Source organism: Streptomyces sp. NPDC047880 (genome assembly GCF_040706515.1).
GTDB lineage: Bacteria > Actinomycetota > Actinomycetes > Streptomycetales > Streptomycetaceae > Streptomyces.
Map to the genome: position 1 here is coordinate 57,103 of NZ_JBEZOK010000004.1, position 53,690 is coordinate 110,792.

Consider the following 53,690-nt stretch of genomic DNA (forward strand, 5'->3'; position numbering starts at 1 on the left):
TCAGCCGGGCTGTGCGGTGCTGGTGCTTCCATAGCCCTTCACGGTAGCCCCTGCGGGCACGGCACCCGTGCGGGTGAGCAGGTCGGCGAGGCGGTCGGTGACCACTTCCGGGTGTTCCAGCATCACCAGGTGCCCCGCGTCCGGCACCAGCACCAGCTCGGCGTCCGGCAGCAGATCGGCGATGGCCTCGCTGTGCTCACTCGGCGTGACCAGGTCCTGCACCCCGGCCAGCACGAGCACCGGCAGGTCCGCCAGATGGGCGAGCGCCTCGGTCTTGTCGTGGTCGTTGAACGCCGGGTAGTACTCGGCGACCACGTCGATCGGGGTGCTCTCGATCATCCGCTCGGCGAACCGGGCGACGGCCGGGTCGACGTCCCGGGAGGCGAAGGAGTACCGCTTGATGACCCCGGCGAACAGGTCCGCGGTCGCCCGGCGGCCCTTCTCCACCAGCTCGGCCCGCTGTCCCAGCACCTTCAGCACCCCGGGCAGCACCCGCCGCACCGCGTTGACCCCGGCGACGGGCAGGCCGTAGTTGACCTCGCCGAGCCGCCCGGACGACGTCCCCACGAAGGCGACCCCGACGACCCGCTCGCGGATCAGCTCCGGGTACTGGTCGGCCAGCGCCATCACCGTCATGCCGCCCATGGAGTGCCCCACGAGCACCAGCGGCCCCTCGGGCGCCGCCGCGTCGATGACGGCCTTCAGGTCCCGGCCCAGCTGCTCGATCGTGATCGGCTCGTCGTCCCGCGTCTGGGCCACGCCCCGCCCGGAGCGGCCGTGGCTGCGCTGGTCCCAGTGCACGGTCCGTACGACGCCCCGCAGGGCCGCCCGCTGGAAGTGCCAGGAGTCCTGGCTGAGGCAGTAGCCGTGGCTGAAGACGACGGTGACGGGAGCGGGTGACTTGCGGCCGAACAGCCGTCGGCGGCGCGGGCCGATGGCGGCGGGGGCGGCCTCCGCGTCGAGGTCGTCGACCTCGTAGTAGAGCTCCGTGCCGTCGTCGGCGAACGCCTTGCCGGGCATGCCCCGCAGCGAGCCGTAGGGTCCCGCCGAGTCCAGGGCGAGCCGGGCTTTCTGCCGCATGCCGCGGCCGACCGTCATCCGCTCCAGGGCGACACCGGCGGCCGCGCCCGCGGCCACCACGCCTATCGCCACGCCGGCGATGCCGGTCGCCCGGCGCCAGCCTCCCGCCGCCCCCGCGGCGGAGGCCGCGACGGCCGCGGAGGCGACGTCCGCGACGACCTCCGCACTGCTCTCGCTCACGTACCGCTCCTCTTCGCCGGGGTGCCGATCGGGTGACTCGCCGGGTCGGGTGATGCCGATGTTGCTGTGGTGACTGTCGTTTCTCGCGTGACCGGTTCTCTGTGCGAGTTACCCGTCCTGTTCCTCATTCACATAGACGCGAGGAACGCGCGTTCCGATCCGGGTCACGATTTCGTAGGCGATGGTTCCGGCCGCCTGCGCCCAGTCCTCCGCGGTGGGCTCGCCCCGGTCCCCCGGCCCGAAGAGGACCGCCCGGGTCCCCGCCGCCGGCTCGTCGCCCCCCAGGTCGACCACGAACTGGTCCATGGCGACCCGCCCGGCGATCGTGCGCCACTTGCCCTCGACCAGGACCGGACCGGCCGAGGAGGCGTGCCGCGGGATGCCGTCCGCGTAGCCCAGCGGGACCAGGCCGAGGGTCGTCGGGCCGGGTGTCACGTACCGGTGGCCGTAGCTGACGCCGTGCCCGCCCGGTACGTGTTTGACCAGGGCCAGCGAGGCGGACAGGGTCATCACCGGCCGCAGCCCGAAGTCGGCCGGGGTGCCGAGCTCGGGGCTGGGCGAGATGCCGTAGGTGGCGATGCCGGTGCGGACCAGGTCGAAGTGGCTCTCGGGGAGCGTGAGGGTGGCCGGGGAGTTGGCGATGTGCCGGACCTCGGGACGCACGCCCCGCTCCTCGGCGTACGCGACCATGTCCCGGAACACGTCGAGCTGGGCGGCGATGGAGGGGTGCCCGGGTTCGTCGGCGCAGGCGAAGTGCGACCACAGTCCCGTGACGCGCAACAGCCCCTCGGCCTCGGCGCGCAGCGCCGCGGAGACGAGCGCGGCCCAGTCGTCCCCGGGCTGGCACCCGTTGCGTCCGAGCCCGGTGTCGGCCTTCAGCTGCACCCGGGCGGGCCGGTCGGCTCCCCTGGCCGCCTCGACGACCTCCTCCAGGGCCCACATACCGCTGACGGACACGTCGAGCTCGGCGTCGATCGCCTCGCGCCACGGCCCTCCGGGCGTCCACAGCCAGCACATGATGCGGCCCGGCAGCCCGGCGGCCCGCAGGGCGAGGGCCTCCTCCGGCGTGGCCGTGCCCAGCCAGGTCGCTCCCGCGGCGACGGCCGCACGGGCGCACGGCACAGCCCCGTGGCCGTACGCCTCGGACTTCACCACGGCCATCACGGCCGCGCCCGGCGCATGGGCACGCAGGGCCCGCACATTGGCCCGCAGTGCCGCCAGGTCGATCTCGGCCCGGGCCCGCAGGGGGGCGGTCGGGGCTGTTCTCTCGCTCATCGCGCCCAGTGTCTCAGAGGCCTCCGACGGCGGGCCGCCTCCGTACCTCTGTGCGTCACCCGGGGCGAGTTCGAACCGACCGGCGGTGGGGAGGGGGCCCGGGACCACGGCGGGGGCGGGGCGACACGACGCGGGCCATCGAGCGGACGGCGGTGCGCAGGGGCGTACGGGAGAGGTCACGCGGCGCGGTCGGTCGGGCCCGTGCCGCCATCGGAGTGGTCCTGCCGGTGTTCAGGCCGGCCTCGACCGGCCCGCCCCCCTCGGTCCTCACCCCAGAACGTTCCGCCATGCCGCCGGGATCGCCTCGGCGACATCGTGCGCCCCCACCGGCGCCCCGTCCGCCGCCAGCCGCCCGGCCAGCCCGTGCAGATACGCCCCCGCACTCCCCGCGTCGACCGCGGACAGCCCTGCCGCCAGCAAGGACCCGCACAGCCCCGACAGCACGTCCCCGCTCCCGGCCGTGGCCAGCCACCCCGTCCCGGTCGGGTTCACCCGTACCGCGCCGCCTCCCGAGTCGGCCACGAGCGTCGTGGAGCCCTTCAGCAGCACGGTGGCGCCGTAGCGCCGCGCCAGCTCCCGGACCGCGGACAGCCGGCCGCCCTCGACCTCGCCCCGTTCCACTCCCAGCAGCGCGGCCGCCTCCCCCGCGTGGGGTGTCATCAGCGTCGGCGCCCGCCGCCCCCGCACGACCTCCGCGTCCGCCAGCCGCAGCCCGTCGGCGTCGATCAGCACCGGCACGTCCGCCGCCAGCGCCTCCGCCACCGTCACGGCGTCGTCCCCGGCCCCCGGTCCGACGACCCATGCCTGCACCCGCCCGGCGTGCTTCGGCCCCCGGTCCGACACGAGCGTCTCGGGAAACCGCGCGATGACCGCGTCCCCGGCCGGCCCGACGTACCGCACGGCCCCGGCGCCGCCGCGCAGCGCCCCGGCGACGGCGAGCACGGCTGCCCCCGGATAGCGCGCGGACCCGGCGGCGATCCCGACCACGCCCCGCCGGTACTTGTCGCTCTCCGCCCCCGGCACCGGCAGCGACCGGGCCGCGTCCACGTGCTGCAACGCCTCCAGCTCCGGTTCGGGCGGCAGCTCCAGCCCGATGCCGACCAGGCGCACCGACCCCGCGTGCTCCCGGGCGGGGTCGATCAGGAGCCCCGGCTTGTGCGTGCCGAAGGTGACCGTCAGGTCGGCCCGCACGGCGTCCCCGTGCACCTCCCCGGTGTCGGCGTCGACACCGCTCGGCAGGTCGACGGCGACCACGGCGGCCCGCGACCGTGCGGCGGCGGCCGCCAACGGCACCGCTTCCGGCCGCAGCCCGCCCTTCCCGCCGATCCCGACGATCCCGTCGACGACGAGGTCCGCGCCCTCGACGAGCGCCTCGCCCTCACCGGTACCCGCGACCCGGCCCCCGGCGCGCCGCAACGCCGCGAGCCCCGCGGCGTGCGCCCGTTCCGGCGCGAGCAGCACCGCTGTGACCCCGGCCCCCCGTCGGGCCAGCCGGGCCCCGGCGTACAGGGCGTCACCGCCGTTGTCGCCACTGCCGACCAGCAGCACGACCCTGCTCCCGTACACCCGCCCCAGCAGGTCGGCGCAGGCCGCGGCGAGCCCGGCGGCGGCGCGTTGCATCAGCGCCCCCTCCGGCAGCCGCGCCATCAGCTCCCGTTCGGCGTTCCGGACCGTCTCCACGCTGTACGCAGTACGCATGCGGTCGAGTTTCCCGCAGGACCGCCGGGCCACTCCCCCTCACACGCACCTCGCGCGTCCCGCCCCTCGGCGGACCGTGCCGCTTCGTCCAGTCGATCAGGCTGAGGGGCAACCCCGGCCGTGCGTCCGGCCGGACGTTCATCAGCGGTGGCGCGTGGGCGGGCAGCCCGTCCGTGCACCTGACCGAAAGGCTGCGCAGCGCCCCGGGGTGCAAGGCCCACGTGATTCCCGTCGGTCACGACATCGCCCGCCGGGACCCGCACAGCCTCGCGGCCGTTCCCGGCGCGCTGCCGTACGGCTCCCCGCGTTCCGGCTCCTGACCGAGGTGCCCGCCGGCCTGCCGCGACACCACGAGCGGGCCCTCCGGGCAGCCGGGCATGCGCACCGCGGCCGACGAGATCATCCCCCGGCACCGCCCGCTGTTCCGTCACCCCCGGCGGGCCGGTACCATCGAGCTACGTTTTGAACTTGTTCAAAAGGGGGATCGGCGAGATATGACCAGCTCGACAGCACCCGGCGACACCGACAGCCCGGCCACCGCCCTCGGCCCGACGGCCCTCGTTCTCGGCGCCTTCTCGGCCGTGGGGACCTGGGCGTTCCTGTTCCCGTGGACGGTCCTGGCCGGAGCACTCGCGGTGACGCTCGGGGCGATGGGCCTCCACTACGCCCGCAAGGGCACGGGCCGCATGTGGCCGGCCGCGGCCGGTACGGCTCTGGGCGCGATCGGTTTCATCGGCACCGCCACGCTGATCTGGGGCCTGTACTAGCCGGGCCCGGGATGTCTCTCACCCCTCGGCGATGACCACCGCGGAGGCGACGCCCGCGTCGTGACTCAGCGACACATGCCAGCTCCGCACGCCGAGTTCGGCGGCCCGGGCCGCCACCGTCCCGGTCACCCGCAGCCAGGGCCGTCCGCTGTCCTCGACGCACACCTCGGCATCGGTCCAGAGCAGCCCGGGCGGCGCGCCGAGCGCCTTGGCCAACGCCTCCTTGGCCGCGAACCGCGCGGCCAGCGAGGCGACCCCCCGCCGCTCCCCGCCGGGCAGCAGCAACTCCCGCTCCAGGAAGAGCCGTTTGGCCAGCGCGGGCGTACGCTCCAGTGAAGCCGCGAACCGTTCGATCTCGGCAACGTCGATGCCGACCCCGATGATGCTCATGGGCAGCACCCTACGGTGACGGGCCGGATCCGTCCCGAACAGTGCCCGGACCACCGCCCGAACGACCCCGTGATCTTCAACTCCCGTCCCTCGCTATAGAGTTCGCGCTGACCGCGATGAGCAAACGGCATCGCACCAAACGGGAGGACACCGACCATGAAGTTCGCGTCGCTGGGAACCGCGGCCAGTGCCCTGGCTCTCTTCGCCACGGCCCTCACCGGCACCGTCGCCACCGCGGGCACCGCCGCCGCGGCCCCGCCGAAGGACTGCAGCAAGGCGATCGTCAACGTCAAGGCCAAGGAGACGGTCAACGTCCGCAGCGCGCCGAAGACGTCCGCCACGGCCCTCGGCATCTGGGGCAAGGGCAAGAAGGGCGGCATCTGCAACGACGGCAAGTCCTTCAAGGGCGGCTCGTACACGGCCTGCGGCAAGACGAGCAACCAGTGGTACTACGGCGGCGACAAGGTGAACGGCTGGGTCCCGAAGACCTGCATCAACTGGTAGTCGCCGAACGGGCGGCAGGGGCGAGCGGCGAAGGGCCGCCCGCCCCTCGTGCTCACTCCACCGTCACCGACTTCGCCAGGTTGCGGGGCTGGTCCACCTCGTTGCCGCGGGCCGTCGCCAGCTCACAGGCGAACACCTGCAGCGGCACCGTGGCCACGAGCGGCTGCAGCAGCGTCGGGGTGGCCGGCACCCGGACCAGGTGGTCCGCGTACGGCACGACCGCCTCGTCGCCCTCCTCCGCGATCACGATCGTCCGCGCGCCACGCGCCCGGATCTCCTGGATGTTGGACACGATCTTGTCGTGCAGCACCGACCGTCCGCGCGGCGAGGGCACCACCACGACCACCGGCAGGTCCTCCTCGATCAGCGCGATCGGCCCGTGCTTCAGCTCTCCGGCCGCGAACCCCTCCGCGTGCATGTAGGCGAGTTCCTTCAGCTTCAGCGCACCCTCCAGCGCCACCGGATACCCCACGTGCCGCCCGAGGAAGAGCACCGTCTTCTTCGAGGCCAGCGTGCGGGCCAGCTCCCGCACCGGCTCCATCGTGCCCAGCACCTCCTCCACCGCACCGGCGATGGAGGACAGGTCGCGGATCACCGCCCGGATCTCGTCGCCCCACTTGGTGCCGCGCACCTGGCCCAGGTACAGGGCGACCAGGTAGCACGCCACGAGTTGCGTGAGGAACGCCTTGGTCGAGGCGACGGCCACCTCGGGCCCGGCGTGCGTGTACAGCACCGCGTCCGACTCGCGCGGAATCGTCGAGCCGTTGGTGTTGCAGATCGCCAGCACCTTGGAGCCCTGCTCACGGGCGTGCCGCAGCGCCATCAGCGTGTCCATGGTCTCGCCCGACTGGGAGATGGCGATGACCAGCGTCCGCGCGTCCAGGATCGGGTCCCGGTAGCGGAACTCGCTGGCCAGCTCCACCTCGCAGGGCAGCCGCGTCCAGTGCTCGATCGCGTACTTGGCGATCAGCCCGGCGTGGAAGGCCGTACCGCAGGCGACGATGACGACCTTGTCGATCTCCCGCAGCACCCGCGGGGGGATCCGCACCTCGTCCAGCGTCAGCGAACCGGAACCGTCGATCCGGCCCAGGAGCGTGTCCGCGACCGCCTTGGGCTGCTCTGCGATCTCCTTGAGCATGAAGTAGTCGTAGCCGCCCTTCTCGGCGGCCGACGCGTCCCAGTCGACGTGGTACGACCGCACGTCGGCGGGGCGGCCGTCGAAGCCGGTCACCCGCACGCCGTCCCGGCGCAGCTCCACCACCTGGTCCTGCCCGAGCTCGATCGCCGAGCGGGTGTGGGCGATGAACGCGGCGATGTCCGATGCGAGGAAGGCCTCGCCCTCCCCCACACCGACCACCAGCGGCGAGTTCCGCCGCGCGCCGACCACCACGTCCGGCTCGTCGGCGTGCACCGCGACCAGCGTGAACGCGCCCTCCAGCCGCCGGCACACCAGCCGCATCGCCTCGGCGAGATCCGCGCAGGAGGAGAACTCCTCGGCGAGCAGATGCGCCACGACCTCGGTGTCCGTCTCGGAGGACAGCTCGTGGCCGCGCTCCGCCAGCTCGGCGCGCAGCAGGGCGAAGTTCTCGATGATGCCGTTGTGCACCACGGCGACCCGGCCCGCGTTGTCGATGTGCGGGTGGGCGTTGGTGTCCGTCGGCGCGCCGTGCGTCGCCCAGCGGGTGTGCCCGATGCCCGTCGCGCCGGCCGGCAGCGGTCTGCCGTCCAGCTCCTTCTCCAGGTTGAGCAGTTTGCCGGCCTTCTTGGCCGTCGCCAGCCCCCCGTCGGCCAGGACGGCGACGCCCGCCGAGTCGTACCCCCGGTACTCCAGCCGCTTCAGCCCGGCCATGACGACCTCGAGCGCGGACTGCGGCCCCACGTAACCCACGATTCCACACATGAGCCGCAGCCTACGGTCCGATGCACCCGGAAAACCCCTGAAGCGTGCCCGGAATCGGAAATAATCCCGCCTTCCACGACCCGGTGACGACGGACTTTCCTCCCTGACACCTCCTCATGGGCGCCCGCGGCGACGACCGGCCGCCGATCCGACGCGCAAGCCGACCGCGTCTCAGACCTTCGCCCGGTAGGCCCGCATCGCCAGGGGATAGAACACCAGCGCGATGCCCGCCGCCCACACCAGCGACCACATCACCGGCTCCGCCACCGCCCCGCCCAGCAGCAGCCCCCGGAACGCATCCGACAGGTGCGTCACCGGGTTGACGTCGCTCCAGGCCTGCAGCCAGCCCGGCATCGTGTCGACGACGACGAACGCGCTGCTGGTGAACGTGATCGGGAAGATGAGCGTGAAGGCGAACGCCTGGACCTTCTCGGCGTCACCCGCCAGCATCCCGATCAGCACCGCGCCCCAGGACACCGCCGCGGCGAACACCATCACCAGCAGGGTGCCGAGCAGGAAGCCGCCGAAGCCGCCGGTGACGCGGAAGCCGAGCACCAGACCGAGGCCGATCATCAGCAGCAGCGCCCACAGGTGCTTGGCGAGGTCGGCGGTGATCCGGCCGATCAGCGGCGCGGAGCGGGCGATGGGCAGGCTGCGCAGCCGGTCGAAGACGCCTTTGGTGAGGTCGGTGTTGAGCGCCATGGCCGTGTACATCGTCATGAACAGGGTGTTCTGCACGATGATCCCGGGCAGCGCGTACTTCAGATACGCGTCGGGCGAGCCGGCCATCTGCCCGCCCAGGACATAGGTGAACAGGAACACGAACATGATCGGCGTGATGCTGTAGTCGACCAGTTCCAGCGGGTTGTGCTTGACGGCGACCAGGCTCCGCCAGGCCATCGTGAAGGTCTGCCGCAGTCCGGCGAGGGGCGGCACCCGGCCCGACGCGGTGACCGACGCGCCGAGAGTGCCGGCGGTGGCGGTCATGACCGGCTCACCGCCTTCGCCAGTTCCTCGTCCTCCTGGACGGCCGCACCGCCGTCCTCCTCGGCCTGGCCCGGCTCGGCGCGGTGGCCGGTCAGGGACAGGAAGACCTCGTCGAGCGAGGAGCGGCGCAGGGCCAGCTCCCCGACCGCGATGCCCTCCCGGTCCAGCGCGCGCACCACGGCCGGCATCAGCTCGGGGTCCTTCACCGGGGCGGTGACCGTCTCGCCCTCGATCCGGGCCGCGGGCCCGGCGGCCCCGGCCACCAGGGCGTGTGCCCGCGCCAGGTCCTGCCCGGCGATCGGCCTGAGCTCCAGCACCTGACCGCCGACCTGCGCCTTCAGCTGGTCCGGAGTGCCCTCGGCGATCACCCGGCCCTTGTCGATCACCACGATGTCGTCGGCGAGTACATCGGCCTCGTTCAGGTACTGCGTGGTCAGCAGCGCGGTCGCACCGTCCGCGACCAGGCCGCGCAGCAGGTCCCACAGCTCACCACGACTGTGCGGATCGAGGCCGGTGGTCGGCTCGTCGAGGAAGAGGATGCTGGGCCGGCCGACGAGGCTGGCCGCGAGGTCCAGGCGTCTGCGCATGCCGCCCGAGAAGGTCTTCGCGGCCCGTCCGGCCGCGTGGGTCAGCTGGAACCGCTCCAGCAGTTCACCGGCCCGCGCCTTCGCCTCCCGCCTCGGCAGACCCAGCAGCCGGCCGATGAGCAGCAGATTCTCCGTCCCGGTGAGGTTCTCGTCGACCGCCGCGTACTGCCCGGTCAGCCCGACGAGCGAGCGGACGACCCCCGCCTCCCGGACCACGTCGTGCCCGGCCACCCGGGCCCGCCCGCGGTCCGGGCGCAGCAGTGTCGCGAAGATCCGCACCGCGGTCGTCTTCCCGGCGCCGTTGGGGCCCAGCAGCCCGAGCACCGTGCCCTTGCGGGCCGCCAGGTCGACGCCGGCCAGCGCCTCGGTCTCCCGGAACCGCTTGACCAGGCCTTCCGCCTCTATCGCGTACGTCATGGGTACTCCCGGGCGTTCGTGGGCCCCGGACCGGGCCCACCCTCTCCACAACTGTGACGCACGCCACTGACATTCCTCCCGGATCAGTTTTCCTCCGGCGAAAGCGGGGCGAACGGCTCGCGTGACGGATCCCACCCCACCGTCCGTTCGTACGCCCGTAACAATGGACTGTGATCTCTCCGGTCTCCTCGATGCCCCGGAGCGCCCACCGGCCCCGCCCGGAGGCGACTCCCTACGTCGACCTCACCCGCGCCGAGTGGAGCGCGCTGCGCGACAAGACGCCGCTGCCACTGACGGCCGAGGAGGTCGAGAAGCTGCGCGGTCTCGGCGACGTGATCGACCTCGACGAGGTGCGGGACATCTACCTCCCGCTGTCCAGACTTCTCAACCTCTACGTCGGTGCCACCGACGGCCTCAGAGGCGCCCTGAACACGTTCCTGGGCGAACAGGGCTCCCAGTCGGGCACCCCGTTCGTCATAGGGGTCGCCGGTTCGGTCGCCGTGGGCAAGTCGACGGTCGCCCGCCTCCTTCAGGCCCTGCTGTCGCGCTGGCCCGAGCACCCGCGCGTCGAGCTGGTCACCACCGACGGCTTCCTGCTGCCGACGAAGGAACTCCAGGCCCGCGGCCTGATGTCCCGCAAGGGCTTCCCGGAGTCCTACGACCGCCGGGCCCTGACCCGCTTCGTCGCCGACATCAAGGCCGGCAAGAACGAGGTCACCGCGCCCGTCTACTCCCACCTGATCTACGACATCGTCCCCGACAAGAGGCTCACGGTCCGCCGCCCCGACATCCTGATCGTCGAGGGCCTGAACGTCCTCCAGCCGGCCCTGCCCGGCAAGGACGGCCGCACCCGCGTCGGCCTCGCCGACTACTTCGACTTCAGCGTGTACGTCGACGCCCGCGTCGAGGACATCGAGACCTGGTACCTCAACCGCTTCCGCAAGCTGCGCGCGACCGCCTTCCAGAACCCGTCCTCGTACTTCCGCAAGTACACCCAGGTCTCGGAGGAGGAGGCCCTGGACTACGCCCGCACGATGTGGCGCACGATCAACCGTCCCAACCTGGTGGAGAACATCGCCCCCACCCGCGGCCGCGCCACCCTCGTGCTGCGCAAGGGTCCGGACCACAAGGTGCAGCGGCTGAGCCTGCGCAAGCTGTGACGGCCAGGAAAAGGCGGGGTTAGATGGGCGCCATGCTTCATCTGCGCGTGATCACACCGTCCGACCGGACCGACGAGGTCCTCCTGCTGATCGAGAAGACGGTCGGCACCACCCACCTCGTCGTCCTGCCGGGCGCCGCCCAGGACCCCGCCGGGGACGTGGTGATGTGCGACGTGGCGCGCGAGGCGGGCGACGAGCTGCTCGCCGGCCTGCGGGACCTGGGCATAGACACCACCGGTTCCATCGCCGTCGAGTCCATCGACCTGTCCCTGTCCGAGCGGGCCGACCAGGCCGAGGCCGACGCACCGGGCGAGGGCGCGGACGCGGTGCTGTGGGAGCAGCTGACCGAGGCCACGCACGAGGAGTCGACCCTCTCCGTCACCTACCTCGCCTTCATCACGCTCGCGACCATGATCGCCGCCTGCGGTGTGGTCCTGGACAACGCGATCCTGATCGTGGGCGCCATGGCGGTGGGCCCCGAGTTCGGTCCCCTCACCGGCATCTGCACCGCGATCGTCCGGCGCCGGCCGCGCCTGGCCCTGCGCTCGCTGATCGCGCTGCTGGTGGGCTTCGCGGTGGCGATGGCGGTGACGGTCGGCTTCAGCCTCCTCATGGACGCGGCCGGCCAGTTCACGGAGAGCCGTCTGGAGGCGGACCGGCCCAACACGGGCTTCATCTACGCGCCCGACAAGTTCTCCTTCATCGTCGCGGTCCTCGCCGGCATCGCCGGCACCCTCTCCCTGACCTCGGCCAAGTCGGGCGCCCTGGTCGGCGTGGCCATCTCGGTCACCACGATCCCGGCCGCCGCGAACGCGGCCGTGGCCCTGAGCTACGGCGACACGAAGCAGACGTGGGGCTCCACGGAACAGCTCCTGCTGAACCTGCTGGGCATCATCGTCGCCGGCACGGCGACCCTGCTGGCCCAGAAGTGGTTCTGGACCAGACAACGCCAGCGGCTCTAGAAGGCGGCCGGGGGGCAGCGCCTTCAGGGGCGCGGGGAACTGCGCGACAAGCCACGAACAACCCGCGCCCGCGGTCGACCGCAGCCGCCACCCCCGGCCCGGTTCACTACCCGAGCGCGGACTTCACCGCATCGGCCAGCCGCCCCGCGACAGACCGAGCCTGCTCGATATCGGCGGCCTCCACCATCACCCGGACCAGCGGCTCGGTCCCGGAGGACCGCAGCAGCACCCGCCCGGTCTCCCCGAGCTCCCGCTCCGCGTCCTCGACGGCCGCGGCCAGCTCCGTGGAGGTCTTCACCCGGGACTTGTCCACGTCCGGGACGTTGATCAGCACCTGCGGCAGCCGCTCCATGACGGCGGCGAGATCCGCCAGCGTGCGCCCGCTCTGCGCCACCCGCGCCGCCAGCAGCAGCCCGGTCAGCGTCCCGTCCCCGGTCGTCGCGTGGTCGAGGATGATCACGTGCCCGGACTGCTCGCCCCCGAGGGCGAACCCGTGCTCCTTCATCTCCTCCAGCACGTACCGGTCGCCGACGGCGGTCTGCACCAGCCGGATGCCCTCGCGCTCCATGGCGAGCTTGAACCCGAGGTTCGACATCACCGTCGCGACGACGGTGTCGAACCGCAGCGCGGAGCGCTCCCGCATCGCCAGTGCGAGCACCGCGAGGATCTGGTCCCCGTCCACCTCCGCACCGGTGTGGTCGACGGCGAGGCACCGGTCGGCGTCACCGTCGTGCGCGATGCCGAGGTCGGCCCCGTGCTCCACGACGGCGGCCTTGATCTTGTCCAGGTGCGTCGAGCCGTACCCGTCGTTGATGTTGAGCCCGTCGGGCTCGGCCCCGATCGTGACGACCTGCGCACCGGCCTGGCGGAACGCCTCCGGCGAGACCCGGGCGGCGGCGCCGTGCGCCTCGTCCAGGACGACCTTCAGCCCGTCGAGCCGGTTCGGCAGGACACCCAGCAGATGCGCGACGTACCGGTCGGCGCCCTCCTCGTACGCGCGTACGCGGCCCACGCCGGACCCGGTCGGACGGTCCCACGGAGCACCGGTGCGGTGCTCCTCGTAGACGGACTCGATCCGGTCCTCCAGCTCGTCGGCGAGCTTGTGCCCGCCGCGGGCGAAGAACTTGATGCCGTTGTCGGGCATGGCGTTGTGGCTCGCGGAGAGCATCACGCCGAGGTCGGCGCCGAGCTCCGCGGTCAGGTACGCCACGGCGGGCGTCGGCAGCACACCGACGCTCAGGACGTCCACGCCGGCGCTGGCGAGGCCCGCGACCACGGCGGCTTCCAGGAACTCCCCGGACGCACGGGGGTCACGCCCGACCACGGCCTTCGGCCGGTGTCCCTCGAACGTGCCCGCCTCGGCCAGTACGTGTGCCGCGGCCACGGAGAGGCCCAGGGCCATCTCCGCCGTCAGATCCGCGTTGGCGACACCGCGCACGCCGTCCGTGCCGAAGAGTCGTCCCACAGTGGTGTCCTCCGTATTGCTGAAGAGAATGCGGCTCACATTCCCGCGTACCTTCCCTGAGACTGTCCGGGACCGGTAGGGGTTGTGTAAACGAACCGCCCCGGCAGCACAACCGTGCCGCCGGGGCGATCGAGGCGAAGCCAGTCGCGAGGACGGGCGTCGCGTTTAGCGCTTGCTGTACTGCGGCGCCTTGCGGGCCTTCTTCAGACCGGCCTTCTTGCGCTCGACCGCACGGTCGTCGCGCTTGAGGAAGCCGGCCTTCTTCAGCGGGCCGCGGTTGTTGTCGACGTCCGCCTCGTTCAGCGCACGGGCGACACCGAGACGCAGCGCACCGGCCTGGCCGGAGACACCGCCACCGGCGATGCGGGCGATGACGTCGTAGCGGCCCTCGAGCTCGAGAACCTTGAACGGCTCGTTGACTTCCTGCTGGTGCACCTTGTTCGGGAAGTAGTCCTCGAGGGTGCGACCGTTGATCTTCCACTTGCCGGTGCCCGGGACGATCCGGACGCGGGCGATGGCGTTCTTGCGACGGCCCAGGCCGGCGGCCGGCTGGGGCTCACCGAAGCGGGAGGCCATGGACTCCGAGGTGTACTCACCCTCGACGGGGACCTCGGACTCGGTGGTGTAGCTGTCGATGTCAAGCTCTTCGAGCGGCTGCTCGGCAGTGGTCTCGGCCACGATTCTCCTCAGATTCTGTTCAGTCTTAGGGGGTGGCCGGACTTACTGCGCGACCTGGGTGATCTCGTACGGCTGCGGCTGCTGCGCGCCGTGCGGGTGCTGGTCACCCTTGTAGACCTTCAGCTTCGAGAGCATCTGACGGCCCAGCGTGTTCTTGGGGAGCATGCCCTTGACGGCCTTCTCGATGGCCTTCTCGGGGTTCTTGTCGAGCAGCTCGTCGTAGCGGACGGAGCGCAGACCACCCGGGTAGCCGGAGTGGCGGTACGCCATCTTCTGGATCCGCTTGTTGCCGGACAGGTGCACCTTGTCCGCGTTGATGATGATGACGAAGTCACCAGCGTCGACGTGGGGGGCGTAGATCGGCTTGTGCTTGCCGCGGAGGAGTGTCGCGGCAGTGGTGGCGAGACGACCCAGGACAACGTCCTGAGCGTCGATGACGTGCCACTGGCGCGTCACATCGCCGGGCTTGGGGCTGTACGTACGCACGGTTCGTAGCCTTCGCTTCGAGTGAATGGTCCATAACTGGTCACCGAAACGATCACGACAGCCTGGACCGCACTGCGGCGACGCATACCGCGTACGTGGGGTCGCTGGTCATCGGCCCGGTGGACCGGTGTAAGGGCCCGTCCCGTGAGAATGAGCAAGCCAATACACAACGAACAAGCAGAATACCGGGGCTCACCACAAGGGTCAAAACGCGGTATCACCGCAGCCGCTCGGTCACCGACACGTACAGGACGGCACAGAGCGTGACGACCCGCCGCAGTGTCCTTCGCCGCAGCGGTCTTGCATACGGGAACACCGACGAGACGACCACGTCCACCGTGACCGCGGCACCCCACCGCAGCACGGACCGGCCCGCGCGCGGACGGCGGAACGCGCCCAGCGCCCCCACCACGACCGACGGCCACACCCCGGCCGTGAGGACCGGCCAGGACAGCAGACACCCCAGCAGCACCACGATCGGCAGCAGTCGCCCCAACCACCCGCAGATGTCGCCTTTGCCCGTGCGCATGGGAGGAACGCTAGGGGCTCCGGTGCCCAACCGGGCGGACCAGCACGCCCCTTGTCCCGTCTAAGATGCGCCCCATGAGCTTTGGGCAGGGGGGACCTCAGTCCCAGTGGGATCCCTGGAAACCGCAGTCGCAGCAGCCCTGGAACAGCGGGGGCGGCCAGTCTCCGGACTGGGCAGCGCTCGCTGAAGCCTCCGAGGCCCGCAACAAACGACGCCGGGTGCTGCTGATCGGCGGCGGCGCACTCGCCACGGTCGCCATCGGCACCGCCGTCGCGGTGGCCGTCGTGTCGGCCGGCAGCGACAAGCAGGGCAACCCGACCGCGCTGCCCTCGTCCGAGATCCCGAGCCAGTCCGCGTCGGCGCCGTCCTTCGCCCCGACCAGCGCTCCGCCGCCGCTGGACCCGAAGGACTTCATCGCCAGCGCGAAGAAGGACAAGGCTCCGCTCAGCCCGGACACGCTCTTCCCGGGCACCCAGCTCACCGTCGGCGAGACGGTCTACAAGAAGGGCCCCACCGCGGACACGAGGAACTGCGCCTCGGCGGCCGGCGGCACCCTCCCCAAGATCCTCACCGGGAACGACTGCACCCGCCTGATCCGGGTGACCTACGTCAAGGACGGCATCGCGGTGACGGTCGGCGTGGCCGTCTTCGACACCGAGGCACAGGCCGCCAAGGCCAAAAGCCAGACCACCAAGAAGAGCTTCGTCAAGTCGCTCTCCGGCGGCGGTGTGAAGGCCTTCTGCGAATCCGGCTTCTGCCGCACGACCAGCAACGCCTACGGCCGCTACGCCTACTTCACCAACGCCGGCTTCACCAGCGGCAAGGACGTGACGACGAAGGACACCGAGGTGTTCGCCACGGGCGACAACCTCCAGCAGTTCACGTTCAACCAGATCCGCCGCCGCGGCGAGGCCCAGGCCTCGGCCGCGGCCGACGAGTGACCGGACGTCAGCAGCAGCCGGCCGACGGCAGCGACCGCTTGTTCCGCGCTTCCCTGCTGCGCGCGGCGAGCAGTTCGTCGGCCGGGTAGCCGACCTCCTCCAGCGTCAGCCCGTGCGGCCGTACGACGTGCACGGCCGAGTCGCGCACACCGGCGGCGAGGACCTTGCCCGGCCAGTCGGCGGGCCGGTGCCCGTCCCCGACGAACAGCAGCGCCCCGATGAGCGAGCGCACCATGTTGTGGCAGAAGGCGTCGGCCCGCACGGTCGCGGTGACGATCCCGTCCTCACCGCGCACCAGGCTCAGCTCCTGGAGCGTGCGGATGGTGGTCGCCCCCTCCCGCTTCTTGCAGTAGGCGGCGAAGTCGTGCTCGCCCAGCAGCCGCCGCGCGGCCTCGTTCATGGCGTCGACGTCCAGGGGCCAGTCGTGCCACAGCACGTGGTTGCGCAGCAGCGGGTCGACGCCCCCGGGGTTGTCGGTGACCCGGTACGCGTAGCGCCGCCAGACCGCCGAGAAACGGGCGTTGAAGCCGCTGGGCGCCTCCCTGAGGGCCCAGACCCGCACGTCCCGGGGCAGCCGGCCGGCGAGCCGCTTCAGCAGCTTCTGGTGGTGCTCGGCCCACACCTCACGCGGCAGATCGACGTGGGCGACCTGCCCCCGTGCGTGCACGCCGGCGTCGGTACGTCCCGCGACGGTCAGTTCGTACGTCTCCCGCGACCGCGTCACGGTCCGCAGGGCGTCCTCGATCTCCCCCTGCACGGTCCGCCGCCCCCCGGCCTGCTTGGCCCACCCGGAGAACTCACTCCCGTCGTACGACAGATCGAGCCGGACCCGCACATGGCCGGCCTCTACTTCCTCACTCACCCCAGGATCCTCTCACCAACACGAAGGCGGGCCCGCCCCCGAGAAAGGGGACGGACCCGCCAACAACGCCCTTCAGGGGCGCGGGGAACTGCGCGAACAGCCACGGCGAACCGCACGCCGCTGCGGACAGCCCCCGGCAGACGCTTACGCGTCCTTGGACTCCTCGGCGTCCTCGGCCTTGGTCGTGTCGACCTGGGCCTCGGCAGCCTCGGCGTCCTTCGCGGCGCGCTTGGTCGCGGCCTCGGCCTCGCCCGTCGCCTCCTGCGCCACCGTCAGCGCCTCGACCAGCTCGATGACGGCCATGGGCGCGTTGTCGCCACGGCGGTTACCGATCTTGGTGATGCGGGTGTAGCCACCGGGACGGTTCTCGTAGCGCGGGCCGATCTCGGTGAAGAGCGTGTGCACGATGCTCTTGTCCGTGATGACCTGGAGAACCTGACGGCGGTTGTGAAGGTCGCCCTTCTTCGCCTTGGTGACCAGACGCTCGGCGTACGGCCGCAGACGGCGGGCCTTCGCCTCGGTGGTGGTGATGCGACCGTGCTCGAAGAGCGACTTCGCGAGGTTCGCGAGCATCAGCTTCTCGTGCGCGGCGCTGCCGCCCAGACGGGCACCCTTGGTGGGCTTCGGCATGGTGTTTCTCCTAGGTGTCTGCCCCGGCCGTATCAGGTACCGGGGTCAGTATCCGAGCGAGCGGGTTTGCCCGTCGGAGATCCAGGCCCCCCGGAGGGGGCCTGGAAGGGGCGCGGGGAACTGCGCGACCAGCCACGACCGGTCCGCAGACGCAGTACGGCCTCCCCGCGGAGCGCTCAGTACTGCTCGGTCTCCACGAACCCGGCATCCGCGTCGTCGTCCGCGCCGAACGCGTCCGCCGCGGCGGTCGGGTCGAACCCGGGAGGCGAGTCCTTGAGCGCCAGGCCCATACCCGCCAGCTTCGCCTTGACCTCGTCGATCGACTTCGCACCGAAGTTGCGGATGTCGAGCAGGTCCGCCTCGGAACGGGCGACGAGCTCACCCACGGAGTGGATGCCCTCGCGCTTGAGGCAGTTGTACGACCGAACGGTGAGCTCCAGCTCCTCGATCGGCAGCGCCAGGTCGGCGGCCAGGGCGGCGTCCGTGGGGGACGGGCCCATGTCGATGCCCTCGGCGTCGATGTTGAGCTCGCGGGCCAGACCGAACAGCTCGACCAGGGTCTTACCGGCGGACGCCATGGCGTCACGCGGGCGCATGGCCTGCTTGGTCTCGACGTCGACGATCAGCTTGTCGAAGTCGGTGCGCTGCTCGACACGCGTGGCCTCGACCTTGTACGTGACCTTGAGCACCGGCGAGTAGATGGAGTCGACCGGGATGCGGCCGATCTCCTGGCCGACCTGCTTGTTCTGCACGGCGGAGACGTAACCGCGGCCGCGCTCGACCGTCAGCTCCATCTCCAGCTTGCCCTTGCCGTTGAGCGTGGCGAGGACGAGGTCGGGGTTGTGCACCTCGACACCGGCCGGGGGCGCGATGTCGGCGGCGGTGACCAGACCCGGGCCCTGCTTGCGCAGGTACATCACGACCGGCTCGTCGTGCTCCGAGGAGACGACCAGCTGCTTGATGTTGAGGATCAGGTCGGTGACGTCCTCCTTGACGCCCGGCACGGTGGTGAACTCGTGCAGCACGCCGTCGATGCGGATGGACGTGACCGCCGCACCCGGGATCGAGGAGAGGAGGGTCCGGCGCAGGGAGTTGCCGAGGGTGTAACCGAAGCCCGGCTCCAGCGGCTCGATCACGAACCGGGAGCGGAACTCGTCGACGACCTCTTCGGTCAACGAGGGACGCTGAGCGATCAGCATGTGTGGATCAGATCCTTCTTTCGTGGACGCCCGCTATTTGACGTCCGACGGAAACCGCACCGGGAAAAGTGCGGGTACTGCAAGGGTACGGGCGATACGGCCCTTTTCGGAGCCGTACCGCCCGGAACCACGCTCTGCGAGAAGCAGCCTCGCGTCAGACGCGGCGGCGCTTCGGCGGACGGCAGCCGTTGTGCGGGGTCGGGGTGACGTCCTGGATGGAGCCGACCTCGAGGCCCGTGGCCTGCAGGGAGCGGATCGCGGTCTCACGACCGGAACCCGGGCCCTTCACGAACACGTCGACCTTGCGCATGCCGTGCTCCTGGGCGCGGCGGGCAGCCGACTCGGCGGCCATCTGCGCGGCGAACGGCGTGGACTTCCGGGAGCCCTTGAAGCCGACGTGGCCGGCGGAGGCCCAGGAGATCACGTTGCCGGACGGGTCCGTGATCGAGACGATCGTGTTGTTGAACGTGCTCTTGATGTGCGCGTGGCCGTGAGCGACGTTCTTCTTTTCCTTGCGGCGCACCTTCTTGGCAGCGCCCTGACGACCCTTGGGGGGCATCTATAACTCCTACGGGAGGTGGTCGGTCCTACAGCGAAGACCGTGGACAGGCGTCCGCTGTGGACTACTTCTTGCCCGGCTTCTTCTTGCCGGCGATGGCGCGACGCGGACCCTTGCGGGTACGAGCGTTGGTGCTGGTGCGCTGACCGCGGACGGGCAGACCACGACGGTGACGCAGACCCTGGTAGGTACCGATCTCGACCTTGCGGCGGATGTCGGCCTGGATCTCGCGACGGAGGTCACCCTCGGTCTTGATGTTGTTGTCGACGTACTCGCGGATCGCGACCAGCTGCTCCTCGGAGAGGTCCCGAACACGGGTGTTCGGGTCCACGCCGGTGGCGGCCAGCGTCTGCTGGGAGAGGGTCCGGCCGATGCCGAACACGTAGGTGAGGGCGATCTCCACGCGCTTTTCGCGCGGGATGTCAACACCGGAAACGCGTGCCATTCAATGGCTCCAGTTACTTGTCGGAGGTCTTCCGCAGAACCGACTCCCAGCCGCCGTACCAGGTACGAACTGGGTCCCCAGCCTCCGAACCGGGGGTGTCAGACGAACGGGGTCCGCCTGGATCCTGCGTATGAACATATTCAGCTCGCGTCGCGCGAATCTCTGCGATGGATGCAGAGGGATCGGTCGTGCGTCAGCCCTGGCGCTGCTTGTGGCGCGGGTTGTCGCAGATGACCATGACCCGACCGTGACGGCGGATCACCCTGCACTTGTCGCAGATCTTCTTGACGCTCGGCTTGACCTTCATGGGTGTGAGGTTCTCCGGGTCAGTGCCGGCAGCCCCACCACCCAGGGCGGCGGGGCACAGGCAAGATCTACTTGTAGCGGTAGACGATCCGGCCACGGGTCAGGTCGTACGGAGACAGCTCCACCACGACCCGGTCGTCAGGGAGGATGCGGATGTAGTGCATGCGCATCTTGCCGCTGATGTGTGCCAGGACCTGGTGGCCGTTCTGGAGCTCGACCTTGAACATGGCGTTCGGAAGAGACTCGACGACAGTGCCCTCGATCTCGATGGCACCTTGCTTCTTGGCCACGCTTCGCCCTTCGAATCGACTACCTTGATCGACTCTGTGCGGGCGCATGCAGACATGCGGGTACACAAGAGCCGACGAGTCAGTCTACGTCAGGCCCCTCAGAAACACGAATCGAGGAAGTCTGCCCCGGCGGAGAGCTCCTTAAGCGCCCCGAAAGGGGCGCGGGGAACTGCGCGAAGAACCCCCACCGGCCCGCAGCCGCAGGCGACGCTCAGGCCAGCGGATCCGGCGCAGCGGTGATACCCAGCTCGGCGAGCTTCGCCTTCCCACCGTCGGGAGACGTCAGCACGAGCGGACCCTCCTCCGTCAGCGCCACCGAGTGCTCCCAGTGCGACGACCACGTACCGTCCGTCGTGATGACCGTCCAGTCATCCTCGAGGACCTCCGTCTTCGGCGTCCCCAGAGACACCATCGGCTCGATCGCCAGGCAGAAACCGGGCACCAGCTTCGGCCCCTTGCCACGACGCCGGTCGACGTAGTTCAGCAGGTGCGGGTCCATGTGCATCTCGGTACCGATGCCGTGGCCGCCGTAGTCCTCGATGATCCCGTACTTGCCGCCGCCCGGCTTGGGCTGGCGGCGGATGTACGTCTCGATCGCCCGGGAGACGTCGACGAGCCGGTTGCCCTGCTTCATCGCGGCGATGCCGGCCCACATCGACTCCTCCGTCACCCGGGAGAGCTCGACGAGCTCCGGAGCGTGACCGGAGCCGACGAAGGCCGTGAAGGCCGCGTCGCCGTGCCAGCCGTCGATGATCGCGCCGCAGTCGATGGAGATGACGTCGCCGTCCTTGAGGACGACCTCGTCGGACGGGATGCCGTGGACGACGACCTCGTTCACGGACGTGCAGATCGTCGCGGGGAAGCCGCCGTAGCCGAGGAAGTTCGGCTTGGCGTTGTGTTCGGCGAGCACCTTGCGCGCGACCTGGTCCAGATCCCTCGTCGTGGCCCCGGGCACGGCCGCCTCACGGGTCGCCTTGTGGATGGCCGCGACGACCAGCCCCGCCTCGCGCATCTTGGCGATCTGCTCGGGGCTCTTGATCTGCACCATGGGAGCTACGGCCTTTCTGGACCTTCGACGACGACGAACGCCTTCAACGATACGGGGCCGAGCGCCGGCCCCACCCACACAGCGGCCGCGGCTCCCCGAGGGGAACCGCGGCCGTAGCTGCGTACGGACGACTACTTGCCGTCCTCGCCACGCTTCAGCGCCTCCATGGCGCGGGTCGTGACGTCCTCCACCTTGCCGAGCGCCGAGATCGTCACCACCAGGCCCTGGGCCTTGTAGTAGTCGATGATCGGCTCGGTCTGGGTGTGGTAGACCTCCAGCCGGGTGCGGACCGTCTCCTCGGAGTCGTCGTCCCGCTGGTACAGCTCGCCGCCGCAGACGTCGCAGACGCCTTCCTTGGCGGGCTGCTTGTACGTCACGTGGAAGACGTGCGAGGAGTCGTTGCGGCAGATACGCCGGCCGGCGATCCGCTTGACGACCTCGTCCTCCGGGACCTCCAGGTCCAGCACCGCGTCCAGCTGCATGCTCTCGGTCTCGAGGAGCTCGTCGAGCGCCTCGGCCTGGGAGACGTTGCGCGGGAAGCCGTCCAGCAGGAAACCGTTCTCGGCGTCCGGCTGCTCCATGCGGTCCTTCGCCATGGCGATGGTGACCTCGTCGGGCACGAGATTGCCCGCGTCCATGTAGGACTTCGCCAGTTTGCCGAGTTCCGTCTGCCGGCTGATGTTGGCCCGGAACAGGTCGCCCGTGGAGATGTGCGGGATCGACAGGTTCTTGGCCAGGAACGCGGCCTGCGTTCCCTTACCGGCACCCGGCGGCCCGACGAGGACGATACGCATCAGCGGAGGAACCCTTCGTAATTGCGCTGCTGGAGCTGGCTCTCGATCTGCTTCACGGTCTCGAGACCGACACCCACGATGATCAGGATGCTGGTCCCGCCGAACGGGAAGTTCTGGTTCGCCCCAAAACCAACCAACGCCATCGTCGGCACGAGAGCGATCAGGCCCAAGTACAGCGAACCCGGCCAGGTGATCCGGTTGAGCACGTACGAGAGGTACTCAGCGGTCGGTCGGCCAGCCCGGATGCCCGGGATGAAGCCACCATACTTCTTCATGTTGTCGGCGACTTCCTCGGGGTTGAAGGAGATCGCCACATAGAAGAACGCGAAGAAAACGATCAGCAGGAAGTACGAAATGATGTAGTACGGGTGGTCGCCCTTGACGAAGTGTTGCTCGATCCAGGTCTTCCACTCGGACTTGCCACCGGCGAACTGGGCGATCAGCGCCGGGATGTAGAGCAGCGACGAGGCGAAGATGACGGGGATCACACCCGCCTGGTTCACCTTGAGCGGGATGTAGGTGGACGTGCCACCGTAGGAACGGCGGCCGATCATGCGCTTGGCGTACTGCACCGGGATGCGGCGCTGGGCCTGCTCGACGAAGACCACCAGGCCGACCATGACGAGCCCGACCAGGATCACGGTGCCGAACTCGATCCAGCCGCCGGCCAGGGAGCCCTGCTTCTTGATGGCCCACAGCGCGGACGGGAAGGTGGCGGCGATCGAGATGAACATCAGGATCGACATGCCGTTGCCGATACCGCGGTCGGTGATGAGCTCGCCGAGCCACATCACGGCCGCCGTGCCGGCGGTCATCGTGATGACCATGGTGATGGTGACGAAGATCGACTGGTCCGGGACGATCTGGCTGGCCACCGGGCAGTTCTGGAAAAGAGCACCGCTGCGGGCGGTGGCGACGAGGCCGGTGCCCTGAAGGATGGCGAGGGCGATCGTCAGGTAGCGGGTGTACTGCGTGATCTTCGCCGTACCGGCCTGGCCCTCCTTCTTCAGGGCTTCCAGGCGCGGGATCACCACGGTCAGCAGCTGCAGGATGATGCTCGCCGTGATGTACGGCATGATGCCCAGGGCGAAGATCGTGATCTGCAGCAGCGCGCCGCCGGAGAACATGTTGACCAGGCCGAAGAGGCCCTGGTTGGCCTGGGCGTTGTCGATACAGGTCTGAACGTTCCGGTAGTCGACGCCTGGGATCGGGATGTGCGTACCGACCCGGTAGACCACGATGATGCCGAGCGTGAAGAGCAGCTTCTTGCGCAGGTCGGGCGTCTTGAACGCCCGGGCGAACGCGGTGAGCACGGTGCCTCCTGCGACCCCCGCGCAACTGCGTCAAGGGTGACGTCTTGAGAGTCCAATAGAACAACGACATGGATAACGGTCAACTGCCGCTGAGAGTGCCCGAAGTGAAGCACCCTGTGAAAAGTGGGCAGTGCAGGCCACCTTACCGGCGAGACTGCCGCCCTAGGAACGACCAACCGGGGATACCCCATTTGTGGGGTATCCCCGGTCGGGATCGCTCAGGTCATCGAGACGCCTGTGATGTTCAGACGAGCTCGGTGACAGAACCGCCGGCGGCGGTGATCTTCTCCTTGGCGGAGCCGGAGACGGCGTCGACCGTCACCTGCAGCGCCACGGAGATCTCGCCCTGGCCGAGGACCTTGACGAGGCTGTTCTTGCGAACGGCCCCCTTGGCCACCAGACCCTCGACGGTGACCTCGCCACCCTCGGGGTAGAGCGCGGCCAGCTTGTCGAGGTTCACGACCTGGAACTCGGTCTTGAACGGGTTCTTGAAGCCCTTCAGCTTCGGAAGACGCATGTGGAGGGGCATCTGGCCACCCTCGAAGCGCTCCGGAACCTGGTAACGGGCCTTCGTGCCCTTGGTACCACGACCGGCCGTCTTACCCTTCGACGCCTCACCACGACCGACACGGGTCTTGGCGGTCTTGGCGCCCGGGGCGGGACGGAGGTTGTGGATCTTGAGCGGGTTCTGCTCCGCCATGATCAGTCGACCTCCTCGACCGTCACGAGGTGGCGGACGGTGTGCACCATGCCGCGGAACTCGGGGCGGTCCTCCTTGACGACCTGCGTGTTGATGCCCTTGAGACCAAGGGAACGCAGGGTGTCACGGTGGTTCTGCTTGCTGCCGATGTAGGACTTGACCTGCGTAATCTTGAGCTGCGCCATGATTACGCACCCGCCCCGGCACGCGCACGCAGGAGAGCCGCGGGGGCGACGTCCTCGAGGGGCAGACCACGGCGGGCCGCGATCTCCTCGGGACGCTGCAGGCCCTTCAGGGCCTCCACGGTCGCGTGCACGATGTTGATCGCGTTGTCGGAGCCGAGCGACTTCGACAGCACGTCGTGGATACCGGCGCACTCGAGCACGGCACGCACCGGACCACCGGCGATAACACCGGTACCGGGCGACGCGGGCTTCAGGAGCACGACGCCGGCAGCCTTCTCACCCTGGATGGGGTGCGGGATGGTGCCCTGGATGCGGGGGACCTTGAAGAAGTGCTTCTTGGCCTCCTCAACGCCCTTGGCGATGGCGGCCGGCACCTCCTTGGCCTTGCCGTATCCGACACCCACGGTGCCGTCACCGTCGCCCACCACGACCAGCGCGGTGAAGCTGAAGCGACGACCACCCTTCACAACCTTGGCGACGCGGTTGATCGCGACGACGCGCTCAACGTACGCGGTCTTCTCGGCGGCAGCAGCGCCGCCGTCACGGCCCTTCCGGTCCCGCCGCTCGCCGCCACCGGCACCGCCACCGCGGCGCTGGGGTCCAGCCATTGGAATTACCTCTCTCTGTTTCCGCTAGCTACGGAACCGACTCAGAACTTGAGTCCGGCCTCGCGGGCGGCGTCCGCCAGGGCGGCGATGCGCCCCGCGTACTGGTTACCACCACGGTCGAACACGACGGCCTCGACACCGGCGGCCTTGGCGCGCTCGGCGACCAGGGCGCCGACCTGCTTGGCCTGCGCGGACTTGTCGCCCTCGCCACCGCGGATCGAGCTGTCCAGGGTGGACGCCGACGCCAGGGTGTGACCCTTGATGTCGTCGATCACCTGGGCCACGATGTGGCGGTTCGAGCGGGTAACGACCAGACGCGGACGCTCCGCCGTACCGTTGATGTGCTTACGGATACGGATGTGGCGGCGCTTGATCGCGGCGCGCTTGTAGGCGTCGCCCTTAAGGATCTTCTGCCCGTATGCCATGGCTTACTTACCCGCCTTTCCGACCTTGCGGCGGATGACTTCGCCCTCGTACTTGACGCCCTTGGCCTTGTACGGGTCGGGCTTGCGCAGCTTGCGGATGTTGGCCGCAACCTCGCCGACCTTCTGCTTGTCGATGCCCTCGACCGAGAAGCGGGTCGGGGACTCCACCTTGAAGGTGATGCCCTCGGGGGCCTCGACCAGGATCGGGTGGCTGTAGCCCAGGGAGAACTCCAGGTTGGAGCCCTTGGCCACGACACGGTAACCGACACCGCTGATTTCGAGCTTCTTGACGTATCCCTGGGTCACACCGGTGATCATGTTCGCCACCAGCGTGCGGGACAGGCCGTGCAGGGCCTTGCTCTGCCGCTCGTCGTTCGGCCGGAGCACCTGAAGGGTGCCGTCCTCGGCCTTCGCGATGTCGATCGGCGCGATGACGGTGTGGGTCAGTTCGCCCTTGGGGCCCTTGACCGCGACCGTACGGCCGTCGATGGTGACGTCCACGCCGGCGGGAACCGGGATGGGGAGCTTGCCGATACGCGACATTGCTGTCTCTCCTCCGTTCCCGAATTACCAGACGTAGGCGAGGACTTCCCCACCCACGCCCTTCTTCTGCGCCTGCTTGTCGGTCAGGAGCCCGTGGGACGTGGAGATGATCGCCACGCCCAGGCCGCCCAGGACCTTCGGCAGGTTGGTGGACTTCGCGTACACCCGGAGACCGGGCTTCGAGATCCGCTTGATGCCCGCGATGGAGCGCTCACGGTTGGGGCCGAACTTCAGCTCCAGGACGAGGTTCTTGCCGACCTCGGCGTCCTCGACCTTCCAGCCCGTGATGAAGCCCTCCTGCTGGAGGATCTCCGCGATGTGCGACTTGATCTTGGACGCCGGCATCGTCACGGAGTCGTGGTATGCCGAGTTCGCGTTCCGCAGACGCGTCAGCATGTCTGCGATCGGATCAGTCATGGTCATGAATTGGCCTTCGGCCTCTCTCGCCGGGGTTTCCTGGTGCGCCATCCCTCTCCCCGATCCGAGACGGGACGGGTGCGGCGCGGTGGACCTACGGCGTAGTAAGCATGCAGTGAGCGGACAGCTGTCCGCGAGCGAAAGGGCGGCGGCAGACGCCCAACCCCACAAGCCTAAGGCATGTGGGCCGGGCGTCCTGCCACCCTTACGTGCTTACCGAGAGCCCTGCGAATCCCTTATTAGGGGGATTACCAGGAGCTCTTGGTCACGCCCGGCAGCTCGCCACGGTGAGCCATCTCACGAAGGCACACGCGGCACAGACCGAACTTGCGGTACACGGAGTGCGGGCGGCCGCAGCGCTGGCAGCGGGTGTAGCCACGCACACCGAACTTGGGCTTGCGAGCAGCCTTAGCGATCAGAGCCTTCTTCGCCATCTCGCTCACGCCTCCTTGAAGGGGAAGCCGAGGTGACGAAGGAGCGCGCGGCCCTCAGCGTCGTTGGTCGCCGTGGTCACCACGGTGATGTCCATACCCCGGGTGCGGTCGATCTTGTCCTGGTCGATCTCGTGGAACATGACCTGCTCCGTGAGACCGAAGGTGTAGTTGCCACGGCCGTCGAACTGCTTGGGGGACAGGCCGCGGAAGTCGCGGATGCGCGGCAGCGCGAGCGACAGGGTGCGGTCCAGGAACTCCCACATGCGGTCGCCACGAAGCGTGACGTGGGCGCCGATCGGCTGGCCCTCACGCAGCTTGAACTGCGCGATGGACTTGCGAGCCTTGGTGACGGCCGGCTTCTGACCGGTGATCGTGGTGAGGTCGCGGATGGCGCCCTCGATCAGCTTGGAGTCGCGGGCGGCGTCGCCCACACCCATGTTGACCACGATCTTGACGAGACCGGGGATCTGCATGACGTTCTCGTACTTGAACTCGTCACGCAGCTTGCCCGTGATCTCCTCACGGTACTTCTGCTTCAGACGCGGAGTGGTGGTGGTAGCCATCAGATGTCCTCACCCGTCCGCTTGGCAACGCGGATCTTGTTGCCTTCGTCGTCGAAGCGGTAACCGACGCGGGTCACGACCTTGTTGCCGTCCTTCTCCACGACCAGCTGGACGTTGGAGACGTGGATCGGCGCCTCGGTGGTGACGATGCCGCCGGCCTGCGAACCGCGAGCCGTCGGACCGGCCTTGGTGTGCTTCTTGACCCGGTTGACACCCTCGACCAGGACGCGCTCCTCGCGCGGGTAAGCGGCAATGACCTTGCCCTGCTTGCCCTTGTCCTTGCCGGTGATGACCTGGACCAGGTCGCCCTTCTTGATCTTCATGCTCACAGCACCTCCGGCGCGAGGGAGATGATCTTCATGAACTTCTTCTCGCGCAGCTCACGGCCCACCGGGCCGAAGATACGGGTGCCACGAGGGTCGCCGTCGTTCTTGAGAATGACAGCGGCGTTCTCGTCGAAGCGGATGTACGAGCCGTCCGGACGGCGGCGCTCCTTGACGGTGCGAACGATGACCGCCTTGACGACGTCACCCTTCTTCACGTTGCCACCGGGGATCGCGTCCTTGACGGTGGCGACGATGACGTCACCGATACCCGCGTAGCGGCGACCGGAGCCACCGAGCACACGGATGCAAAGGATCTCCTTCGCACCAGTGTTGTCGGCGACACGCAGTCGCGACTCCTGCTGGATCACGTCTATCTCCTGATTGTCTGCCGGTTCCCGGGGCGGTCGCGCACACGCACAACCGCCCCGAGCCTGGCGGAACGATTCCTAGGGGGTCCCCCTAGGTGGGATTACTTGGCCTTCTCGAGGATCTCGACGACGCGCCAGCGCTTCGTCGCGGACAGCGGCCGGGTCTCCATGAGGAGGACGCGGTCGCCGACACCCGCGGCGTTCTGCTCGTCGTGGGCCTTGAGCTTGTTCGTACGGCGGATGACCTTGCCGTACAGCGCGTGCTTGACGCGGTCCTCGACGGCGACGACGACGGTCTTGTCCATCTTGTCGCTGACGACCAGGCCCTCGCGGGTCTTGCGGAAACCGCGGTCCGTCTTGGTCTCTTCAGTCACGTTGCTCTCGCTCATCAGGCGCTCTCCACCGTCTCGATGCCCAGCTCGCGCTCACGCATCAGGGTGTAGATCCGCGCGATGTCCTTACGGACGGCCTTGAGCCGGCCGTGGTTCTCGAGCTGACCCGTCGCCGCCTGGAAGCGGAGGTTGAACAGCTCTTCCTTGGCCTCGCGGAGCTTGTTGAGGAGCTCCTCGTTGCCCAGCTCGCGCAGCTCTGACGCCTTGGTACCGGCCGACATCACGCTTCACCTGCCTCGCGCTTGACGATCTTGCACTTCATCGGCAGCTTGTGAGCCGCACGGGTCAGAGCCTCGCGCGCGATCTTCTCGTTGGGGTACGACAGCTCGAACATCACACGTCCGGGCTTGACGTTGGCGATCCACCACTCAGGAGAACCCTTACCGGAACCCATGCGGGTCTCGGCGGGCTTCTTGGTGAGGGGGCGGTCCGGGTAGATGTTGATCCAGACCTTGCCGCCACGCTTGATGTGGCGGGTCATGGCGATACGGGCGGCCTCGATCTGGCGGTTCGTCACGTACGCCGGGGTCAGCGCCTGGATGCCGTACTCGCCGAACGCGACCTGCGTGCCACCCTTGGACATGCCGTTGCGCTTGGGGTGGTGCTGCTTGCGGTGCTTGACCCTACGGGGGATCAGCATGACGGTCAGGCCTCCGTTCCGGTGCTCTCAGCCGGAGCGGCGGACGCGGGAGCCTCGGCCTTGGGGGCCTCGGCGCCGGCAGCCTGCTGCGGCTTGCGACCGCGCCGCTCGCCACCGCGGCCACCACGGGCCGGGCGGTCGGCACCGCCGCGGGCCGGGCGGTTACCCGCACGGGCAGCGGCGTTCTCGGCGCGGACCTCGGCGATGTTCTTGACGTCGCCCTTGTAGATCCAGACCTTCACGCCGATGCGGCCGAAGGTCGTCTTGGCCTCGAAGAAGCCGTAGTCCACGTTCGCGCGGAGCGTGTGCAGGGGCACGCGGCCCTCGCGGTAGAACTCCGAGCGGGACATCTCGGCGCCACCGAGGCGGCCACCGCACTGGATCTTGATGCCCTTGGCGCCGGCCTTCATCGCCGACTGCATGCTCTTACGCATGGCGCGGCGGAAGGAGACGCGGGAGGAGAGCTGCTCGGCGACGGCCTGGGCAACCAGCTGAGCGTCGGTCTCGGGGTTCTTGACCTCGAGGATGTTCAGCTGGACCTGCTTGCCCGTGAGCTTCTCGAGGTCACCGCGGATGCGGTCGGCCTCGGCGCCACGGCGGCCGATGACGATGCCCGGACGAGCGGTGTGGATGTCCACACGCACGCGGTCACGGGTGCGCTCGATCTCGACCTTGGAGATGCCGGCGCGCTCCATGCCGGACGTCATCATCCGACGGATGGCGACGTCTTCCTTGACGTAGTCCTTGTACAGCTTGTCGGCGTACCAACGCGACTTGAAGTCGGTCGTGACACCGAGCCGGAACCCGTGCGGGTTTACCTTCTGGCCCATTACCGGGTTCCTTCCTTGCTGCTGACGACCACGGTGATGTGGCTGGTCCGCTTGCGGATCCGGTAGGCACGGCCCTGGGCGCGCGGACGGAACCGCTTCAGGGTCGGGCCCTCGTCGACGTAGGCCTCGGAGACGAAGAGGCTGTCGACATCGGTGTGGTCGTAGTTGTGCGCGGCGTTGGCGATGGCGCTGTCCAGCACCTTGCCGACCGGCTGGCTCGCGGCCTGCGGGGCGAAACGCAGGACCGCCTGAGCCTCCGTGGCGTCGAGGCCACGGATGAGGTCCACCACGCGGCGGGCCTTCATGGGCGTGACGCGGATGTACCGCGCCTGGGCCCTGGCTTCCATGGTTGTCCTTCCAGTGTCTGTCATGGTCATTCCACCCCGCGCTTAGCGGCGCTTCGACTTCCGGTCGTCCTTGACGTGACCCCGGAAGGTGCGCGTCGGCGAGAACTCGCCGAGCTTGTGGCCGACCATCGACTCGGTGACGAACACCGGAATGTGGGTCTTGCCGTTGTGCACCGCGAGCGTGTGGCCGAGCATGGCCGGCACGATCATCGAGCGACGGGACCAGGTCTTGATGACGTTCTTGGTGCCGGCTTCGTTCTGGGCGTCCACCTTCTTCATCAGGTGGTCGTCGACGAAGGGCCCCTTCTTCAAGCTACGAGGCATCTCAACCCGTCCTTAGCGCTTCTTGTTCGTCTTGCGGCGGCGGACGATGTACTTGTTCGACGCCTTCTTGGGCGAACGAGTACGGCCTTCCTTCTTGCCCCACGGGGACACCGGGTGGCGACCACCGGAGGTACGGCCCTCACCACCACCGTGCGGGTGGTCCACCGGGTTCATGACCACACCACGCACGGTCGGGCGGACGCCCAGCCAGCGCTTACGGCCCGCCTTACCCCAGTTGATGTTGCTCTGCTCGGCGTTGCCGACCTCGCCGACGGTGGCGCGGCAGCGGACGTCGACCAGGCGGATCTCACCGGACGGCATGCGCAGGTGGGCCATCTGGCCCTCCTTCGCGAGCAGCTGCACCGAGGCGCCGGCGGAGCGGGCGAACTTGGCGCCGCCGCCCGGACGCAGCTCGATGGCGTGCAGCGTGGTACCGACCGGGATGTTGCGCAGGGCAAGGTTGTTGCCCGGCTTGATGTCGGCCCCGGGACCGTTCTCGACGCGGTCGCCCTGGCTCAGGCCACGCGGCGCGAGGATGTAGCGCTTCTCGCCGTCCGCGTAGTGCAGGAGCGCGATGCGCGCGGTGCGGTTGGGGTCGTACTCGATGTGCGCGACCTTCGCCGGCACGCCGTCCTTGTCGTGACGACGGAAGTCGATCACGCGGTAGGCGCGCTTGTGGCCACCGCCCTGGTGGCGGACGGTCACACGACCGGAGTTGTTACGGCCACCCTTGCTGTGCAGGGGGCGGACCAACGACTTCTCCGGCGTGGACCGCGTGACCTCGACGAAGTCGGCGACGCTGGAGCCGCGACGGCCCGGCGTAGTCGGCTTGTACTTGCGGATTCCCATTTCTCAGTCCTCGTCCGATATCGGACGATCCGGACCGCCCTCAGGCGGTCGGACCGCCGAAGATGTCGATACGGTCGCCCTCAGCGAGGGTCACGATCGCGCGCTTGGTGGACGCGCGCTGGCCGAAGCCGGTGCGGGTCCGCTTGCGCTTGCCCTGGCGGTTGATCGTGTTGACCCCGGTGACCTTGACCGAGAAGACCGCCTGGACGGCCTGCTTGATCTGGGTCTTGTTGGCGCTCGGGTCCACGATGAACGTGTACTTGCCCTCGTCGAGGAGCGCGTAGCTCTTCTCGGAGACGACCGGCTTGAGCAGCACGTCACGGGGGTCCGTGAAGGACTTGCTCAGCGGGGTCTCGACGGTGTTCTTGCCCTCGGCGGCGTGGCGGCGCGCCTTGGCGACGCGAGCGGCCTTGGCCTTCTTCGCGGCCTTGGAGGCGATTGCGGGGTGACGGATGGCCATCAGACCTCGCTCCCTTCGGTGTCATTGGCCTTCGGGCCGGACACGAAGGACTCGAAGGCGGCCTTGGTGAAGACCACGTCGTCCGAGACGAGAACGTCGTACGTGTTCAGCTGGCCCGGCTCCAGGATGTGGACCTGGGGCAGGTTGCGGGCGGACAGCCACGCGGCCTCGTCGGCGCGGTCGACGACCAGGAGCAGGTTCTTGCGCTCCGAGATCTTGCCGAACAGCGTCTTGGCGGCCTTCGTCGACGGGTTCTCACCCTCGACGACGCCGGAGACGACGTGGATGCGGTTGTGGCGGGCCCGGTCGGTGAGGGCGTGACGCAGCGCGGCAGCCTTCATCTTCTTCGGGGTCCGCTGCGAGTAGTCACGCGGCACGGGACCGTGCACGACGCCACCACCGGCGAACTGCGGCGCGCGGGTCGAACCCTGACGGGCGCGACCGGTGCCCTTCTGGCGGTACGGCTTCTTGCCACCGCCGCGGACCTCGCCACGGGTCTTGGTCTTGTGCGTGCCCTGACGGGCCGCGGCCAGCTGCGCGACGACGACCTGGTGGATCAGCGGGATGCTGACCTTCTCGACGTCGAAGATCTCCGCGGGGAGTTCGACGGAACCGGCCTTGTCGCCCGCCGGCGAAAGGATGTCAACAGTGCTCATCGGTTACCTCAGGCCCCCTTGGCCGCGGTGCGGACCAGGACGAGGCCGCCGTTCGGACCGGGAACCGCGCCCTTGATGAGCAGCAGACCCTTCTCCGCGTCAACGGCGTGGACGGTCAGGTTCTGGGTGGTGACCCGCTCGTTGCCCATGCGACCCGCCATGCGGAGGCCCTTGAACACACGGCCCGGGGTGGCGCAGCCACCGATGGAACCGGGGGAGCGGTGCTTGCGCTGGGTGCCGTGTCCGGCGCCGAGGCCCTTGAAGTTGTGACGCTTCATGACACCGGCGAAGCCCTTGCCCTTGCTCTTGCCGGTCACGTCGACCTTGATGCCGGCCTCGAACACCTCGGCGGTGATCTCCTGGCCGAGGGTGTACTCGCTGGCGTCAGCGGTACGGATCTCGACGAGGTGGCGGCGGGGAGTGACGTCGGCCTTGGCGAAGTGGCCCTTGAGGGGCTTGTTCACCTTGCGCGGGTCGATCTCGCCGAACGCGATCTGGACGGACTCGTAGCCGTCGACGTCGTTCGTACGGACCTGGGTGACGACGTTGGGGCCGGCCTTGACGACGGTGACCGGGACGACGCGGTTGTTCGCGTCCCACACCTGCGTCATGCCGAGCTTCTCGCCCAGGATGCCCTTGATCTGCTTAGCCATCGTTCAGATCACCGGCCTCAGAGCTTGATCTCGATGTCGACACCGGCCGGGAGGTCGAGTCGCATCAGAGAGTCAACGGTCTTGGGGGTCGGGTCGAGGATGTCGATCAGGCGCTTGTGCGTGCGCATCTCGAAGTGCTCGCGCGAGTCCTTGTACTTGTGCGGCGACTTGATGACGCAGTACACGTTCTTCTCAGTGGGCAGCGGCACCGGGCCCGCGACCGACGCACCAGTGCGGGTCACCGTCTCGACGATCTTCTTCGCCGAGGAGTCGATGACCTCGTGGTCGTAGGCCTTGAGCCGGATGCGGATCTTCTGTCCCGCCATGGCTACTCAGTAGTCCTGTCTCTCTTACGCTCTGGAACCCGGTGGATTCCTTCTGCTGCCTTCGTTCCTCCGACCCACGCGGTCGGGCGTGTCGCACTCTCGCTGACACAGATGCCCCTTGTTCGAACATCCCTGCGGGATTGCGCACGGCCCTGCCGGAACCGCGAGCCGGGGGCGGAAGGCCCACCGGGTGCCTGGCCGGTGCCGCGCAGACGCTTCCCGGAAGATTCCCGTACGTCCGCCCCAGTGCTGCCGTGTGGCAGTTAGGGCGACGAGTACTGTGGGACTCGCTTCCGGTCCCCCCGGCGGGAGGCGCGCAGCATCAACACTCGACCGAGCAACTCCGACAGTCTGCCATATGGGGCAGGGGCGACGCCAATCGAGCCGGAGAGAATACCCCGGGGGTGACGCAGGTCAAACACAAGGCCACACGGCCCCGCTTCCCACCAGGGCCTCACACCCGGAGGATCCGCTCCAGCTCCGCGTCGTAGGCCCGGTAGCCGGCCTTCCCCCACTCGGGCGCGTCGGAGCCCGGCCGCAGGATGGCGGGCAGGTGGGCGACGCGCCACATGCGGTGGACATCGGCGGGGGCGGTCCGGCTTGCGCCTCCACCACTCGCCGCGTTCCTCGTCCGGCCTCTCTTTCGTCGGGCGCACCCAGCGGCGGGGTGGACGCTCCGGGTCCGGGACGGTGGCGGCGCGGAATCGGGCGTCCAGCCGGGCGAGCAGCAAGTCGGCGGCAGACACCACTCCTGTCACCCGCCGGTGATGCGCGGCGCTTCACCCCCGGAGCCGCGGCACCCTCGTCGGCAGGAAATGCCAACTCTTCAGGTGCGGGGCAATCTCACTCAGCGAGTGTCCACACGTGCGCAGTCTTCGGAGGGGCCGGCCTCTTTTCCCACTGCGTAACGTCAGCAACCTCGCCCCCATGAGGAATCACCCCGTTCCTGGCCTGGAAGTAGAGCCCGTAGGCCCAGTACTCCGGCTCCTCGTGGCACATGAGGTCGGGATAGGGATCAATCTCTGATCCTTCGTATGCGTCATTGATACGCGCCACGGCCTCTGCTCGAGAAATACCAAATCGGTCGACCATGACATCGGCGATTTCCCGAAAGTAGCGCAGCATACCGTCGTCGAGCTCCGTAAGGAACTCCTGCGTCCTCTTCATGGACCCCATCTCCGCAAGAAGGAATTATCGAACGGTTGGATCTTCGACCCGTATTTGCCCCGGTCGACAGGATTCGGGCCTGTCAGGTCCCCCTTTTCAGGGCCCGCATGTTGACTGAATCAATCGCGCAGCGGGACCAGTCCAGCTCGCCACGAGAGCCGAGTTCGTCGAGGACCAGGCTGCGCTGTCAGGCATTCCTCCAGCCCGAGGTCGGTCCGTGAGGTCGCGCACCACACCCTCCCGCCTTCTGCCACCAGCCGCCGATCAATAGGAAGCCGTGGGCTGGATCCTGCCGGTGAGCCTCTGCAAAGCCTCGTCGCCGGTGGAGGCCAGTAGCCAGACGCTGTCCATGCCGGCGTAGACCGAGCCGTCCGCCGCCATGGCCAGGTGCTGGTTCCCGCGATCGCGCATGCCGATGGGGTACAGGTCGGCGCCTGCCTGCTCGGCGAGGTCATCGATGATCTCCGCGTCCCAGAGCGCCAGCAGCGGGTCCAGCGAGAACTCCATCCACGGCATCGAGTCCCACGGCTCACGGTAGGGCACGCCGACTCCGCCGAACTCCGACAGGAAACGCCGTGCCGCTTCGTGGATCTCGAACTCGCCGACCTGCAGGAGGATGCTTTCCCAGGTCCGCGTGGGCATCGACCGGCCCGGAAACCAGCCGCCGGCCCGCAGCACCCGATCCGTCTGCTCCGACCATCGGGTCCCGGCGTCCGGGCCGGTCTCCACGGTGTGCAGCCGCCGCCAGAAGGGGTGCTCGGGCGCTGGACCGCAGGGCTGCCAGAGGGCGGACTGGGCGCTCTGTGCCTCGATCAGGCGGGCAAGCGCCTGATCAGTGCTCGGGGCAAGCCGTTCCACACGATCCCTCATGAGGTGGAGAGCTCCGTCCTCCGCGATTCCCAGGAAACTGGCACCTTCGTCCGCGGTGCCCACGGGGTAGAGGAGGGCCCCGGCTTCTCGGCTCGCCTTCGCGAAACGCTCGTGCTGCCACTGCGCGCGATGGGGATCGAACCGGATGGCAGACGAAGTGGTGATCGAATCGGCAGGCCAGCCGTAGGTCACCAGCCCGCCGAACTCGGAGAGGAACCGGCGTGCGGCCTCGTGGGCCACGAAGGAGCCGCGTTCGCCGAGGGTCGCCTCCCAGGTGTCGGTCGGCACCGAGCGACCGGGCCGCCAGCCTGCGCGCCGCAGCACTTCCTTGGTCTGCCGGGACCAGTCACATGTCCGACCTGCCCTTGGCCGTGTTTCGCCTCCCTCCCCGCCTGAGCGACTGGGAACTCGCCGCACCGCGACTGGTTCGGTCCGCGGCTGTTCGGGGTGCGGAAGCCTGGGCCCCATCTCAGTCCTTGATCGTCCAGGGGGGCGAGCCCGGTTCGGGAGCGGGGCGTACCTTCAGGGCAGAGAAGTCGATGGACTCATCGTCGTCCTCGTCGCCGGTCGGCAGCCGGCCCGAGTCGTCCGGGTAGTAGTACAGGCCATAAGCCCAGTACTCCGGAGGCTCATGGCACATCAGATCCGGGTACGAAGAAATTTCGGAATCTTGGTACCGCTCGTTGATCCTTGCCACGGCCTCGGCTCGGGAGATGCCGAACCTCGACACCATTTCGTCCGCCATGTCTCGGAAATACTCGAGCATGCCCTCGTCGAGGCGCATAAGGAATTCTACGGTCATGATGTAGGCGGCCCTACTCGTCGATGAATGGAATTGGAGAACAGCTCGGCGGCCCGGTCGCCGAAGATGGCGATCTGGTGCCCCTCGAGGACGGGCGGCTTACCGCCACGCAGGAACCCCTTGAGGTTGAGGAGCATCGGCCCCTCCACCAGCTCATGGTTGTGCATGGCACCGCCATTGCGGTGATGGCGGATGAAGTCCGCCACATCGTCACCCGGCCCATTGAATATCTTGCTGCTCAGACTGTCCAACTCGGCCTTCGGGACCTTGAAATGGATGACGGCAGGTACACCGCCGTTCCGCTCCGCCAGCTTCTTGGCCCAGTCCAGTGCCTGCTTCGGATCGTTGGTGACGTAGAAGCCGCCACGCCCGAAGTCCATCTTGCGGGTCGACGCGTGAATGTCGATACCATTCGCCAAGATATTGTCTGCGTGATTCCCGAGCGTGCCGTGGTAGAGGTCCACCATGCACGGAGCCTTCAGTCCCAGCGGATCCTTCCACTGCAACGGGTTCTTCACATAGGCATGGTGGTTCGGTGCCGGAGTCCGTCCCAGCGGATCCGGACTGATGTAACGGGCCGTGCCGGGCTCGTAATAGCGGTGATGGTTGTAATGCAGCCCGGTTTCCGCGTCGAAGTACTGCCCGGGGAATCGGAGCGGGCAGTCGACCCGTCCCTCGCCGGGCAGGTCGACGGGGACACCCCAAAGTGTTGATGCCTGGGTCCAGACGACGTTCCCGTCGGCGTCGATGAGTTCCGTCGGTGTGCCCAGCAGGTCGGTGACAATGGCATAGAAACGCTCGTCGATCTCGTCCTGCGGCGTGTCCGGTTCGACGGGGCCGGTCGCACGTATCCGCTGGCTGATCGGAGACGACCCGTCGAGCCAGTCCCACGACGTGCTGACCGTCCCGTCCGTCTGTTCCGCAAGGTCGTCGCCGTCCCAGAAGAACGACACCTGCTCGAGCACCGTTGTCTCGTCGTCCGCCAGCAACTGCTTTCCGACTCGCCGACCGACCGGGTCATAGACGTAGCGCCAGTGACGGCCGTCCGGAGTCAGGACGTCGGTGAGCTGGTCCTCGGCGTTCCAGTGGTAGCGCCACTCCCGTCTGCCGCCGGACAGCAGGCGGGTGATGCGCCGTACCACCCGCCCCTGCCCGTCGTGACGGTAGGACGTGCGGCCCGCTCGCTCGATGAGGGTGCCGGAGTAGGTGCGGTTTCCGGAATCGGTCTCCTCGTCCCGCACCTGTCCCGTGGTGCGGGATGCGGTCAGGTTGCCCAGTACGTCGTACTCGTATGCCTCGTCCCATTCGGCCCCGCCCCGTGCGGCGGTCACTCGTCCAGCGTGGTCGAGAGTGAAGGCGCGCTCGCCGTGGCGGGAGTCCGTCACCGCCGTCAGCGCGCCATCGGGCCGGTGCTGGAATACGCGCTGCCGAGCCTCCCCACCAGCCGTGACGACGCTCTGCTTCGTGCGCAGCCGCTCCGCGTCCCACTCATGGGTCAGCCTCGCGGCGTCGCCCAGCACTCGTGCGATCTCGCGGCCTGCGACGTCGTAGTGGAAGTCGATGTCATGGCTGCCGACCTGCTGCACCAACGCGCGGCGCTCCGGCTCGTACGTCCACCTGGTGAGCGCGCCGCTCGGTGTCCTGCGGGCGGTGCGACGCCCGGTGAGGTCGTATTCGGACCGTACTTCCCGGCCGTTCCACGACTCGGCGAGCAGCCGGCCGGCCCCGTCGTGTTCCCGGCTGAGATCGATGTCCGCGTTACGGGCCCGGACCAGCCTGCCGAGCAGGTCGTACTCGTACGTCGTGGTACTGCCGTCCGCCTCCATGCTGACGACGTTGCCGAGCAGGTCGTGGCTGAACCGGGTGGTCTCGCCCGCGCCGTTGGTCCGTTCCACCAACTGGCCCGCCGCGTCGTAGCGGTAGGTCAGAGTGCGGCCGTTGACATCGGTCTCGGAGACGAGCCGGCCGACACCGTCGTACGCGTAGACCCAGGTCTGGCCCGCCGCATTGGTGACGCTGCGCAGTCTCAGTTCCGTGTCGTACTCGAAGCGTTCCGAACTCCCGTCCCCGTGCTCCCGCAAGGTGCAGAGGTCGAAGTGGGTGTTCTCGTACGTGGTGGAGCGGCCGTTCGAGGACCGGTACTCCAGTGGATTGCCTTCAGCGTCGTACGACCAGCGCTCCGTGGTCCCGTTGGGGAGATGCCGCCATGAGATCTGGCCCTCGATGGTCCAGCCGACGCGCGTGGTCTGCCCAAAAGTGTCGGTGAGTTCGGTGATGCGTCCGAAGGCGTCGCGTGTGAAGGTACTGCTCGCGCCCAGCGCGTCCGTAGTGCCGACAAGGAGGCCGGCTTCGTCGTTGACCATGGTCTGCTGACGGCAGCCCAGGGCGTCTGTGATGCCGGTGAGTCCCCCGCGTTCGTCGAAGGTGAAGGACGTGGTCGCGCCCAGTGGGTCGATCACGGCGACCCGGTTGCCCTTCGCGTCATAGGCCGCTTCCCATGCGCTGCCGTCGGGCTGGGTCACCTTCGTGACGTAGCCGTGCTCGTCGTACTCCTTACGAACCACCCCGCCGTCCGGGCGAACGATCTCCGTGACGTCGCCCTCGGGGCCGTAGTGGAAGTTCGTGGTGCGGCCAAGCTGATCGGTGAGCTTCACGAGACGCCCGTGATCGTCCCAACTCCGGGTGACCGTATGTCCCAGCGGATCGGTCTCTCGGACGGGCCGGAGGTCTTCGGTGAACGTGTACGTGACGGAGTGACCGAGAGAGTCCGTAGCCACAGTGGTGCGCGTGTTGTCGTCATACGCGTATGAGTAGGCGAGGACCCCGGTGTCACCGCCGGTGCGGACACAGCGGCCGATGTCGTCGTAGGCGTAGCGGTACCAGTAACCGTCCCTGCTCTGCCAGCCGGTGACTCGCTGCTCGTCGTCGTAGCTGTAGCGCTGGGGAACCGAGGAGGAGTCGACCACGCCGGCGAGGCGGCCGAGCTCGTCGTATTCGTAAGACAGGAGCCTGGGCTCGGCAGGGTCGCTGAGGAGGTCGAGCGCGGTCACACGGCCCGATGCGGTGGTGATGCCGATGCGGTATCCGCCGTGGTGGACAAGCTCGCGCGGAGTCCCGTCCGCGGCGTAGTGGATGCCGATGGCGTTGCCGTTGCGGTCCACTATGCCGACCAACGGGAGTACTGAGTCAGATCCGCCTTGCACACGACTGAAGTTGAGTGTCGTTCCGGTCTCGGGCTGTCTCACGGTGATGTGCGCGTCGGGCGCACCGTCCCAGCTGAGCGGCCAGTGGGGGCCGATCAACGGCCTCATCGACTCACCCGGCTCGGGGACCGTGTAGTAGAGCACCGTCCCGTCTGCTCCGACGAACCGGATGCCGCCCTCTTCGAGCAGCAGCCTCTGGTCCAGGGTGGAGGTCCAACTGGTCCCGAACCAGCCACCCGCTCTCACCCCGGTGCGGTGACTGCGCTCGAGCACCAACGGCAGGACGCCGGGCAGGTGTACGTCGGTGATCGACATGACCATCTGACCAGTGGCCATGTCAATGGGATCACCGCAGGTGAAGAGGTTCTTCATCTGTCGGCCGAGGCCTTTCAGGCGTGGCCCCATGCCCTTGAGGCCCATGGCCATTCCCTTGAGACCCGTCTTGCCCAGAGCCTTGAGGCCTTTGGCGAGTCCGCCGAGCGTGGTGAGCCCCTTCATACCCGGGATGCAGTCCAGCGCGGCGAACCCCACGTCCCATAGGGATGCTTGACCCTTGGAATATTTATAGAGCGTGTCGGCTAGCACGACCGCGGCGGCGATCAGCACGATCGCACCCAGGATCGGCCCACCGATGATCATGGCAACGATCCCAAGGACGGTCACGACGACCTTGCAGACCGCGACGATGGTGTCCCAGTTGTCCGTGAACCAGTCCCCGACTTCCTCCCACCACGACCGGTTCTGGATGCCGGCGTCCGAGGCCTCGTCGATCTTCGACTTCGCCTCGCGGGCGGCCTCCTCGCGCATCTTGCGCGCGTCCTCGGCCATCTTCTTCGCCGCGGCAAGGGCGTCCTGCGCGTCGGAGACGTCCGACTGGGCCTTGGTCTGGGCGGACTTGGCGTGCTGGACGTCCCGGGTCGCCGCCCGCACCTTGGCCTCGTCCGGCTTGTCCGCGTCCGACGTGCGGCCCGTCGGGTCGTCCTTGTACTTGTCCGCCTCCTTGCCCGCCCGCGTCACCCACGAGTCGGCCGAGGTGAGGCGGGACTGGGCCGAGGAGAGGCTGTCCCGCGCCTCGCGGCCCTTGCGCAGGGCCTTGTCCGCCAGCGACTGCGCGCGCTCCAGCTTCGGCCAGAAGTCCGCCAGCGCGTCGCCGCACATCTCATAGGACTTCTTCAGCTTCTTGAGGTTCTTCGGGACATCCGCGAAGTCCTCCTTGAAGACGTCGGCCGACTTGCCCGCCCACTCCAGGAGCGTGCCCTCGCCCGCCATCCCCTTGACCAGGCGCAGCGCGTCGGAGACGTCGTCGGCGAAGTCGTGCAGGTGCTTCGCGAGTGTGCGTACCCGTTGGGGGTCGCCAGGGGTCGGATCCTTGTCCAGATCCAGGACATGCCAGTCCGAAGGCCTGTGCCCTGCCATACCGCAACCCCCGTCACGCGCACATCCACGTCAACAACCGTATGCACACGTGAACTTACAAGGCACAGCCGTTCGTCGAAAAGGCAGGGCCCGGATCGTGAACCGTGCGGGGCGGCATCAGGCACCGCGGCCGCGCACGGCCCGCCAAGCATCCCCGACGGCGTACACGCACCCCAGCCAGCAGGCTTCCAGCCTGTCCCGCACCACCACGTACACCCACCGCCGCTTGAACCACGGCGGCAGCTTCCGGAACGGGACGAACGTCAAGGTGTCCCTGATGGGGTGCTCGGCGACGCCGCCGGGGCCCTCCTCGCGCAGGGCCGCGTACAGCTCGGGAGTCAACTCCCCGTTCAGGCGGGCCGCGTGACCCGCCGCGGTGAAGGCGAACCCCCGCTGAGCGGCGTCCGGCAGTCGCAACGCCCGGGCGATCCGCGGGGATGCCTCCGCCGGCGAGCAGTGGAACGCCAAGCCGATCACCGCCGTACCCAGACGCGCCTCACCACGGTCGAAGGCGGCGTCCCACTCCCCCGGGTCGTCCAGCCTCAGCAGGCCCTCACCGCTCTCCCAGTCCCACCCGCGAGACACCGGCACATCAGCCCGTGAAGCGGAACGTCGACGTGATCGCGTCGAAGATGTCGAAGAAGGAGTCCGCGAGGTCGAGGACCTGGCTGCTGCCGGCGACCAGGGCGACCTTGCCCTCCTGGCCCGGCACGGGGATGTACGTCTGCATCAGCACAGCCCTGATCGTGCGGTTGAGGGCATCGCCCGGTACGGCGATGTCCTCGATGCCGTGCGTGCGCGCGGCCGGGCCCACACCGGGGATGTCGACGGTCGTGACCTTGCGCCAGGAGTCGCCCTCCCGCTTGGCCTCCTTGACCGCGAGCTGGCCGGCGATGACGGAGGGATCATTCGACAGCGGCTCGCCACGCTCGTTGCGCCCGCCGACGAGGGAGACGGTCACGGACCCCGTGATCGGTGTGTCGCCGCCGAAGTTCTCCGCCATGCAGCCGCAGTACAGCGCGCCCGACTTCCAGGCATCGGCAGCGGCCTTCTGGAGGAAGTCGACGTAGGTACCGCGGTACTGCTCCAACTCCGGTCGCTGCTGCACCCGTTCACTGACCATCCGGCGGATCGAGTCGTCCCGCGACTCCGGCCGTACGTCGAACTCCCACCACGTCTCCGGCACCTTGATCCGGAAACCGCCCCGCTCGACGGTCAGGGTCTCCATGTAGCGGGCCATGGCGCCGGCCTTTCGTTCGCTCGATCACAAGTCCGGCCATCGTCCCATCACCGGGGGGTGGGGTACGACATGGTCAGCGGGTGCGACGGACGAGACAGGTGACGGCCACGGACATGGCCGGTGCATCGATCACGGGCGGTCGGCCGGCTCACCGAGCACCTGGGGCTCATCCACCGTCCAGAAGGGAGAGTCCTTCGGCGGTGCCGGGCGTACGGGGAGTGTGGTGAGGTCGATGGCCGCGTCCGCGACCGGGTCGCCGACCGGAATCCGGCCCCGGCCGTCCGGACCGTAGTACAGACCGCAGGCCCAGTACTCGGGCAGCTCGTGTCCCATGAGCTGGAGGTCCAGGGCGGCCGACTGCCGCGTCCCGTACGCCGCGTTGACCCTGGCGACCGCCTCCGCACGGGGGACACCGACGCGCTCCACCAGCACGTCCACCATCTCGCGGAAGTAGCCGAGCATCTCCTCGTCGAGCGGAAGCACGAACTCCGTGCCCGTGGTGCCCGCCGTGGGGCACGCCCCGTACTCGACGAGCCACCGCAGGCGCCTGACCTCCGCCACCAGCCGCGGCACCATGTCCCTGGCTCTGGCGGCGAATTCGGGGTCCGGGATCGTGGCCGCGCACAGTTCCTCGATCGAGTCCAGGTCGAGCTCGTCGCGAGCCGGTTCTGAAGTCATGCTCCAGTGTTACGGCCTGCGCAAGAACGAACCGGCCCGGGGCTGCCCCCACCCCCACTCACCAGCCCGTCCTCGGCCCCCCACTCCCCCAGCCACCGTGATGGCACACGACCACACCACAGGGGGCACCACCAACCAGGCGCACCCGACCTCTGGCACCCCGGTTCCGCGACGTACCCTGCGGGCCATGACCCGCACCACCCCACCCCGCCCCCTCGACGTCACCGGTCTCTTCCCCGAGCTGGCCCCGCTCGCCCGCACGGCCGTACGGCTGCATCCCCGGGCCGGTGCGCCGACCGCGGACGACAGTTCCATCGGCGGGCCCCTGCTGTGGCCGGCCGGTGAACCATGGCCCGGCTGCCCTGAGCACACCGGCCCCTGGCACCGCGGGCTCGACCCGGTCGACGTCCGGCTGCGGCGGCGGATCCTCGCGGAGGCCTGGGCCCGCCCACGCGCGGAGGGAGAGAAACTGCTGACCGACGAGGAGCGGACGGTCGTCGACCGGGCGACCGAGAAGGCCCGCATACCGCAGGACGGGCCCGTCCCGTTGGTGCCGGTCGCCCAGCTGTACGCCTCCGACGTTCCGGGCCTGCCCTGCCCGGAGGGAACCGACCTGCTTCAGGTGCTGTGGTGCCCCTTCGGCCACGCCCCGGACCATCTGCCGTACACGGAGCTGCGCTGGCGTACCACAGCCGACGTGAGGGCCTCGCTCACCGACGTCCCGCAGCCGTCCGTCATCGGCGACGACGGCTATCTGCCCCAGCCGTGCGTGCTGCATCCCGAGCAGGTCACCGAGTACCCGGCGCCGCACGAGCTGCCCGAGGCGCTCGCCGAGCGGATCAGCGCGTGGGAGGAGGAGAGCGAGGAGGCCGACGAGGAACAGGACGAGGTCTGTTACCAGTACGACCTGGCGGTCGCCCCGGGCAGCAAGGCCGGCGGTCACGCTCCCTGGAGCTTCTCCGATCCGTTCCCGATGTCCTGCCCCGAGTGCGGTGGGCCGGTCCGCCCTCTGCTCACCCTCGACGGCACGGAGTGGGACGGCGGCAGCGGAAGCTGGCAGCCGATCGAGGACGCGGGCTACGACGGCTACCACTTCCTCGGCCCGGCATGCGACACACAGCTGGAGATCGGCCGGAGCTACAGCTTGCAGTTGTACGTCTGCCGGGTGTCATCGGACCATCCGCACGTCCAGAACATGCAGTGATCCAGACCGACGCCCCGTCACACCGTCGGCATCACGCCCAGGGCGGAGGTGGACGGGTTGCCCGGGCCGGGAGGTTGCCCGCCCGGGGGAGCATGCAGCCGTCGCGTCCACCAACGGCAAAGGGGCCCGTACGACCGAAGTCGTACGGGCCCCTTCGAGCCACTCAGGTCAGTTGACCCTCAAGCCAGTCCGAAGACTCACTTGTTGATCTTGGTGACCTGGCCGGCGCCCACGGTCCGGCCACCCTCACGGATGGCGAACTTCAGGCCCTCTTCCATGGCGACGGGCTGGATGAGCTCCACCTTCATCTCGGTGTTGTCACCCGGCATGACCATCTCGGTGCCCTCGGGGAGGGTCACCACGCCGGTCACGTCCGTCGTACGGAAGTAGAACTGCGGGCGGTAGTTGTTGAAGAACGGCGTGTGGCGGCCACCCTCGTCCTTGGACAGGATGTAGGCCTGCGCCTCGAACTCGGTGTGCGGGGTGACCGAGCCCGGCTTGATGATGACCTGGCCGCGCTCGACGTCCTCGCGCTTGATGCCACGGAGGAGCAGACCGACGTTCTCACCGGCCTGGCCCTCGTCGAGGAGCTTCCGGAACATCTCGATGCCGGTGACCGTGGTGGTGGTCTTCTCCTGCTTGATGCCGATGATGTCGACGGTCTCGTTGACCTTCAGGACACCACGCTCGATACGGCCGGTGACGACCGTTCCGCGACCGGTGATCGTGAAGACGTCCTCGATCGGCATCAGGAACGGCTTGTCGACGTCACGCTCGGGCTCCGGGATCGCCGTGTCGACGGCGTTCATGAGCTCGAGAACCGAGTTGCCCCACTCCTTGTCGCCCTCGAGGGCCTTCAGAGCGGAGACCTTGACGACCGGAACGTCGTCGCCCGGGAACTCGTACTCGGAGAGGAGCTCACGGACCTCGAGCTCGACGAGCTCCAGGATCTCCTCGTCGTCCACCATGTCGGCCTTGTTCAGGGCGACGACGATGTACGGAACGCCGACCTGGCGGGCCAGGAGCACGTGCTCCTTGGTCTGCGGCATCGGGCCGTCGGTGGCGGCGACCACGAGGATGGCGCCGTCCATCTGCGCCGCACCCGTGATCATGTTCTTGATGTAGTCCGCGTGACCGGGGCAGTCGACGTGGGCGTAGTGACGCGTCTCGGTCTGGTACTCGACGTGCGCGATGGAGATGGTGATACCGCGCTGGCGCTCCTCAGGAGCCTTGTCGATCTGGTCGAAGGCCGAGGCCTCGTTCAGGTCCGGGTACGCGTCGTGCAGCACCTTGGTAATGGCGGCCGTGAGGGTCGTCTTACCGTGGTCGATGTGACCGATGGTGCCGATGTTGACGTGCGGCTTAGTCCGCTCGAACTTCGCCTTCGCCACTGGGGTCCTCCTGTGGAGTGGTTCTGGTACGCCTTACTCATCGGCGCCAGGTGATCTTTGCTGGAAAGCCCGGGCCCCGGGGCATTCTCACCACGATTGCGGCGGAATGCCCATCAAGGCTCCGGAGTCAAGCCTACGGCGTGTAGACGCGGTGCGTTACTCGCCCTTGGCCTTCGCGATGATCTCCTCGGCGACGTTCCGCGGAACCTCGGCGTAGGAGTCGAACTGCATGGAGTAGCTCGCACGGCCGGACGTCTTGCTGCGCAGGTCGCCGACGTAACCGAACATCTCCGAGAGGGGCACGAGGCCCTTCACGACGCGGGCACCGGCCCGCTCCTCCATGGCCTGGATCTGACCACGGCGGGAGTTGATGTCGCCGATGACCTCACCCATGTAGTCCTCGGGCGTGGTGACCTCGACGGCCATCATCGGCTCGAGCAGCACGGGGCTGGCCTTGCGCGCGGCCTCCTTGAAGGCCTGCGAACCGGCGATCTTGAACGCGAGCTCGGAGGAGTCCACCTCGTGGTAGGCACCGTCGAGCAGCGTCACGCGCACACCGGTCATCTCGTAACCGGCGAGGATGCCGAACTGCATGGCCTCCTGCGCACCGGCGTCCACCGAAGGGATGTACTCCTTCGGCACACGGCCACCGGTCACCTTGTTGATGAACTCGTACGAGGCGTCGCCACCCTCGATGGGCTCGATCGCGATGATGACGCGAGCGAACTGGCCGGTACCACCCGTCTGCTTCTTGTGGGTGAACTCGACCTTCTCGACGGCCTTGCGGATCGTCTCGCGGTACGCGACCTGCGGCTTGCCGACGTTGGCCTCGACCTTGAACTCGCGCTTCATGCGGTCCACGAGCACCTCGAGGTGAAGCTCGCCCATACCGCCGATGACGGTCTGGCCGGTCTCCTCGTTGGTGTGCACCTGGAAGGAGGGGTCCTCCTCGGCCAGGCGCTGGATCGCGACGCCGAGCTTCTCCTGGTCGCCCTTCGACTTGGGCTCGATGGCGACCTCGATGACCGGCGCCGGGAAGTCCATGGACTCCAGGATGACCGGGTTCTTCTCGTCCGCCAGCGTCTCACCGGTGGTGGTCTGCTTCAGGCCCATGACGGCGACGATGTCGCCGGCGCCCACCGACTCGATCTCCTCACGCTTGTTGGCGTGCATGCGGTAGATCTTGCCGATGCGCTCCTTGCGGCCCTTGACCGAGTTCAGCACGGCGGTGCCGGACTGCAGACGGCCGGAGTACACGCGGACGAAGGTGAGCTTGCCGAGGTGCGGGTCGCTCATGATCTTGAACGCCAGCGCGGCGAGAGGCTCGTCCTCCGACGGCTTGCGCGCGATGACCTGCTCCGGGTCCTTGACGTCGTGGCCCTCGATGGCCTCGACGTCCAGGGGGGTGGGCAGGTAGCGCACGACCGCGTCGAGCAGGGGCTGAACGCCCTTGTTCTTGAACGCGGTGCCGCAGAACACGGGGGTGACGGTGGTGCCGCCGCCCTTGCCGGACGCGATGGTGATACGACGGATCGCGGCGTAGAGCTGCTCCACGGTGGGCTCGGTGCCCTCCAGGTACAGCTCCATCAGCTCTTCGTCGTTCTCGGCGACGGCCTCGAGCAGCTTGCCGCGGTACTCCTCGGCAGCCTCGGCGTGGGTGTCCGGGATGTCGACGGTGTCGTACATCTCGCCCTTGGTCGCCTCGGCCGACCAGACCAGGGCCTTCATCGTCACGAGGTCGATGACGCCCTTGAAGTCCGCCTCGGCACCGATCGGCAGCTGCATGACCAGCGGCTGCGCGCCCAGGCGGTCCGAGATCATGTCCACGCAGCGGTGGAACTCGGCGCCGGTACGGTCCAGCTTGTTGACGAAGCAGATGCGCGGCACGCCGTAGCGGTCGGCCTGACGCCACACCGTCTCGGACTGCGGCTCGACACCGGCGACACCGTCGAACACCGTCACGGCACCGTCGAGCACGCGCAGGGAGCGCTCCACCTCGACGGTGAAGTCGACGTGACCCGGGGTGTCGATGATGTTGATGGTGTAGTCGTCGCCCTCGAGCGGCCAGTGACAGGTGGTCGCAGCAGACGTGATCGTGATGCCACGCTCCTGCTCCTGCTCCATCCAGTCCATGGTGGCGGCGCCGTCATGGACCTCACCGATCTTGTACGACACGCCGGTGTAGAACAGGATCCGCTCGGTGGTGGTCGTCTTGCCCGCGTCGATGTGGGCCATGATCCCGATGTTGCGGACCTTGGCCAGGTCAAGTGAAGTGGTAGCCATAAGGCTTCAGTCTTCTCTCGGTCTCGATGTGGGTAGCGACTACCAGCGGTAGTGCGCGAAGGCCTTGTTGGACTCGGCCATCTTGTGGGTGTCCTCGCGCTTCTTCACGGCCGCACCGAGGCCGTTGGAGGCGTCGAGAAGCTCGTTGAGGAGACGCTCGGTCATGGTCTTCTCGCGACGGGCGCGGGAGTAACCGACCAGCCAGCGCAGCGCCAGGGTGTTGGCGCGGCCGGGCTTGACCTCGACCGGCACCTGGTAGGTGGCGCCACCGACACGGCGGGACTTGACCTCGAGGGTCGGCTTGATGTTCTCAAGAGCGCGCTTCAGCGTGATGACCGGGTCGTTGCCGGTCTTCTCGCGCAGGCCCTCCATGGCGCCGTAGACGATGCGCTCGGCGGTGGAGCGCTTGCCGTTCAGCAGCACCTTGTTGATGAGCGACGTGACCAGAGGAGAACCGTAGACCGGGTCGATGATGACCGGGCGCTTCGGGGCGGGGCCCTTACGAGGCATTCTTACTTCTCCTTCTTGGCGCCGTAGCGGGAACGGGCCTGCTTGCGGTTCTTGACACCCTGGGTGTCGAGGGAGCCACGGATGATCTTGTAGCGAACACCCGGCAGGTCCTTCACACGGCCGCCGCGCACGAGCACGATGGAGTGCTCCTGCAGGTTGTGTCCCTCACCCGGAATGTAAGCGGTGACCTCGATCCCGCTGGTCAGACGCACACGCGCGACCTTACGCAGGGCCGAGTTCGGCTTCTTCGGGGTGGTCGTGAACACACGCGTGCAGACGCCCCGGCGCTGAGGGGAACCCTCGAGTGCGGGCGTCTTGTTCTTCTCGACCTTGTCCTGCCGGCCCTTCCGGACCAGCTGCTGGATCGTAGGCACTACTTCTCCGGTTTCTGTGTGCCGAATGGTGAAGCTAACCTGGAACGTCGCCGACCCACGCGGTCGGGTGTGTCGAACCCGCGGACTCCCGCCGCGAGGCAGAAACTGCGCAGATTACGGTGGCCGGTGTCAGCTCGCCGTGCGGTTCATGGCACACACGCGAGCCAGGGCACACCCCAGGCACAAGGTCTGAGCGTACCTACCGCATTCGCTGCGGTCAAAACAAATGGGCACCGCCCGCATCGCCATGCGGAACATGTCAAGCCCCCCGGCCGTTGCCGATCTTCAATTCGACGGCGACTGTCCGTTTTGCATACCTTCACGATGCTACGACGGACACCACCGTGAGCAACACCAGAACGAGTGCCCAACCCGCCGTGGACAACCACCCGAGGACCAGACCGGTCAGTGCGAGCCCGTCCCCCAGCTCGCCCCGGCTGCGGATCTCGGCCCGGGCCACATGCCCCAGCACGACGGCCGGGATCCCGGTCAGCCCCATGGTCGGCACGCACAGCAGCCCGCACACCCCGGCCGCGACGGCCTTCCCGTTGGTCCGCGCCCGCGGCACCGGCAGGAACGTCCCCGGCACGGGCAGGACCGAGGCCGGCTGGGGCAGCGGCCCCTGCGGCAGGTCCGCGACGAGCAGCGCCAGCTCCCCCACCGTCCGCGCCGCGTACGCCCGCCCGACCCGCTTCTCGAACTCGCCCTGCTCCATCCGCCCCTCGCCGTATCCGGCTCTGAGCACATCCACGGCCCGCTCCCGGTCGGCGTGCGACGCGAGCATCGATGGAGCGCCATAGCCCTGCCAGGGCTGCCAGGACGGATAGTGCGGCTGCGACACGGAGCACCTCCCCGGGGGCCGGAGTCCTTCCATGATGCGCCGAAGCGGGGGTTCCGGCACCGGTGCGTCCACGACGGGGCCCGCGTGTCGGCCACCCGGCCGATTGTCGCCCGTTCTTCCCATGGTCATTTCAAGTACGTTGACGCCTGTCAGGGGGCAGGCATCGGCACAGCTGAGCACGGGGGTCGGCGGGATGGCTGGGGGACAGACGCGAGCGTGGGACGACGACGGCGTCCCGTTTCTGGCCCGGCTGGAGCGGGACGACCGCGCCGCTCTGCTCTCCATCGGCCGTCCCCTCAGCTACCGGGAACGCGGCGTCATCCTGCACCAGGACGAGCCCTCGTCCCATGTCCTGCTGTTACTGCACGGCTGGACCAAGGTCACGGCGATCGCGGTCAACGGCTACGAGGCCCTGCTCGCCCTGCGCGGCCCCGGCGACATCATCGGTGAGGGTGCGGCGCTGAGCGGCCGACACCGCTCGGCGACCGTGACGGCTCTGGAGCCGGTCGAGGCGGTCGTCATCGACCAGGGCCGCTTCACCCTGTTCGTCTCGGAGCATCCCCGCGTGGCGCTGCATCTGCTGAGCCTGTCCACGGACCGCCAGCGGTCCACGGACCGACGTCGGCTGGAATGGGCCGCCCTCACCGTGCGAGAGCGACTCGCCGTCCTGCTGCTCGAACTGGTCCGCACCCACGGAAACCGCACGGACGAGGGCATCGAACTCACCATCGGGCTCAGCCAACAGGAGTTCGCCGGTTCGGTCGGCTCCTCACGCGAGGCGGTGGCCCGGCTCCTCAAGGAGTTGCGGGACCGGCAGGTCGTCGCTACCCGGCGCCGCCGGATCGTGGTGCTCCGCCCCGATGTGCTGCACCGCATCGCGGGTGACACCTCTGCCTGACGCACATCCAGGCCGTCCGGTCTGTGCACACGGTCACAGTCCGTCCATGTCATCGGTCCTCTGACGCGCGTCCGCGGGCCGCCATCGTGCTGGACCACGGACACCGACACGAGAGGCAGCCATGACCGACCCCGTGTACCGCACGATCCTCCTCTTCGACATCGAGCAGTACGGCTCTCGCGACGACGTGGAACAGACGTTCCTGCGCCGGGTCCTGTACGACGTCGTCGACACGACCCTGCTCACCGCCGGCGTCGACGAGACGGCCCGGCTGCGCGCCGACCGCGGCGACTCCGTCATGGAGCTCATCGACACCGCCATCCCCGTGCCGAACCTGGTCAAGACCCTCCTGACCGAGACCCCCGCCCTTCTCCACAACAAGAACCGCCTCCTCGCGGACAGCGCCCGTATGCGCCTGCGCATCGTCCTCTCCTCCGGCTACGTCGCGGTCGACGAACTGGACGGCTGGGTCGGCTCGGACCTCAACCACGCGGTCCGCCTCCTGAACTCCGATCCGCTGCGCGACGCCCTGAAGCAGCGAGAGGCCGATTGCGTGCTGTGCGTGTCGGACGGCATCTACGAGGGGGTGGTACGACACGGGCCGCTCGGGGTGCGCCCGCAGGAGTTTCACCGGGCGACGGTAGAGACGAAGGAGGGGCCCACGGTGGCGTGGGTGCACGGGGAGCCGGGCACCCACGGCTCCCCCGAAGCCGCCGGCGGCTCCGCCGCCCCGGCCCCGGAGGCAGCCGCACCCCGGCACAACGACACCCGCATCAAGGGCGACCAGTACGGTCAGACGGGCGGCACGCTCCACGGCGGTCAGCGCTTCGACTTCACCGGCCGTGCCCGGGACGAGCGCTGATGAGCCAGGGCGAGGCGGCGGCCGACTCACCCAAATCGGCCGAGGAGCCCGCACCGGACGCGGACAGGAAGAAGCAGGAGGACGAGGCAGAGGAGCAGCCGAGGCAGGAGGCTTGGGCCGCACGCCGGGACCTGATCGCCCACGGCCCGGACTTCGTCTCGACGCTGATCGGCCGCGACCAGTTCGGCCAGACGGGCGGTACCCACTACGGCGACCAGCACTTCCACTTCGGAGGCCGCCCCAAGGCACCCGCCCCCCCTGTCCGGACCGGTCCCGCACACGGAGATCGAGAGGCTGAAGGGTGTCTTCCGGAGCTGTGACAGCTTCGACGAGGCGCTCGGACGGCTGCGGGACGACAGGCTCGTCATCCTGTCCGGCGGACACGAGACAGGCCGCCGGTCCGCAGCGCTGATGCTGCTGCACCGGCTGGGCGCCGAGCCGATCCGCTCCCTCGACCCTCCGGCGTCGTTCGCCGCACTGGCCGACGAGGTCGACAGCTCGGCCGGATATGTCCTGTGTGATCTGGTTGTCAGCCGCAACCGCCCTCTGCGGGAAGCCCAGTTGCTGGCCCTTCGCGAGCAGTTGGAGCGGACCCGTGCCCGCCTGGTGATCACCGTCGAACCATCGGCGGCACTGGGCGACCTCTCCTCCGTACGGTGGGAGCCGCCACCGGCAGAGGACATGCTGCACGCCCATGTCACCCCGGCTACCGGCGAGGACGTCTGGCCCGGCCTGGTGGGTCTGCCGGCGGTGAAGGAGTTCCTCACCCGGCAGCACCGGCCGGACGAGATCAGGCAGTTCGCGCTGCAGGTCGTCGCCCACCACCGCGGCGAGATCGACGAGGCGCGGCTCGCCGCCTGGGGCGAGACAGCCGTGGCGACCCAGGTGGCCCGCTGGCTCACCGCGGAGAAGCCGGTGTTGCGGGACAAGGCGTTCCTCGTCTCCCTGGCCGTGTTCGACAAGGCGCCGTACGCGGTAACCGCCGAGCTGGCGGACAGTCTCTTCGTACGCCTGCACGAGATCCAGGACCCCGGTGCCCGGCCGTCCATCCCCGTGTTCGGCAGCTCACGGCAGGAACGCCTCCGGCTCGCCCACGCCGACGGCTACGTCACCGCGGAGGTCACCGAATGGGGTCCCCTGGAGGGCAGGTTCTGCGCCGCCTTCCGGGACGAGCGAACGGCTCGGATGCTGCTGGAGGAAGTCTGGAACCTCCACCCGTCAGCTCGCCCGGCCCTGGCGGAGTGGATCCGCAAGCTGACCGACGACCGGCGCCCGCTGGTGAGGACCCGGGTGGCGTCGGCCGCCGCACTGCTCGCCAGCGCCGATCTGTCGTCCGCCATGGCCCATCTCATCGAGCCATGGGCCGACAGCCGTAAGCCGCATGCCTGGCTGACCGCGGCCAATGCCCTCACCATGGCGCAGCTTCTGCGGGTGCCAACCGTCTCCCGGATCCTGCACGACTGGTGCACCGGGGACGTCGAGAGCCGTCGCTGGACGGCCATCCGCGCCTACGGCCTCCTCGGCCCTGTGCATCACGAGGAGACCCTGGCGGCCCTCGTGGACGCCATGCACCGGCCGCCGTCCGCCGAAACCGAGGACGCCCCCGAGAACGAGGAGGTGCCGGAGGAAGCCCGGCAGATCGCTGACGCCTTGGAGCTCCTGCTCCTCGCCGTACGGGAGCCCGTACTGGCCGCCCTGGCCGAGCTCCTCCCCGCCGACCGCATGGTCCGCCCGCATGCCCTGCTCGCGTTCCGCCAGGCCTGCAGGCAGGCCAAGGGCGACGAGAGCGACCGCCCGCCCGTCCTCGACTGGTACGCGCGGGCCGCGGCAGCCGAGGACGCTGCCGTCACCCGGCACCTGATCGAGTTCTGGGACGCGCTGCTGACCGACCGGGCGCACAACCCGCAGGCCCTCGGCGTCCTGCGCGGCTGGGTGCGCGGAGCCGACGACGACCCCGAGAGCGAATCGGCCCTCGCCTCCCTGCTCGGCGCCCTCGTCACCACACCTACCAACCGCCGGCGCGTCAGCCATCTGCTGAGCACGGTCCGCGACTCCAGGGGAGCCCGCTCGCCGGCCGCCGTCCGGCTGAGCCGGCGCCTCTCCCTCGACTGACCCCCTTCCGGAGGCCCACCATGGAGCACACCGAGCAAGAGCAACTGGACTGGTTCCAGCAGCAGCCCGAGCACCCCGCCGCCCCGCACACCGACGCCGACCCCGTCCGCACCGTCTGGCAGCTCCCCCGTTTCCACCTCGGCGGCCGGCGCTTCACGGGCCGCATCGACCACGCCCTGGTATGTGTGACGCGGAAGGGGGCGTACGAGACCTTCCTGCCGCCCGACCGGCCCACGTCCGTGCGGCGCTACATCGCCGTGTACGAGGTGGACACGGATCCGCACGCCTTCCAGCTGAACGTGCCCGTGCCCAGCAAGGTCGACAGCTTCGAGTTCGAGGTC

67 protein-coding genes and 1 pseudogene (2 of these 68 only partly in view) are annotated in these 53,690 nt (G+C 68.7%); 12 read left to right on the plus strand and 56 right to left on the minus strand.

What is annotated here, in order from left to right; genetic code table 11:
• Window positions 1-32 carry the beginning of a tRNA (adenosine(37)-N6)-threonylcarbamoyltransferase complex ATPase subunit type 1 TsaE gene (gene tsaE, locus AB0937_RS07990; RefSeq protein WP_234850811.1) on the minus strand. It extends 487 nt beyond the left edge of the window, so 32 of the gene's 519 nt are visible here — the first part of the coding sequence; the start codon lies at window positions 30-32; the stop codon falls past the left edge of the window.
• Window positions 1-1,260: an alpha/beta hydrolase gene (locus AB0937_RS07995; protein ID WP_366710302.1), complete on the minus strand. Its 1,260-nt coding sequence runs from the start codon at window positions 1,258-1,260 to the stop codon at window positions 1-3. Before AB0937_RS07995 ends, tsaE begins: the two co-directional genes overlap by 32 nt.
• 108 nt (window positions 1,261-1,368) lie before the next feature.
• A complete protein-coding gene (alr, locus tag AB0937_RS08000) occupies window positions 1,369-2,535 on the minus strand; it encodes an alanine racemase (protein WP_366710303.1) in 1,167 nt (388 codons plus the stop codon).
• Between the two features lie 267 nt (window positions 2,536-2,802).
• On the minus strand, window positions 2,803-4,233 hold the full coding sequence (locus tag AB0937_RS08005; RefSeq protein ID WP_366710305.1) for an NAD(P)H-hydrate dehydratase: 1,431 nt from the start codon (window positions 4,231-4,233) through the stop codon (window positions 2,803-2,805).
• A 173-nt stretch (window positions 4,234-4,406) separates the two neighbouring features.
• Here AB0937_RS08005 and AB0937_RS08010 point away from each other — a divergent pair, with 173 nt between their 5' ends.
• Entirely contained in the window at window positions 4,407-4,553 is a 147-nt protein-coding gene (locus AB0937_RS08010; protein WP_366710307.1) for a hypothetical protein, read from the plus strand.
• A 174-nt stretch (window positions 4,554-4,727) separates the two neighbouring features.
• Window positions 4,728-5,000: a hypothetical protein gene (locus tag AB0937_RS08015; RefSeq protein WP_366710309.1), complete on the plus strand. Its 273-nt coding sequence runs from the start codon at window positions 4,728-4,730 to the stop codon at window positions 4,998-5,000.
• An 18-nt stretch (window positions 5,001-5,018) separates the two neighbouring features.
• Here AB0937_RS08015 and AB0937_RS08020 read toward each other — a convergent pair whose 3' ends face one another.
• A complete protein-coding gene (locus AB0937_RS08020; RefSeq protein WP_366710311.1) occupies window positions 5,019-5,390 on the minus strand; it encodes a holo-ACP synthase in 372 nt (123 codons plus the stop codon).
• 156 nt (window positions 5,391-5,546) lie between these two features.
• Here AB0937_RS08020 and AB0937_RS08025 point away from each other — a divergent pair, with 156 nt between their 5' ends.
• Window positions 5,547-5,894, plus strand: a complete 348-nt coding sequence (locus AB0937_RS08025; RefSeq protein WP_366710312.1) for a hypothetical protein — start codon at window positions 5,547-5,549, stop codon at window positions 5,892-5,894.
• Window positions 5,895-5,946: 52 nt separating this feature from the next.
• Here AB0937_RS08025 and glmS read toward each other — a convergent pair whose 3' ends face one another.
• The 3 genes from glmS to AB0937_RS08040 form a co-directional block, all read right to left on the minus strand.
• Entirely contained in the window at window positions 5,947-7,794 is a 1,848-nt protein-coding gene (gene glmS, locus AB0937_RS08030) for a glutamine--fructose-6-phosphate transaminase (isomerizing) (RefSeq protein ID WP_366710314.1), read from the minus strand.
• A 171-nt stretch (window positions 7,795-7,965) separates the two neighbouring features.
• Entirely contained in the window at window positions 7,966-8,781 is an 816-nt protein-coding gene (locus tag AB0937_RS08035) for an ABC transporter permease (protein WP_366710316.1), read from the minus strand.
• Entirely contained in the window at window positions 8,778-9,785 is a 1,008-nt protein-coding gene (locus AB0937_RS08040; protein WP_366710317.1) for an ATP-binding cassette domain-containing protein, read from the minus strand. Before AB0937_RS08040 ends, AB0937_RS08035 begins: the two co-directional genes overlap by 4 nt.
• A gap of 191 nt (window positions 9,786-9,976) precedes the next feature.
• Between AB0937_RS08040 and coaA the strand changes: the two genes are divergently transcribed.
• Both coaA and AB0937_RS08050 read left to right on the plus strand, forming a co-directional pair.
• Window positions 9,977-10,945, plus strand: a complete 969-nt coding sequence (coaA, locus tag AB0937_RS08045; protein ID WP_234848891.1) for a type I pantothenate kinase — start codon at window positions 9,977-9,979, stop codon at window positions 10,943-10,945.
• Window positions 10,946-10,977: 32 nt separating this feature from the next.
• Window positions 10,978-11,907 carry a DUF389 domain-containing protein gene (locus tag AB0937_RS08050; protein WP_366710655.1) on the plus strand — a complete coding sequence of 310 codons (930 nt, stop codon included), beginning with the start codon at window positions 10,978-10,980 and terminating at the stop codon, window positions 11,905-11,907.
• Window positions 11,908-12,013: 106 nt separating this feature from the next.
• Here the strand turns inward: AB0937_RS08050 and glmM are convergent, their stop codons facing one another.
• From glmM to AB0937_RS08070, 4 genes are all read right to left on the minus strand, one after another.
• Window positions 12,014-13,372 (minus strand): phosphoglucosamine mutase, encoded by a 1,359-nt coding sequence (glmM, locus tag AB0937_RS08055; protein WP_366710319.1) that lies wholly within the window; start codon window positions 13,370-13,372, stop codon window positions 12,014-12,016.
• A 165-nt stretch (window positions 13,373-13,537) separates the two neighbouring features.
• Complete coding sequence (rpsI, locus tag AB0937_RS08060) at window positions 13,538-14,050, minus strand: 30S ribosomal protein S9 (protein WP_004927169.1); 513 nt, start codon at window positions 14,048-14,050, stop codon at window positions 13,538-13,540.
• Between the two features lie 42 nt (window positions 14,051-14,092).
• The gene (rplM, locus tag AB0937_RS08065; RefSeq protein ID WP_366710321.1) at window positions 14,093-14,536 is read right to left on the minus strand and encodes a 50S ribosomal protein L13; all 444 of its coding nucleotides are present in this window, start codon (window positions 14,534-14,536) and stop codon (window positions 14,093-14,095) included.
• A gap of 217 nt (window positions 14,537-14,753) precedes the next feature.
• A complete protein-coding gene (locus AB0937_RS08070; protein ID WP_366710323.1) occupies window positions 14,754-15,065 on the minus strand; it encodes a hypothetical protein in 312 nt (103 codons plus the stop codon).
• Window positions 15,066-15,139: 74 nt separating this feature from the next.
• Between AB0937_RS08070 and AB0937_RS08075 the strand changes: the two genes are divergently transcribed.
• Window positions 15,140-16,006: a hypothetical protein gene (locus tag AB0937_RS08075; protein WP_366710325.1), complete on the plus strand. Its 867-nt coding sequence runs from the start codon at window positions 15,140-15,142 to the stop codon at window positions 16,004-16,006.
• 7 nt (window positions 16,007-16,013) lie between these two features.
• Here AB0937_RS08075 and truA read toward each other — a convergent pair whose 3' ends face one another.
• From truA to AB0937_RS08270, 39 genes and pseudogenes are all read right to left on the minus strand, one after another.
• Complete coding sequence (gene truA, locus AB0937_RS08080) at window positions 16,014-16,868, minus strand: tRNA pseudouridine(38-40) synthase TruA (RefSeq protein ID WP_361109431.1); 855 nt, start codon at window positions 16,866-16,868, stop codon at window positions 16,014-16,016.
• Window positions 16,869-17,012: 144 nt separating this feature from the next.
• Entirely contained in the window at window positions 17,013-17,498 is a 486-nt protein-coding gene (gene rplQ, locus AB0937_RS08085; RefSeq protein ID WP_234848878.1) for a 50S ribosomal protein L17, read from the minus strand.
• 176 nt (window positions 17,499-17,674) lie between these two features.
• Entirely contained in the window at window positions 17,675-18,697 is a 1,023-nt protein-coding gene (locus tag AB0937_RS08090; protein ID WP_003966937.1) for a DNA-directed RNA polymerase subunit alpha, read from the minus strand.
• 154 nt (window positions 18,698-18,851) lie between these two features.
• The gene (rpsK, locus tag AB0937_RS08095; RefSeq protein ID WP_003956432.1) at window positions 18,852-19,256 is read right to left on the minus strand and encodes a 30S ribosomal protein S11; all 405 of its coding nucleotides are present in this window, start codon (window positions 19,254-19,256) and stop codon (window positions 18,852-18,854) included.
• Between the two features lie 64 nt (window positions 19,257-19,320).
• Window positions 19,321-19,701, minus strand: coding sequence for a 30S ribosomal protein S13 (gene rpsM / locus AB0937_RS08100; RefSeq protein ID WP_004984507.1), 381 nt, complete (start codon window positions 19,699-19,701; stop codon window positions 19,321-19,323).
• Window positions 19,702-19,894: 193 nt separating this feature from the next.
• Complete coding sequence (rpmJ, locus tag AB0937_RS08105; RefSeq protein WP_003974245.1) at window positions 19,895-20,008, minus strand: 50S ribosomal protein L36; 114 nt, start codon at window positions 20,006-20,008, stop codon at window positions 19,895-19,897.
• Window positions 20,009-20,075: 67 nt separating this feature from the next.
• The gene (gene infA, locus AB0937_RS08110) at window positions 20,076-20,297 is read right to left on the minus strand and encodes a translation initiation factor IF-1 (protein ID WP_003948620.1); all 222 of its coding nucleotides are present in this window, start codon (window positions 20,295-20,297) and stop codon (window positions 20,076-20,078) included.
• Between the two features lie 211 nt (window positions 20,298-20,508).
• On the minus strand, window positions 20,509-21,345 hold the full coding sequence (gene map, locus AB0937_RS08115; RefSeq protein WP_366710327.1) for a type I methionyl aminopeptidase: 837 nt from the start codon (window positions 21,343-21,345) through the stop codon (window positions 20,509-20,511).
• Between the two features lie 131 nt (window positions 21,346-21,476).
• Entirely contained in the window at window positions 21,477-22,139 is a 663-nt protein-coding gene (locus tag AB0937_RS08120) for an adenylate kinase (protein WP_248506990.1), read from the minus strand.
• Window positions 22,139-23,452 carry a preprotein translocase subunit SecY gene (gene secY, locus AB0937_RS08125; protein ID WP_366710329.1) on the minus strand — a complete coding sequence of 438 codons (1,314 nt, stop codon included), beginning with the start codon at window positions 23,450-23,452 and terminating at the stop codon, window positions 22,139-22,141. Before secY ends, AB0937_RS08120 begins: the two co-directional genes overlap by 1 nt.
• A 244-nt stretch (window positions 23,453-23,696) precedes the next feature.
• Complete coding sequence (rplO, locus tag AB0937_RS08130) at window positions 23,697-24,152, minus strand: 50S ribosomal protein L15 (protein WP_030839644.1); 456 nt, start codon at window positions 24,150-24,152, stop codon at window positions 23,697-23,699.
• 2 nt (window positions 24,153-24,154) lie between these two features.
• Complete coding sequence (gene rpmD / locus AB0937_RS08135; RefSeq protein WP_003974250.1) at window positions 24,155-24,337, minus strand: 50S ribosomal protein L30; 183 nt, start codon at window positions 24,335-24,337, stop codon at window positions 24,155-24,157.
• A gap of 2 nt (window positions 24,338-24,339) precedes the next feature.
• On the minus strand, window positions 24,340-24,945 hold the full coding sequence (gene rpsE / locus AB0937_RS08140; RefSeq protein ID WP_009190144.1) for a 30S ribosomal protein S5: 606 nt from the start codon (window positions 24,943-24,945) through the stop codon (window positions 24,340-24,342).
• A gap of 41 nt (window positions 24,946-24,986) precedes the next feature.
• Window positions 24,987-25,370 carry a 50S ribosomal protein L18 gene (gene rplR, locus AB0937_RS08145; RefSeq protein ID WP_003992369.1) on the minus strand — a complete coding sequence of 128 codons (384 nt, stop codon included), beginning with the start codon at window positions 25,368-25,370 and terminating at the stop codon, window positions 24,987-24,989.
• A gap of 3 nt (window positions 25,371-25,373) precedes the next feature.
• Window positions 25,374-25,913, minus strand: a complete 540-nt coding sequence (rplF, locus tag AB0937_RS08150; RefSeq protein ID WP_003992368.1) for a 50S ribosomal protein L6 — start codon at window positions 25,911-25,913, stop codon at window positions 25,374-25,376.
• A 24-nt stretch (window positions 25,914-25,937) separates the two neighbouring features.
• Window positions 25,938-26,336 (minus strand): 30S ribosomal protein S8, encoded by a 399-nt coding sequence (gene rpsH / locus AB0937_RS08155; RefSeq protein ID WP_030839654.1) that lies wholly within the window; start codon window positions 26,334-26,336, stop codon window positions 25,938-25,940.
• A 242-nt stretch (window positions 26,337-26,578) separates the two neighbouring features.
• Window positions 26,579-26,764, minus strand: a complete 186-nt coding sequence (locus AB0937_RS08160) for a type Z 30S ribosomal protein S14 (RefSeq protein WP_003948630.1) — start codon at window positions 26,762-26,764, stop codon at window positions 26,579-26,581.
• Window positions 26,765-26,769: 5 nt separating this feature from the next.
• On the minus strand, window positions 26,770-27,327 hold the full coding sequence (gene rplE / locus AB0937_RS08165; protein WP_033308965.1) for a 50S ribosomal protein L5: 558 nt from the start codon (window positions 27,325-27,327) through the stop codon (window positions 26,770-26,772).
• Entirely contained in the window at window positions 27,327-27,650 is a 324-nt protein-coding gene (gene rplX / locus AB0937_RS08170; protein ID WP_031477830.1) for a 50S ribosomal protein L24, read from the minus strand. The genes rplE and rplX overlap by 1 nt, the downstream gene beginning before the upstream one ends.
• A gap of 2 nt (window positions 27,651-27,652) precedes the next feature.
• Window positions 27,653-28,021 carry a 50S ribosomal protein L14 gene (gene rplN / locus AB0937_RS08175; protein ID WP_003998823.1) on the minus strand — a complete coding sequence of 123 codons (369 nt, stop codon included), beginning with the start codon at window positions 28,019-28,021 and terminating at the stop codon, window positions 27,653-27,655.
• 101 nt (window positions 28,022-28,122) lie between these two features.
• On the minus strand, window positions 28,123-28,410 hold the full coding sequence (rpsQ, locus tag AB0937_RS08180; RefSeq protein ID WP_010036717.1) for a 30S ribosomal protein S17: 288 nt from the start codon (window positions 28,408-28,410) through the stop codon (window positions 28,123-28,125).
• Window positions 28,410-28,634, minus strand: coding sequence for a 50S ribosomal protein L29 (gene rpmC, locus AB0937_RS08185; RefSeq protein WP_010036720.1), 225 nt, complete (start codon window positions 28,632-28,634; stop codon window positions 28,410-28,412). Before rpmC ends, rpsQ begins: the two co-directional genes overlap by 1 nt.
• Complete coding sequence (gene rplP / locus AB0937_RS08190) at window positions 28,634-29,053, minus strand: 50S ribosomal protein L16 (RefSeq protein WP_003992362.1); 420 nt, start codon at window positions 29,051-29,053, stop codon at window positions 28,634-28,636. The genes rpmC and rplP overlap by 1 nt, the downstream gene beginning before the upstream one ends.
• 5 nt (window positions 29,054-29,058) lie before the next feature.
• Window positions 29,059-29,883: a 30S ribosomal protein S3 gene (rpsC, locus tag AB0937_RS08195; RefSeq protein ID WP_086560684.1), complete on the minus strand. Its 825-nt coding sequence runs from the start codon at window positions 29,881-29,883 to the stop codon at window positions 29,059-29,061.
• Window positions 29,883-30,230, minus strand: coding sequence for a 50S ribosomal protein L22 (gene rplV / locus AB0937_RS08200; RefSeq protein ID WP_053674521.1), 348 nt, complete (start codon window positions 30,228-30,230; stop codon window positions 29,883-29,885). The genes rpsC and rplV overlap by 1 nt, the downstream gene beginning before the upstream one ends.
• A 42-nt stretch (window positions 30,231-30,272) precedes the next feature.
• Window positions 30,273-30,554: a 30S ribosomal protein S19 gene (rpsS, locus tag AB0937_RS08205; RefSeq protein ID WP_053759516.1), complete on the minus strand. Its 282-nt coding sequence runs from the start codon at window positions 30,552-30,554 to the stop codon at window positions 30,273-30,275.
• A gap of 12 nt (window positions 30,555-30,566) precedes the next feature.
• Entirely contained in the window at window positions 30,567-31,403 is an 837-nt protein-coding gene (gene rplB / locus AB0937_RS08210; RefSeq protein ID WP_006130778.1) for a 50S ribosomal protein L2, read from the minus strand.
• 40 nt (window positions 31,404-31,443) lie between these two features.
• Complete coding sequence (rplW, locus tag AB0937_RS08215) at window positions 31,444-31,863, minus strand: 50S ribosomal protein L23 (RefSeq protein ID WP_010036733.1); 420 nt, start codon at window positions 31,861-31,863, stop codon at window positions 31,444-31,446.
• Window positions 31,863-32,519, minus strand: coding sequence for a 50S ribosomal protein L4 (gene rplD, locus AB0937_RS08220; protein ID WP_366710335.1), 657 nt, complete (start codon window positions 32,517-32,519; stop codon window positions 31,863-31,865). The genes rplW and rplD overlap by 1 nt, the downstream gene beginning before the upstream one ends.
• An 8-nt stretch (window positions 32,520-32,527) precedes the next feature.
• A complete protein-coding gene (rplC, locus tag AB0937_RS08225; protein ID WP_033308969.1) occupies window positions 32,528-33,172 on the minus strand; it encodes a 50S ribosomal protein L3 in 645 nt (214 codons plus the stop codon).
• A gap of 17 nt (window positions 33,173-33,189) precedes the next feature.
• Complete coding sequence (gene rpsJ, locus AB0937_RS08230) at window positions 33,190-33,498, minus strand: 30S ribosomal protein S10 (protein WP_003948644.1); 309 nt, start codon at window positions 33,496-33,498, stop codon at window positions 33,190-33,192.
• Between the two features lie 843 nt (window positions 33,499-34,341).
• Window positions 34,342-34,665 carry a hypothetical protein gene (locus tag AB0937_RS08235; RefSeq protein WP_366710337.1) on the minus strand — a complete coding sequence of 108 codons (324 nt, stop codon included), beginning with the start codon at window positions 34,663-34,665 and terminating at the stop codon, window positions 34,342-34,344.
• Window positions 34,666-34,706: 41 nt separating this feature from the next.
• A pseudogene (locus AB0937_RS08240) lies at window positions 34,707-34,843 on the minus strand (IS5/IS1182 family transposase); the annotation flags it as partial.
• A gap of 86 nt (window positions 34,844-34,929) precedes the next feature.
• Window positions 34,930-36,003, minus strand: coding sequence for an SUKH-3 domain-containing protein (locus tag AB0937_RS08245; RefSeq protein WP_366710339.1), 1,074 nt, complete (start codon window positions 36,001-36,003; stop codon window positions 34,930-34,932).
• A gap of 1 nt (window position 36,004) precedes the next feature.
• A complete protein-coding gene (locus AB0937_RS08250) occupies window positions 36,005-36,319 on the minus strand; it encodes a hypothetical protein (RefSeq protein WP_366710341.1) in 315 nt (104 codons plus the stop codon).
• A gap of 14 nt (window positions 36,320-36,333) precedes the next feature.
• Complete coding sequence (locus tag AB0937_RS08255; RefSeq protein ID WP_366710343.1) at window positions 36,334-40,956, minus strand: DUF6531 domain-containing protein; 4,623 nt, start codon at window positions 40,954-40,956, stop codon at window positions 36,334-36,336.
• A 117-nt stretch (window positions 40,957-41,073) separates the two neighbouring features.
• The gene (locus AB0937_RS08260; protein WP_366710345.1) at window positions 41,074-41,541 is read right to left on the minus strand and encodes a hypothetical protein; all 468 of its coding nucleotides are present in this window, start codon (window positions 41,539-41,541) and stop codon (window positions 41,074-41,076) included.
• Window positions 41,542-41,548: 7 nt separating this feature from the next.
• Window positions 41,549-42,196 (minus strand): hypothetical protein, encoded by a 648-nt coding sequence (locus tag AB0937_RS08265; RefSeq protein ID WP_366710347.1) that lies wholly within the window; start codon window positions 42,194-42,196, stop codon window positions 41,549-41,551.
• Window positions 42,197-42,325: 129 nt separating this feature from the next.
• Entirely contained in the window at window positions 42,326-42,874 is a 549-nt protein-coding gene (locus AB0937_RS08270; protein WP_366710349.1) for a hypothetical protein, read from the minus strand.
• A gap of 187 nt (window positions 42,875-43,061) precedes the next feature.
• Here AB0937_RS08270 and AB0937_RS08275 point away from each other — a divergent pair, with 187 nt between their 5' ends.
• Window positions 43,062-44,078 carry a hypothetical protein gene (locus tag AB0937_RS08275; protein ID WP_366710351.1) on the plus strand — a complete coding sequence of 339 codons (1,017 nt, stop codon included), beginning with the start codon at window positions 43,062-43,064 and terminating at the stop codon, window positions 44,076-44,078.
• Between the two features lie 197 nt (window positions 44,079-44,275).
• Here AB0937_RS08275 and tuf read toward each other — a convergent pair whose 3' ends face one another.
• The 5 genes from tuf to AB0937_RS08300 all read right to left on the minus strand — a co-directional run bounded on the left by tuf (window position 44,276) and on the right by AB0937_RS08300 (window position 49,477).
• Window positions 44,276-45,469, minus strand: coding sequence for an elongation factor Tu (tuf, locus tag AB0937_RS08280; protein WP_030233924.1), 1,194 nt, complete (start codon window positions 45,467-45,469; stop codon window positions 44,276-44,278).
• 156 nt (window positions 45,470-45,625) lie between these two features.
• Entirely contained in the window at window positions 45,626-47,752 is a 2,127-nt protein-coding gene (gene fusA / locus AB0937_RS08285; RefSeq protein ID WP_366710353.1) for an elongation factor G, read from the minus strand.
• Window positions 47,753-47,791: 39 nt separating this feature from the next.
• On the minus strand, window positions 47,792-48,262 hold the full coding sequence (gene rpsG / locus AB0937_RS08290; protein ID WP_003998848.1) for a 30S ribosomal protein S7: 471 nt from the start codon (window positions 48,260-48,262) through the stop codon (window positions 47,792-47,794).
• Between the two features lie 2 nt (window positions 48,263-48,264).
• Complete coding sequence (gene rpsL, locus AB0937_RS08295) at window positions 48,265-48,636, minus strand: 30S ribosomal protein S12 (RefSeq protein ID WP_003948652.1); 372 nt, start codon at window positions 48,634-48,636, stop codon at window positions 48,265-48,267.
• A 319-nt stretch (window positions 48,637-48,955) separates the two neighbouring features.
• Window positions 48,956-49,477 carry a DUF1707 and DUF4190 domain-containing protein gene (locus AB0937_RS08300; protein ID WP_366710356.1) on the minus strand — a complete coding sequence of 174 codons (522 nt, stop codon included), beginning with the start codon at window positions 49,475-49,477 and terminating at the stop codon, window positions 48,956-48,958.
• A 193-nt stretch (window positions 49,478-49,670) separates the two neighbouring features.
• Here AB0937_RS08300 and AB0937_RS08305 point away from each other — a divergent pair, with 193 nt between their 5' ends.
• The 5 genes from AB0937_RS08305 to AB0937_RS08325 form a co-directional block, all read left to right on the plus strand.
• Window positions 49,671-50,375, plus strand: coding sequence for a Crp/Fnr family transcriptional regulator (locus AB0937_RS08305; protein ID WP_366710358.1), 705 nt, complete (start codon window positions 49,671-49,673; stop codon window positions 50,373-50,375).
• Window positions 50,376-50,496: 121 nt separating this feature from the next.
• The gene (locus AB0937_RS08310; protein WP_366710360.1) at window positions 50,497-51,237 is read left to right on the plus strand and encodes a hypothetical protein; all 741 of its coding nucleotides are present in this window, start codon (window positions 50,497-50,499) and stop codon (window positions 51,235-51,237) included.
• Entirely contained in the window at window positions 51,237-51,557 is a 321-nt protein-coding gene (locus AB0937_RS08315; protein ID WP_366710362.1) for a hypothetical protein, read from the plus strand. Before AB0937_RS08310 ends, AB0937_RS08315 begins: the two co-directional genes overlap by 1 nt.
• A gap of 91 nt (window positions 51,558-51,648) precedes the next feature.
• Window positions 51,649-53,349 (plus strand): hypothetical protein, encoded by a 1,701-nt coding sequence (locus AB0937_RS08320; RefSeq protein WP_366710364.1) that lies wholly within the window; start codon window positions 51,649-51,651, stop codon window positions 53,347-53,349.
• A 20-nt stretch (window positions 53,350-53,369) separates the two neighbouring features.
• A protein-coding gene (locus AB0937_RS08325) for a hypothetical protein (RefSeq protein ID WP_366710366.1) crosses the window boundary here: on the plus strand, window positions 53,370-53,690 show its start. Its footprint extends 651 nt past the window's final position; only the first 321 of its 972 coding nucleotides appear in the window; its start codon is at window positions 53,370-53,372; the stop codon falls past the right edge of the window.

What these genes read in the sequence shown, in the direction of transcription:
- rplO (WP_030839644.1), bottom strand. Translation starts at nt 24,152, where the DNA reads ATGGCGGAGCAGAACCCGCTCAAGATCCACAACCTCCGTCCCGCCCCG.
- AB0937_RS08305 (WP_366710358.1), top strand. Translation starts at nt 49,671, where the DNA reads ATGGCTGGGGGACAGACGCGAGCGTGGGACGACGACGGCGTCCCGTTT.
- rplB (WP_006130778.1), bottom strand. Translation starts at nt 31,403, where the DNA reads ATGGGAATCCGCAAGTACAAGCCGACTACGCCGGGCCGTCGCGGCTCC.
- AB0937_RS08090 (WP_003966937.1), bottom strand. Translation starts at nt 18,697, where the DNA reads ATGCTGATCGCTCAGCGTCCCTCGTTGACCGAAGAGGTCGTCGACGAG.
- rpmD (WP_003974250.1), bottom strand. Translation starts at nt 24,337, where the DNA reads ATGGCGCAGCTCAAGATTACGCAGGTCAAGTCCTACATCGGCAGCAAG.
- AB0937_RS08020 (WP_366710311.1), bottom strand. Translation starts at nt 5,390, where the DNA reads ATGAGCATCATCGGGGTCGGCATCGACGTTGCCGAGATCGAACGGTTC.
- AB0937_RS08320 (WP_366710364.1), top strand. Translation starts at nt 51,649, where the DNA reads ATGCTGCTGCACCGGCTGGGCGCCGAGCCGATCCGCTCCCTCGACCCT.
- rplW (WP_010036733.1), bottom strand. Translation starts at nt 31,863, where the DNA reads ATGGCCATCCGTCACCCCGCAATCGCCTCCAAGGCCGCGAAGAAGGCC.
- AB0937_RS08075 (WP_366710325.1), top strand. Translation starts at nt 15,140, where the DNA reads ATGAGCTTTGGGCAGGGGGGACCTCAGTCCCAGTGGGATCCCTGGAAA.
- rplP (WP_003992362.1), bottom strand. Translation starts at nt 29,053, where the DNA reads ATGCTGATCCCCCGTAGGGTCAAGCACCGCAAGCAGCACCACCCCAAG.
- rpsC (WP_086560684.1), bottom strand. Translation starts at nt 29,883, where the DNA reads ATGGGCCAGAAGGTAAACCCGCACGGGTTCCGGCTCGGTGTCACGACC.
- AB0937_RS08160 (WP_003948630.1), bottom strand. Translation starts at nt 26,764, where the DNA reads ATGGCGAAGAAGGCTCTGATCGCTAAGGCTGCTCGCAAGCCCAAGTTC.
- map (WP_366710327.1), bottom strand. Translation starts at nt 21,345, where the DNA reads ATGGTGCAGATCAAGAGCCCCGAGCAGATCGCCAAGATGCGCGAGGCG.
- AB0937_RS08050 (WP_366710655.1), top strand. Translation starts at nt 10,978, where the DNA reads ATGCTTCATCTGCGCGTGATCACACCGTCCGACCGGACCGACGAGGTC.
- AB0937_RS08255 (WP_366710343.1), bottom strand. Translation starts at nt 40,956, where the DNA reads ATGGCAGGGCACAGGCCTTCGGACTGGCATGTCCTGGATCTGGACAAG.
- AB0937_RS08310 (WP_366710360.1), top strand. Translation starts at nt 50,497, where the DNA reads ATGACCGACCCCGTGTACCGCACGATCCTCCTCTTCGACATCGAGCAG.
- rplR (WP_003992369.1), bottom strand. Translation starts at nt 25,370, where the DNA reads ATGGCATACGGGCAGAAGATCCTTAAGGGCGACGCCTACAAGCGCGCC.
- AB0937_RS08265 (WP_366710347.1), bottom strand. Translation starts at nt 42,196, where the DNA reads ATGGCCCGCTACATGGAGACCCTGACCGTCGAGCGGGGCGGTTTCCGG.
- AB0937_RS08120 (WP_248506990.1), bottom strand. Translation starts at nt 22,139, where the DNA reads ATGCGTATCGTCCTCGTCGGGCCGCCGGGTGCCGGTAAGGGAACGCAG.
- AB0937_RS08070 (WP_366710323.1), bottom strand. Translation starts at nt 15,065, where the DNA reads ATGCGCACGGGCAAAGGCGACATCTGCGGGTGGTTGGGGCGACTGCTG.
- glmS (WP_366710314.1), bottom strand. Translation starts at nt 7,794, where the DNA reads ATGTGTGGAATCGTGGGTTACGTGGGGCCGCAGTCCGCGCTCGAGGTC.
- AB0937_RS08235 (WP_366710337.1), bottom strand. Translation starts at nt 34,665, where the DNA reads ATGAAGAGGACGCAGGAGTTCCTTACGGAGCTCGACGACGGTATGCTG.
- rpsS (WP_053759516.1), bottom strand. Translation starts at nt 30,554, where the DNA reads ATGCCTCGTAGCTTGAAGAAGGGGCCCTTCGTCGACGACCACCTGATG.
- AB0937_RS08315 (WP_366710362.1), top strand. Translation starts at nt 51,237, where the DNA reads ATGAGCCAGGGCGAGGCGGCGGCCGACTCACCCAAATCGGCCGAGGAG.
- AB0937_RS08005 (WP_366710305.1), bottom strand. Translation starts at nt 4,233, where the DNA reads ATGCGTACTGCGTACAGCGTGGAGACGGTCCGGAACGCCGAACGGGAG.
- AB0937_RS08275 (WP_366710351.1), top strand. Translation starts at nt 43,062, where the DNA reads ATGACCCGCACCACCCCACCCCGCCCCCTCGACGTCACCGGTCTCTTC.
- AB0937_RS08035 (WP_366710316.1), bottom strand. Translation starts at nt 8,781, where the DNA reads ATGACCGCCACCGCCGGCACTCTCGGCGCGTCGGTCACCGCGTCGGGC.
- rpsG (WP_003998848.1), bottom strand. Translation starts at nt 48,262, where the DNA reads ATGCCTCGTAAGGGCCCCGCCCCGAAGCGCCCGGTCATCATCGACCCG.
- coaA (WP_234848891.1), top strand. Translation starts at nt 9,977, where the DNA reads ATGCCCCGGAGCGCCCACCGGCCCCGCCCGGAGGCGACTCCCTACGTC.
- rpsK (WP_003956432.1), bottom strand. Translation starts at nt 19,256, where the DNA reads ATGCCCCCCAAGGGTCGTCAGGGCGCTGCCAAGAAGGTGCGCCGCAAG.
- fusA (WP_366710353.1), bottom strand. Translation starts at nt 47,752, where the DNA reads ATGGCTACCACTTCACTTGACCTGGCCAAGGTCCGCAACATCGGGATC.
- AB0937_RS08025 (WP_366710312.1), top strand. Translation starts at nt 5,547, where the DNA reads ATGAAGTTCGCGTCGCTGGGAACCGCGGCCAGTGCCCTGGCTCTCTTC.
- rplX (WP_031477830.1), bottom strand. Translation starts at nt 27,650, where the DNA reads ATGAAGATCAAGAAGGGCGACCTGGTCCAGGTCATCACCGGCAAGGAC.
- rplC (WP_033308969.1), bottom strand. Translation starts at nt 33,172, where the DNA reads ATGGCTAAGCAGATCAAGGGCATCCTGGGCGAGAAGCTCGGCATGACG.
- rplQ (WP_234848878.1), bottom strand. Translation starts at nt 17,498, where the DNA reads ATGCCGAAGCCCACCAAGGGTGCCCGTCTGGGCGGCAGCGCCGCGCAC.
- rpmC (WP_010036720.1), bottom strand. Translation starts at nt 28,634, where the DNA reads ATGTCGGCCGGTACCAAGGCGTCAGAGCTGCGCGAGCTGGGCAACGAG.
- AB0937_RS08245 (WP_366710339.1), bottom strand. Translation starts at nt 36,003, where the DNA reads ATGGGGCCCAGGCTTCCGCACCCCGAACAGCCGCGGACCGAACCAGTC.
- rpsH (WP_030839654.1), bottom strand. Translation starts at nt 26,336, where the DNA reads ATGACCATGACTGATCCGATCGCAGACATGCTGACGCGTCTGCGGAAC.
- AB0937_RS08015 (WP_366710309.1), top strand. Translation starts at nt 4,728, where the DNA reads ATGACCAGCTCGACAGCACCCGGCGACACCGACAGCCCGGCCACCGCC.
- AB0937_RS08040 (WP_366710317.1), bottom strand. Translation starts at nt 9,785, where the DNA reads ATGACGTACGCGATAGAGGCGGAAGGCCTGGTCAAGCGGTTCCGGGAG.
- rplE (WP_033308965.1), bottom strand. Translation starts at nt 27,327, where the DNA reads ATGGCTACCACCACCACTCCGCGTCTGAAGCAGAAGTACCGTGAGGAG.
- rpsE (WP_009190144.1), bottom strand. Translation starts at nt 24,945, where the DNA reads ATGGCTGGACCCCAGCGCCGCGGTGGCGGTGCCGGTGGCGGCGAGCGG.
- rpsJ (WP_003948644.1), bottom strand. Translation starts at nt 33,498, where the DNA reads ATGGCGGGACAGAAGATCCGCATCCGGCTCAAGGCCTACGACCACGAG.
- AB0937_RS08270 (WP_366710349.1), bottom strand. Translation starts at nt 42,874, where the DNA reads ATGACTTCAGAACCGGCTCGCGACGAGCTCGACCTGGACTCGATCGAG.
- rpsM (WP_004984507.1), bottom strand. Translation starts at nt 19,701, where the DNA reads ATGGCACGCGTTTCCGGTGTTGACATCCCGCGCGAAAAGCGCGTGGAG.
- AB0937_RS08250 (WP_366710341.1), bottom strand. Translation starts at nt 36,319, where the DNA reads ATGCGCCTCGACGAGGGCATGCTCGAGTATTTCCGAGACATGGCGGAC.
- rplV (WP_053674521.1), bottom strand. Translation starts at nt 30,230, where the DNA reads ATGGAAGCCAGGGCCCAGGCGCGGTACATCCGCGTCACGCCCATGAAG.
- alr (WP_366710303.1), bottom strand. Translation starts at nt 2,535, where the DNA reads ATGAGCGAGAGAACAGCCCCGACCGCCCCCCTGCGGGCCCGGGCCGAG.
- rplF (WP_003992368.1), bottom strand. Translation starts at nt 25,913, where the DNA reads ATGTCGCGTATCGGCAAGCTCCCCATCCCGGTTCCCGCCGGCGTGGAC.
- rplD (WP_366710335.1), bottom strand. Translation starts at nt 32,519, where the DNA reads ATGAGCACTGTTGACATCCTTTCGCCGGCGGGCGACAAGGCCGGTTCC.
- rpmJ (WP_003974245.1), bottom strand. Translation starts at nt 20,008, where the DNA reads ATGAAGGTCAAGCCGAGCGTCAAGAAGATCTGCGACAAGTGCAGGGTG.
- rpsQ (WP_010036717.1), bottom strand. Translation starts at nt 28,410, where the DNA reads ATGAGCGAGAGCAACGTGACTGAAGAGACCAAGACGGACCGCGGTTTC.